The 57,671-nt window shown below is 35.6% G+C and carries 44 protein-coding genes and 2 riboswitches (1 of these 46 running past the window's edge); of the genes, 13 read left to right on the top strand and 31 right to left on the bottom strand.

Features of this window, described 5'->3' with window-relative positions:
* A protein-coding gene (locus tag BM121_RS20495; RefSeq protein WP_091486330.1) for an MDR family MFS transporter crosses the window boundary here: on the top strand, positions 1–946 show its 3' portion. It extends 539 nt beyond the left edge of the window; the window shows 946 of its 1,485 coding nt (coding positions 540–1,485); the start codon falls outside the window, past its left edge; it ends in the stop codon at positions 944–946.
* Between the two features lie 74 nt (positions 947–1,020).
* Complete coding sequence (locus tag BM121_RS20490) at positions 1,021–1,287, top strand: hypothetical protein (RefSeq protein WP_091486327.1); 267 nt, start codon at positions 1,021–1,023, stop codon at positions 1,285–1,287.
* 26 nt (positions 1,288–1,313) lie between these two features.
* Here BM121_RS20490 and cobA read toward each other — a convergent pair whose 3' ends face one another.
* Both cobA and BM121_RS20480 read right to left on the bottom strand, forming a co-directional pair.
* On the bottom strand, positions 1,314–2,063 hold the full coding sequence (gene cobA, locus BM121_RS20485; RefSeq protein ID WP_091486324.1) for a uroporphyrinogen-III C-methyltransferase: 750 nt from the start codon (positions 2,061–2,063) through the stop codon (positions 1,314–1,316).
* A complete protein-coding gene (locus BM121_RS20480) occupies positions 2,023–3,120 on the bottom strand; it encodes an inorganic phosphate transporter (RefSeq protein ID WP_245780868.1) in 1,098 nt (365 codons plus the stop codon). Before BM121_RS20480 ends, cobA begins: the two co-directional genes overlap by 41 nt.
* Positions 3,121–3,244: 124 nt before the next feature.
* Positions 3,245–3,346: riboswitch (SAM riboswitch) on the bottom strand.
* Between the two features lie 159 nt (positions 3,347–3,505).
* A riboswitch (SAM riboswitch) is annotated at positions 3,506–3,608 on the top strand.
* 71 nt (positions 3,609–3,679) lie between these two features.
* Here BM121_RS20480 and BM121_RS20475 point away from each other — a divergent pair.
* Positions 3,680–4,765, top strand: a complete 1,086-nt coding sequence (locus BM121_RS20475) for a methionine biosynthesis PLP-dependent protein (protein WP_091486319.1) — start codon at positions 3,680–3,682, stop codon at positions 4,763–4,765.
* A gap of 1 nt (position 4,766) precedes the next feature.
* Positions 4,767–5,933: an aminotransferase class V-fold PLP-dependent enzyme gene (locus BM121_RS20470; RefSeq protein ID WP_091486316.1), complete on the top strand. Its 1,167-nt coding sequence runs from the start codon at positions 4,767–4,769 to the stop codon at positions 5,931–5,933.
* Positions 5,934–5,985: 52 nt separating this feature from the next.
* On the opposite strand, the gene BM121_RS20465 is transcribed toward BM121_RS20470, so the two are convergent.
* From BM121_RS20465 to BM121_RS20455, 3 genes are read right to left on the bottom strand one after another with little or no spacing between them, the layout of a single operon-like run.
* Positions 5,986–6,741: a sulfite exporter TauE/SafE family protein gene (locus BM121_RS20465; protein WP_342714526.1), complete on the bottom strand. Its 756-nt coding sequence runs from the start codon at positions 6,739–6,741 to the stop codon at positions 5,986–5,988.
* Between the two features lie 6 nt (positions 6,742–6,747).
* Positions 6,748–6,960, bottom strand: a complete 213-nt coding sequence (locus BM121_RS20460; protein ID WP_091486313.1) for a hypothetical protein — start codon at positions 6,958–6,960, stop codon at positions 6,748–6,750.
* A 42-nt stretch (positions 6,961–7,002) separates the two neighbouring features.
* On the bottom strand, positions 7,003–7,914 hold the full coding sequence (locus BM121_RS20455; RefSeq protein ID WP_091486310.1) for an AEC family transporter: 912 nt from the start codon (positions 7,912–7,914) through the stop codon (positions 7,003–7,005).
* A 417-nt stretch (positions 7,915–8,331) separates the two neighbouring features.
* On the opposite strand from BM121_RS20455, the gene BM121_RS20450 reads away from it, so the two are divergent.
* From BM121_RS20450 to BM121_RS20435, 4 genes are all read left to right on the top strand, one after another.
* A complete protein-coding gene (locus tag BM121_RS20450) occupies positions 8,332–9,150 on the top strand; it encodes a lipoate--protein ligase family protein (protein ID WP_091486307.1) in 819 nt (272 codons plus the stop codon).
* A gap of 12 nt (positions 9,151–9,162) precedes the next feature.
* Positions 9,163–10,110 carry a lipoyl synthase gene (gene lipA / locus BM121_RS20445; RefSeq protein WP_091486303.1) on the top strand — a complete coding sequence of 316 codons (948 nt, stop codon included), beginning with the start codon at positions 9,163–9,165 and terminating at the stop codon, positions 10,108–10,110.
* A 22-nt stretch (positions 10,111–10,132) separates the two neighbouring features.
* The gene (locus BM121_RS20440; RefSeq protein WP_091486299.1) at positions 10,133–10,927 is read left to right on the top strand and encodes a Cof-type HAD-IIB family hydrolase; all 795 of its coding nucleotides are present in this window, start codon (positions 10,133–10,135) and stop codon (positions 10,925–10,927) included.
* 451 nt (positions 10,928–11,378) lie between these two features.
* Positions 11,379–11,519 carry a YjcZ family sporulation protein gene (locus BM121_RS20435; protein ID WP_091486296.1) on the top strand — a complete coding sequence of 47 codons (141 nt, stop codon included), beginning with the start codon at positions 11,379–11,381 and terminating at the stop codon, positions 11,517–11,519.
* Positions 11,520–11,586: 67 nt separating this feature from the next.
* On the opposite strand, the gene BM121_RS20430 is transcribed toward BM121_RS20435, so the two are convergent.
* Positions 11,587–13,863 (bottom strand): glycoside hydrolase family 127 protein, encoded by a 2,277-nt coding sequence (locus tag BM121_RS20430; protein WP_091486293.1) that lies wholly within the window; start codon positions 13,861–13,863, stop codon positions 11,587–11,589.
* 142 nt (positions 13,864–14,005) lie between these two features.
* On the opposite strand from BM121_RS20430, the gene BM121_RS20425 reads away from it, so the two are divergent.
* Complete coding sequence (locus BM121_RS20425; protein ID WP_091486290.1) at positions 14,006–14,872, top strand: helix-turn-helix domain-containing protein; 867 nt, start codon at positions 14,006–14,008, stop codon at positions 14,870–14,872.
* A gap of 96 nt (positions 14,873–14,968) precedes the next feature.
* On the opposite strand, the gene BM121_RS20420 is transcribed toward BM121_RS20425, so the two are convergent.
* From BM121_RS20420 to BM121_RS20355, 14 genes are all read right to left on the bottom strand, one after another.
* Entirely contained in the window at positions 14,969–16,702 is a 1,734-nt protein-coding gene (locus BM121_RS20420) for a peptide ABC transporter substrate-binding protein (RefSeq protein ID WP_091486288.1), read from the bottom strand.
* 792 nt (positions 16,703–17,494) lie between these two features.
* The gene (locus BM121_RS20415) at positions 17,495–18,673 is read right to left on the bottom strand and encodes a D-alanine--D-alanine ligase family protein (protein WP_091486285.1); all 1,179 of its coding nucleotides are present in this window, start codon (positions 18,671–18,673) and stop codon (positions 17,495–17,497) included.
* 20 nt (positions 18,674–18,693) lie between these two features.
* Positions 18,694–20,265 carry a UDP-N-acetylmuramoyl-tripeptide--D-alanyl-D-alanine ligase gene (locus tag BM121_RS20410; RefSeq protein WP_091486283.1) on the bottom strand — a complete coding sequence of 524 codons (1,572 nt, stop codon included), beginning with the start codon at positions 20,263–20,265 and terminating at the stop codon, positions 18,694–18,696.
* Between the two features lie 2 nt (positions 20,266–20,267).
* A complete protein-coding gene (locus BM121_RS20405) occupies positions 20,268–21,038 on the bottom strand; it encodes an alpha/beta fold hydrolase (protein WP_245780870.1) in 771 nt (256 codons plus the stop codon).
* Positions 21,039–21,217: 179 nt separating this feature from the next.
* Positions 21,218–21,757, bottom strand: coding sequence for a biotin transporter BioY (locus BM121_RS20400; RefSeq protein ID WP_091486278.1), 540 nt, complete (start codon positions 21,755–21,757; stop codon positions 21,218–21,220).
* Between the two features lie 124 nt (positions 21,758–21,881).
* Positions 21,882–22,037: a YozQ family protein gene (locus BM121_RS20395; RefSeq protein ID WP_091486275.1), complete on the bottom strand. Its 156-nt coding sequence runs from the start codon at positions 22,035–22,037 to the stop codon at positions 21,882–21,884.
* An 84-nt stretch (positions 22,038–22,121) separates the two neighbouring features.
* Positions 22,122–24,668 carry a PEP/pyruvate-binding domain-containing protein gene (locus BM121_RS20390; RefSeq protein WP_091486273.1) on the bottom strand — a complete coding sequence of 849 codons (2,547 nt, stop codon included), beginning with the start codon at positions 24,666–24,668 and terminating at the stop codon, positions 22,122–22,124.
* 210 nt (positions 24,669–24,878) lie between these two features.
* Positions 24,879–25,184 (bottom strand): rhodanese-like domain-containing protein, encoded by a 306-nt coding sequence (locus BM121_RS20385; RefSeq protein ID WP_091486271.1) that lies wholly within the window; start codon positions 25,182–25,184, stop codon positions 24,879–24,881.
* 160 nt (positions 25,185–25,344) lie between these two features.
* Complete coding sequence (locus tag BM121_RS20380) at positions 25,345–27,135, bottom strand: methyl-accepting chemotaxis protein (RefSeq protein ID WP_091486268.1); 1,791 nt, start codon at positions 27,133–27,135, stop codon at positions 25,345–25,347.
* A gap of 322 nt (positions 27,136–27,457) precedes the next feature.
* Entirely contained in the window at positions 27,458–28,111 is a 654-nt protein-coding gene (locus BM121_RS20375) for a class I SAM-dependent methyltransferase (protein ID WP_091486266.1), read from the bottom strand.
* 116 nt (positions 28,112–28,227) lie between these two features.
* Positions 28,228–28,644, bottom strand: a complete 417-nt coding sequence (locus BM121_RS20370; RefSeq protein WP_091486263.1) for a universal stress protein — start codon at positions 28,642–28,644, stop codon at positions 28,228–28,230.
* A gap of 20 nt (positions 28,645–28,664) precedes the next feature.
* Positions 28,665–30,125, bottom strand: a complete 1,461-nt coding sequence (locus tag BM121_RS20365) for a SulP family inorganic anion transporter (protein WP_091486261.1) — start codon at positions 30,123–30,125, stop codon at positions 28,665–28,667.
* A gap of 550 nt (positions 30,126–30,675) precedes the next feature.
* Positions 30,676–31,536 (bottom strand): peptidoglycan-binding protein, encoded by an 861-nt coding sequence (locus BM121_RS20360; RefSeq protein ID WP_091486258.1) that lies wholly within the window; start codon positions 31,534–31,536, stop codon positions 30,676–30,678.
* Positions 31,537–31,549: 13 nt separating this feature from the next.
* Positions 31,550–31,813, bottom strand: coding sequence for a phage holin family protein (locus BM121_RS20355; RefSeq protein WP_091486255.1), 264 nt, complete (start codon positions 31,811–31,813; stop codon positions 31,550–31,552).
* A 333-nt stretch (positions 31,814–32,146) separates the two neighbouring features.
* Between BM121_RS20355 and BM121_RS20350 the strand changes: the two genes are divergently transcribed.
* From BM121_RS20350 to BM121_RS20340, 3 genes are all read left to right on the top strand, one after another.
* Positions 32,147–33,955, top strand: coding sequence for a BCCT family transporter (locus BM121_RS20350; RefSeq protein WP_091486253.1), 1,809 nt, complete (start codon positions 32,147–32,149; stop codon positions 33,953–33,955).
* 92 nt (positions 33,956–34,047) lie between these two features.
* Entirely contained in the window at positions 34,048–34,749 is a 702-nt protein-coding gene (locus BM121_RS20345) for a DsbA family oxidoreductase (protein ID WP_091486250.1), read from the top strand.
* A gap of 257 nt (positions 34,750–35,006) precedes the next feature.
* The gene (locus BM121_RS20340; protein ID WP_091486249.1) at positions 35,007–37,169 is read left to right on the top strand and encodes a methyl-accepting chemotaxis protein; all 2,163 of its coding nucleotides are present in this window, start codon (positions 35,007–35,009) and stop codon (positions 37,167–37,169) included.
* Positions 37,170–37,386: 217 nt separating this feature from the next.
* Here the strand turns inward: BM121_RS20340 and BM121_RS20335 are convergent, their stop codons facing one another.
* The 11 genes from BM121_RS20335 to BM121_RS20285 form a co-directional block, all read right to left on the bottom strand.
* Positions 37,387–38,655, bottom strand: a complete 1,269-nt coding sequence (locus BM121_RS20335; RefSeq protein ID WP_091486246.1) for a hypothetical protein — start codon at positions 38,653–38,655, stop codon at positions 37,387–37,389.
* 20 nt (positions 38,656–38,675) lie between these two features.
* The gene (locus BM121_RS20330; RefSeq protein WP_091486244.1) at positions 38,676–39,317 is read right to left on the bottom strand and encodes a YesL family protein; all 642 of its coding nucleotides are present in this window, start codon (positions 39,315–39,317) and stop codon (positions 38,676–38,678) included.
* Between the two features lie 14 nt (positions 39,318–39,331).
* Positions 39,332–40,027, bottom strand: coding sequence for a DUF1961 family protein (locus BM121_RS20325; RefSeq protein ID WP_245780867.1), 696 nt, complete (start codon positions 40,025–40,027; stop codon positions 39,332–39,334).
* Between the two features lie 226 nt (positions 40,028–40,253).
* Complete coding sequence (locus BM121_RS20320; protein ID WP_091486241.1) at positions 40,254–41,132, bottom strand: carbohydrate ABC transporter permease; 879 nt, start codon at positions 41,130–41,132, stop codon at positions 40,254–40,256.
* A gap of 33 nt (positions 41,133–41,165) precedes the next feature.
* Positions 41,166–42,116 (bottom strand): ABC transporter permease, encoded by a 951-nt coding sequence (locus BM121_RS20315; protein ID WP_091486239.1) that lies wholly within the window; start codon positions 42,114–42,116, stop codon positions 41,166–41,168.
* A gap of 80 nt (positions 42,117–42,196) precedes the next feature.
* The gene (locus tag BM121_RS20310; protein ID WP_091486236.1) at positions 42,197–43,735 is read right to left on the bottom strand and encodes an extracellular solute-binding protein; all 1,539 of its coding nucleotides are present in this window, start codon (positions 43,733–43,735) and stop codon (positions 42,197–42,199) included.
* Positions 43,736–44,179: 444 nt separating this feature from the next.
* Positions 44,180–44,806 carry a rhamnogalacturonan acetylesterase gene (locus tag BM121_RS20305; RefSeq protein ID WP_091486233.1) on the bottom strand — a complete coding sequence of 209 codons (627 nt, stop codon included), beginning with the start codon at positions 44,804–44,806 and terminating at the stop codon, positions 44,180–44,182.
* An 18-nt stretch (positions 44,807–44,824) separates the two neighbouring features.
* Entirely contained in the window at positions 44,825–47,329 is a 2,505-nt protein-coding gene (locus BM121_RS20300) for a glycosyl hydrolase (RefSeq protein WP_091486231.1), read from the bottom strand.
* A gap of 11 nt (positions 47,330–47,340) precedes the next feature.
* Complete coding sequence (locus BM121_RS20295) at positions 47,341–49,686, bottom strand: AraC family transcriptional regulator (protein ID WP_245780866.1); 2,346 nt, start codon at positions 49,684–49,686, stop codon at positions 47,341–47,343.
* Between the two features lie 776 nt (positions 49,687–50,462).
* Positions 50,463–53,054, bottom strand: a complete 2,592-nt coding sequence (locus BM121_RS20290) for an exo-rhamnogalacturonan lyase family protein (protein ID WP_091486228.1) — start codon at positions 53,052–53,054, stop codon at positions 50,463–50,465.
* A gap of 26 nt (positions 53,055–53,080) precedes the next feature.
* Positions 53,081–56,374, bottom strand: coding sequence for a glycoside hydrolase family 2 protein (locus BM121_RS20285; protein WP_091486226.1), 3,294 nt, complete (start codon positions 56,372–56,374; stop codon positions 53,081–53,083).
* 407 nt (positions 56,375–56,781) lie between these two features.
* Here BM121_RS20285 and BM121_RS20280 point away from each other — a divergent pair, with 407 nt between their 5' ends.
* Positions 56,782–57,462 carry a helix-turn-helix domain-containing protein gene (locus tag BM121_RS20280; RefSeq protein WP_091486223.1) on the top strand — a complete coding sequence of 227 codons (681 nt, stop codon included), beginning with the start codon at positions 56,782–56,784 and terminating at the stop codon, positions 57,460–57,462.
* The last annotated feature ends 209 nt before the right edge of the window (positions 57,463–57,671 follow it).

Genomic DNA, 57,671 nt, shown 5'->3' with positions numbered 1-57,671 from the left:
CATTACCTTTTTTCACGAAGAAGTTAATACAGAGAAAAAAACGATCGATTATACTGGTTCCAGCTTGTTTTTCATCGCTATCTCCTGTCTGATTGTTGTTTTTGTACAGGCTGGAACAAGTTGGGCTTGGTTATCCTTGGAGACCATTAGTTTATTACTTATTTTTGTAATTTGTATGACCATCTTTTTATGGCATGAAAATAAGGCACCCTCGCCAATGATGCCACTTGCTTTATGGAAAAATAAATTAATTGTCATAGCGAATATCGCAACATTACTTTCAGGGATGATCATTCTTGGACTTTCTAGTTTTTTACCTACTTATGTTCAAGGAGTTATGGGGGAATCAGCTATTGTTGCTGGTTTTACCTTAAGTACTTTATCGATAGGGTGGCCAATATCAGCAACACTTGCTGGACATCTTGTATTAAAAATAGGATTCCGACTAACAGCCTTCGCAGGTGGATTTGCTTTATTTCTTGGTACTTTTTTATTCTTTCTTTTAGATGCCGATAAAGGGCCAATCTATGCTGGTATCAGCTCATTTATCGTTGGTGTCGGAATGGGTTTATCTTCCACCACCTTTATCGTGTCGATCCAAAATACCGTCTCTTGGTACGAAAGAGGCGTTGCTACATCACTTAATATGTTTATGCGGATTATTGGCAGTGCGGTCGGTGCGGCTTTTCTTGGTGGAGTATTGAACATGCGACTAAATCATTACTACCAGCAAAAAGGAGAAGATCTTGAAATTGCCAGTACAGATATGTTGTTAGATGAAGGAATGCGCGAAACAATTTCTCCTGAAACACTGGCATCAATGCAGGATGGTTTAACCTATGCTTTGCATACTGTTTATACTGGATTATTTATCATCGGAACCTTAACCTTTGTCATTTTATGGTTCTTTCCAAAAGCAACAATCGATAAGCAAAACAGAAATTAAAGTTATTCCCTTTATATTCAACCAATGTACCCCATCTCATTATATGATATACTTCACTTAGGAGGTGCTTTGTTATGAAACTGAGTAACTTTATCTTACACAAGGATATCTTATTAATTCATGCTGATATTAATGGAAATGACTATATATTTACTGTGAAGTGGCAAACTATCGAAAATAAAAAAGGTGGAGAATGGGAATTGAAATCCTATCTTAATAATTCTAATGGTAAAAAGGACTTGTCAGAAAAACAGCTTCAACAATTTATAGACCAGATAAATCCACAATGGGACTGGGAAAAAGATCAAGAACAAATTATGAATGTTATCAAAAAAGACTAGTTATGATGATCATAACTAGTCTTTTCTTAAATCAATGCTTCTGATGATTCCTTATACCAATTAATTTGCTCCCTAAGTCGGACTACTTCACCTATGACAATTAAAGAAGGATTGCTGACTTCGTCTAACCTATCTGAAATGTTTTCTAAGTCATCTACAATCGTTTTTTGTTGTGGTAATGTCCCCCAATGAATAATAGACACAGGCGTCGTCTTACTTAATCCTGCATTTTTTAATTTTTCACATATAATAGGGAACTTCTTGATTCCCATATAAAAACACAATGTATCGGCTCCGTTGGCAATATGACGCCATTGTTCGTCTGTTTTAGTTTCGGGGTTAGAACCATTAATAAAACTTACCGATCCACTTATATGACGATGTGTGAGTGGAATTCCAGCATATGCCGCAGCACTTATTCCAGAGGTGATTCCTGGTACTACTTCATATTCAATCTGATTTTCTTCAAGATAAATGGCTTCCTCCCCACCTCTACCGAAAATAAAAGGATCTCCTCCTTTTAATCTTGTTACAATTTTTCCATTAGCAGCATAATCAATAAGTTGCTCATTTATTTTTTCTTGAATCAATCCATGTTTACGTGGTTCTTTCCCGCAGAAAATCAATTCTGTATTTTCTTTGGCATGATTTAGTAATGATGGATTTACTAATCGATCATACAGGATGACATCCGCTTCTTGTATAGCACGCAATCCCTTCACAGTAATTAATTCTTCATCTCCTGGTCCTGCTCCCACTAAGTACACTTTCCCCACGTTGATCCCATCCTTTTTTTGTATTCGTCTTTGCCGGTTTCTCTCGATATCTCACTAAAATATAAGTAGCACTAATAGCTAATGTTAACAGTATCACTTGATCAAAACTTTGATGAACTATTATTTCTGTCAATCCAAAGGCAATAATTAATGAAACTATCGGAGATGTAATCCACACCTTCGCTATTTGATGTATAATTTTTTGTTTCCAAACATCTTTAAATTGGTTACTGGCATTTATCCCTACTATCGCAGAGGTTGTTACTTGTGTCATCGGGATTGGAATACCTAGCAATGATGCAGCTACTACCAGTCCTCCGGTAGCGCCAGAAATTACAATACCATTTCCTAAAGTTAGTGAAGTAATTTTTTTGGCATTTGTTTCTAATACTCTACCACCAAACAATATACTCCCTAACGCTACAATGACTGCCATCAAAGGTAAACCTATTTCCATTGAGGTGATCCCTGCACCTACTAATGGTCCTAAAGCATTCGCTACATTATTCATACCAGCAGCCATTGCTTCTATTATACCAGTTAAGAATAATAAAAAAGTTAATAGCTTTATAGGAGGTTGGAAATTTATTTTATTATTTATCTTTTTTCTGATTTTTTCAAGGCACATCGTTATTATAAAGGCTGCCACTGGTATAACAATCCAGAAGGCTATAATTACTAATACCGTATGAAGGTTCAGTTGTTGATAACTGAGACCAACGCCAATTATAGCACCAACCGTTACCTCACTCGTAGATAACGGAATTCCGATGTAATTAGTAATTAATAATGTAAAACCCGAAACAACTAAAATAATACAAGCAATTTTTATATCGAGAATTTCTTCGGAGATGATACCTTTTCCAAGAGTATTCGTAACATGTTGACCTCCTAATATGGCACCAGTAATAGCACCTACTCCCGCGATGATTAGCGCATACTTACGTTGCCTGATCACTTTAGTTCCGTACGTAATACTCATGCTAGCTGCTGAACCACTTGCTCCAATGTTAAAGGCAAATAGACAAGCAGCTAATATCGCAATGATTGCTAACATCTCAGATCCCAACTTTCACCACTAAAATCAATAAGTGGTATTTTTTTATTATAAATATCCCAATAGGAAAACTCGGATTATGAATATAGAAAAACTCCTACTTGACGATAAAGTAGGAGTTTTCCTCTTATCTGCCAAGTGAAACCTGCTGGAAGTAGCACAGTGCTATGGTAGCCTGTTGCTGAGAATTCACAGGGCCAGACCCCTCCTTCTCTCTTGATAAGATAATCTATTATTTTTATTTTTTCGACGGTTAATGATGTACATACTATAAGCTATTCTTCTTTAATTGTCAATAGATTCCATATAATTATTTTTTTGGATTTAGCTTGTAATTATTTCTCTTGTATTGTATGATGATTGTATTATATTTCCATAACTTAATATCTTATCGAGAGAGGTGTAGGGACTGGCCCGATGACACTTCAGCAACCAGCAATAACATTGTATGGTGCTAAATCCAGATGGTACATTACCAAAGATAAGAGAATGCAACCTTAATCAAGGAGGTCTTCTACTTATCGAAGACCTCTTTTTTATTTAGAAAGGATGTAACAAAATGAATAATATCGAAACAATTCTTGCGCAAATCGGCAACCGGAAAGATCCACGTACTGGTGCAGTAGAGGCACCTATTTACTTTTCGACCGCATATCAACACAGTTCACTGGGACAGTCTACCGGTTATGATTACACACGCTCTGCAAATCCTACACGAGAAATTGCTGAAGATGCGATCGCAACATTAGAACAAGGTTCGAAGGGACTCGCATGCTCTTCAGGTATGGCTGCCATCCAATTAGTCTTTTCTTTATTCAAACAAGAAGATGAAATTATTGTTACCGAGGATATTTATGGTGGAAGTTATCGATTATTTCAGCATTTTCAAGAATCTTATAACATTAAACCAGTATATGCAGATGCAGAAGAAATGGAGCAGTACATTAACAAAAATACCAAAGCTATTTTCATAGAAACACCAACTAACCCCTTATTAACGGAAATTAATATTGAGAAATTAGCTATACTGGCAAAGAAACATCAACTGCTTTTAATTGTAGACAACACTTTTTACACACCATATTTGCAACAGCCATTAACACAAGGTGCAGATATTGTTATCCATTCCGCTACTAAATATTTAGGCGGACATAATGATGTACTTGCGGGGTTAGTAGTAGTACAGGATGCTGATTTAGGTGAACGATTAACCTATCTACACAACGCCATTGGTGCAGTACTGTCACCGATGGATACGATGCTTTTAATAAGAGGAATGAAAACCCTGTCCCTTCGACTTGAGAAGCAACAAGAAAATGCAAAGCAATTGGTAACATTTTTGAAAGAATTACCATTAATAAAGGAAGTTCTCTATCCTGGTAAAGGAGCGATGATTAGTTTTCGTGTAGTGGATAAAACGCTTGTTTCTCCATTTCTAGAGCAACTAAAAATAATATCATTTGCAGAAAGTTTAGGAGGAGTGGAGAGTTTTATTACTTATCCAGCAACCCAGACCCACGCAGATATTCCGAAAGAAGAACGGGAAAAACGAGGAATTAGTGATACATTACTCCGATTTTCTGTTGGGATTGAGAATGTAGAAGATTTGAAACGAGATATTCAACAAGCATTAGGAGGAAAATAATATGGGACATTCAAAAGAAACAACTCTTGCACATGGTGGTAACCAGCAAGGCTATCAAGAAAAGCATACAGGTGCGGTAAATCCACCAATTTATTTATCATCCACCTATCACCAACAGCAATTAAATGAATTTGGTGATTATGATTATAGCCGTTCTGGTAATCCTACACGCGACCAATTAGAAGTAGCCATTGCAAAATTAGAAAATGGAACAGCCGGTTTTGCATTCTCATCTGGTATGGCTGCGATATCATCCGCTTTTATGCTGTTACATGCTGGTGATCACATCGTTATTACCAAGGATGTTTACGGTGGTACCTTTCGTTGTGTCACACAATTACTAACGCAATTTTCGATTGAACATACTTTTGTTGATATGACGAATCCAGTAGAAATAGAAGAAGCGATTCAGCCAAATACAAAGGTTATATACATGGAAACACCTGCAAATCCGCTGTTACAAATTACCGATATCAGGAAAGTTGTTCAGCTTGCAAAGAATAACAGCTGTTTAACGTTTTTAGACAATACATTTATGACCCCATTGCATCAACAACCACTGGATCTAGGTGTTGATATCGTACTACATAGTGCCACTAAATTTTTATCTGGTCATAGTGATATCGTTGCTGGATTAGCTGTTACGAAAAATCAAGAACTTGCTGCTAGTCTGAAATTTGTTCAAAACACGTATGGTGCAATTCTTGGTGCAACAGATTGTTATCAACTATTGCAAGGAATGAAGACATTAGAACCGAGATTCACCAGAAGTGTATCATCAGCAATAAAGCTGGCTGAATTTTTCCATTCACATAACGAAATCGAACATGTATATTATCCTGGTTTACATCATCATCCCGGCTCTTCTATCCATGCCAAACAATCTACGAGTCCAGGAGCTGTATTATCTTTTGTATTAAAGGACCATGTAGATGCCAAAAGCTTTGTAGAACAATTAAGCATCCCTGTGTTTGCTGTTAGCTTGGGAGCAGTGGAATCGATTTTATCTCATCCTGCCACTATGTCCCATGCCGCCATGCCAGCTGAAGAAAGAGAAGCTAGAGGGATTAGTCAACGCCTATTCCGTTTATCTGTCGGAATTGAGAACGAAGAAGATCTTATCGAAGACTTTAAAAATGCCCTAACAGTAAAAGCAGGAGTATTGTAACAATACTCCTGCTAGTTCGTTAAGAATAGAGACATGCAAAGTGGTGATTCTATCAACCTATGATAAGCCTAATAGCTCCTATTGCTGCAAAAGTCAACACCAATATTTGAAATACTTTTTGTGGCATAATTTTAATAACTCGCACACCTACTAAGGCTCCAATGAGTATCGCAGGAATAAGCCATAAGTTGAACGTTATGGATTCCACTGTAATAATGCCTAATGAAATATAGAATGGGACTTTGATAATATTAACAAATAAGAAAAACCAAGCGCCAGTACCCACAAATTCTTGTTTTGGTAAACCTTTGACAAGGAGGTAAATTGCCATAACTCCACCAGCAGCATTACCGATCATAGTTGTAAAACCGGCTAAAATCCCCATGCTAAAAGTAAATAACTTTGATTCTGGTAACAGTTTTACAAAGCGTTCACCTAGTTTTTCTCTGCTAATATGTAATAAAATAAGTGCTAATACTAACATCCCAATCAATGGTTTTAACTGTTCACTAGTTACGATATCTAAAACAAGATATCCGAGTACAAGCCCTCCCAATACCCATGGCATCAAGGAAAACAAATAACGCCAAACGACATTTCTGCGATAATAGATAACTGCAAATAAATCTCCGATAATGAGTAAAGGTAATAAAATCCCTACAGACTCACGAGCAGGAAAGATCATCATAAAAATAGTAACAACCAATATTCCCATACTTGCTACACCAGCTTTGGCAAAACCTATTAAAAGAGCCGAAAAAATGATAATAATCCATTCTATAATAGTTAAGTCAAAAATGTTAAACACCTCATTCTATAGTTGCGAAAAATCCTTCCACCTTAAATAACGATAATCTGTTTCACTAGTTTCTGATGCCTTTCGCTTTAAGTCATCCACGTTATCATAAACCGTAACAATTCTACCTTGAAAAGCTTGTAGCTGATCGTCTACGATTTTTTCGACCCACCTTGGCGCATCCTCAGGTGAAACGTCTACATTATCTTCAAAAAGTTTTTCAACATTCACCTCTTGTTATGTATAAATATTATAATGAATTAGTAAAATGAACTAGACTATAAGATTGACAATCAACCATATTAAGACAAAACTAATAATCATCGTGATATTGGATGCTGTTCCTACCAGCCGTTGGTTATAACCAAACATAAGGGCATACGGTAATACAGATGCTGGTGTCGGTAATATAAAACCGATCAATAAGGTAAACTTAAACATTTCTTCTACCGGTAACCACAGATAACATGCAAATCCAGTAATCAAACCAATCCCATATTTTGTGAATAAAAATTTAGCAAGAAGTTTTCCATACCCTTTTGCAAAGGAAAAGTTTAAATATAAGCCCAATAATAATAGTGATAACGGCATATTTGCTACAGAGATCACACTCGATACCTCTACAACGACATCAGGTAGCTGAAAACCGATAATATTTAACAAACACATAATAAGGTATGTTTGCAGTGGAATAGACTTGGATAATTTTACAATAATTGACCGTGTTTCTAGCATTCCGGCACTTCCTGCATATACACCAGCAATAATATAGCTGAGTCCAAATACAATAAATGCGTTCCCAACATCAAACATGCCAAAATATTTTAACCCTTCAAAACCAAATAAACCTTCTACCAGTGGATAGGCAAATAATCCAATATTTAAACCTGGTACCATCATACCAAACATACCTTTAATATCTTTCGTATGATTGCGAAATACCATGAGAGCAATTACTGCATTGATAACTCCATATATAAAAGCAATAATAATCAAATAAAATAACGAAAATGTAAACTCTATATCACTAAAGGTTACTATAATTAAACATGGTAACGTTAAATTAAATACTATCCTTGCTATTCCTTCTCCATCTTTCTCTTTAACAAGATTAAATCGCTTTAACAAATATCCAATTGCAATAATAACAATGGAAATAATAAATTGCTCATTAAATCCGCTCATATTAATGTATCTCCCTGTTGTCTTATTTCTTCTCACCCCTTCTACTATACCATATTGTGCAATAATTCATATTTATCTTAATTTTTTGACATATATATATCAAGGATGTACCATAAATTATGGAAAAGTTTAAGAAAAAGCAACCATTCTGCTCTGTTTATCCTATTTAAGTAGCTAAAAAACAGCGAATGAATGAAAAATGTATGGATGAATACTACCTTTTCACAGGAATCTACGTATTCTGCCTATGCTGGTAGTGATTTTCTGATGATTAAATGAATGCAATCCTGAAATTTACCTTTCGTGGTGATTTTTCTCATTGGATCAGAAAATAATACGAAGCCGGACAATTATATTTTCTTTCTAAAAATTCTAATAAGGGGGATTAGTTTTCTCTTGAAGAGAGACTAACGCTATATGACTGAGACATGGTATTTTATAGACACACAGAAACAAACACCAGCCTATAATATGGCGGTTGATGAGTGCTTATTAAAGTGGCACAGCGACCAAAAAATACCACCGACCATTCGATTTTATGAATGGCTACCGGCAGGGTTATCGATCGGCTATTTTCAAAAAACGGGAAATAAGATTGATTTGGAAGCAGTCCGTAAAAACGGGATAGAACTTGTCAGAAGGTTGACCGGCGGACGCGCTGTTTTACATGATCAGGAATTAACGTACAGTGTGATCGTTTCCGAGGAACATCCTAAAATGCCTAAATCGATAAAAGAAGCCTATATGGTGCTTTCAAAAGGACTGTTAGAAGGTTTTCGTACTTTAGGTATTGATGCATCCTTTGCCACACCTGAGGGTAAGTTAAATACAACACAATCTGCTGTCTGTTTTGAAGAGCCTTCTTGGTATGAACTTGTAGTAGATGATAAAAAAGCTGCAGGAAGTGCCCAAACAAGAAAACAAGGAGTTATTTTACAGCACGGGTCGATCCCGTTAGCAGTGGACAATGATAAACTCTATGATTTGTTTGTCTACCGCAATGAAAGAGTAAAGCAAAGGGCTCGAGATGCATTTAACGATAAAGCAATTTCTATTGAGCAAGCAGCCAACCGAAACGTCACATTAGAAGAAATGAAACTTGCCTTCAAAAAGGGATTTGAAAAAGGATTAGACATTGAGTTGCAGGAATTTCAATTTACAAAGGAACAAGAACAGGAAATCAATGCATTAATGGAAAGTAAATATGTAAGTGATCAATGGAACTTTACTAGATAGGAGCGATACAAAATGGTAAAAGAACAAGAATATCTTCGAAAACCTGAATGGTTGAAAATAAAAATCAATACAAACAAATCGTATAACCGTCTAAAACATTTAATGCGTGACAAACGTTTAAATACAGTATGTGAAGAGGCAAGATGCCCGAATATTCACGAATGCTGGAGCGAGAGAAAAACAGCTACCTTTATGATCTTAGGGGACACTTGTACAAGAGGCTGTCGATTCTGTGCTGTTAAGACCGGACTTCCGAATGAATTGGATTGGGGCGAGCCACAAAGAGTTGCAGAATCCGTTGAAATCATGGGCTTAAAACATGTGGTTGTTACTGCTGTTGCACGAGATGATTTGAAAGATGGCGGTGCTGCTGTATTTGCTGAAACGGTTAGTCAAATCCGTGAAAGAGTCCCAGGTTGCACGATTGAAATTTTACCTTCTGATATGAAAGGTGATTACGAAAGCTTACATACCCTAATGGACAGTGGTCCTGATATTTTTAATCATAACATTGAAACAGTTAGAAGACTTACGAAAAAAGTACGTGCAATCGCCATGTATGATCGTTCACTTGAGTTATTACGCCGAGTGAAAGAAATTGCTCCCAGTAAACCAACAAAATCAAGCATTATGGTGGGACTTGGTGAAACAAAAGAGGAAATTATTGAAACAATGGATGATTTACGTGCTAACAATGTGGATATTATGACGATTGGTCAATATTTACAGCCTACAAAAAAACATCTAAATGTTGAACGCTATTATCATCCGGATGAGTTTAATGAATTAAAACAAATAGCTTTAACTAAAGGATTTAAGCATTGTGAAGCTGGGCCATTAGTTCGTTCATCCTATCACGCTGACGAGCAAGTAAACCAAACTGCCGCTCAACGCCGTATTAAGTATATGAAAGGCTATGAAGAAACAAGTGGCGATGAACTAAAGAACTTTACTTTTTAATGAAGATAAAGGGAGACTTACAATGACCAACTACAAAGTTCTTTTCTTAGATATTGATGGAACCATCTTACGTCGGGATCATACGATTGAAGATACGACTAAAATAGCCATTAAACAAGCACAAGACAAAGGGATAGAAGTATTTTTAGCAACGGGTCGTCCATTGCATGAAATTCATGATATAGCAGAAACTTTAGCTGTTGACTCTTTTATTGGTTATAACGGAGCGTACGCTATCTATAATGGTAAGACCGTTGTTGACGAACCAATTGCAGGTTCTGTGATCGATCACTTTCTAGGTGTTGCTAAACAAAATGAGCATGAAATGATTCTTTATACAAACGAATTAAACTTACTTACTTCTAAAACAAAGCCGATTGTAAAAGATTTCATTGATTATTTTGCTTTGAAAGATTACCAATCATACGAAGGCAAATATCGCGATCAAATATTAGGGATAACACTTATGGATGTTAAACCTGACGAGCCAGCTCGATATGATCTTAAGGGTGAAGATATTTATTTTTCAGAAGTAAATGTTGATGGTTTGGACAATTGTTATGACATGATAAGAGAAAATGTGAACAAAGGACAAGCAATTAAAAAAGTGCTCAATCAATTGGACATTCCACCTGAAGCAGCAATTGCTTTTGGTGACGGGATGAATGATAAACAGATGTTGCAATATGCCGGTGAAAGCTTTGCTATGGCAAATGCAACTCCTGACCTTTTTCCATACGCCAAACATCGTACCACTTCCGTCGAGGAGTCTGGTATTTATAACGGCTTGAAACAATTAGGCATTGCCGAAGACTAGCCAAAACAACATTCATTAAAAAGAAGAAAAGAAGGAAGCCTGTCACCAAAGAAGTTACTTCGTAGTTAATGTTGTATCGGCACAATTATATAAGTATACAAAGAAGCCAACTTCGTTTTGAAGTTGGCTTCTTTGTGTTTCGTGAAAACAGACACCTTAAATGGATAGGGGAGCTAAAAGCTTTCATACATATAAGCAAGCTAAAGTGGACTAATTATTTAGGCTTACATGTATTTTATTAATTAATGAACTTTCCACATTCACTAATTAATATAATAAATATAATATAACAAAGGATTTTCAGTGTAACATTAAGCTTGTAAATTTATCTGACAGGGAATTTTTAAAAACTGTTATCGCCCATTTTTTCTAAAACTAGTCATTTACCCTAACTTATTTGGCAAAGGTACATACATTGTATAGTGACAATACACAAGGAGGTTGATCAGGAATGAGCTATTATGGAGGCTGCGATCCGTATGGTGGATATGGTAGTGGATATGGATACGGCGGTGGTTATGGCGGTGGATTCGCCTTAATCGTTGTTCTTTTCATCTTATTAATAATTGTTGGTGCTTCTTTCTATAACTAATTAGATATATCCAAGGTATCCTGTTTCACCTATAAAGAAGATCCCCGATAAATTGGGGATCTTTTCATTATAATGATTGGTTGTTTAACATTCTGACATGGTATACGCCACCTGCAATCTTATTTTTCTCTGCAGCAAATGTAACCGCAACCTTGTCTTTACCATTAATTAGTTCAGTTGGTATCGGATACGTTTTTGAATATAACTCTCCAATATTTGGTTGATTAAAGTGCTCTTTGGCTAGTACATACCCATCAATTTTTATCTCAAAATCCCTATCCAGCTTTTTTCCTTCTATTTCTATCGTAAAATCACTTTTATTATACGTTACATATAAATACATTTCTCTTGTAGGGTCGACTTTTAAATCATAGCTAAAATAACCACCATCTCTAGCTTCTCTCCATCCACTATGAACATCATTGCTATATCCGGAAGTTGAATTTCTTGCTTGCATATTGTGATCTACTTCTGGTTGCTGTTCATTAGGTGTGACCTCATCGACTATAATTTGTTGCTGTCGTGCTTTCTGATTTTTTTCTTCATCACCGAACTCTTTGAACTCCTGGTTCGACATAATATTCCAATATATTGTGTAACGTTCATGATGTATATCATAAAAAGGCTTCAACTTTACCCGCTGATGATCAGGTTGTCCGATTGCTTCTGTTTCAAATAACAGCTTTTCATTATTATTAACTTTTATCCACTCATTTAGTGGCCCTTCTGTTACCAGTGTTGGTACGTCAATTAAAGGATGGTTGTTTAATGCCAGATGATCATCCAAGATATCTGTTTCCGGGAAATTCTCTCGCCCTAGGGCTCCGGCTAACACAATGGGACCATACATGATTACTTGCTTTTTCTTATCATCTTTTGCATGATATCGATGTAAATCTAGCGGTAAATCATATGTAATCTGGTCTCCATTTTGCCAGGAATGGTTTATTATCAGATATCCTTTATCTTCTACAGTTGGTACTTCGTTTCCATTTATTTTTATTGTTGGTTCATCTGAGAACCAGGCAGGCTTTCGTATAGCAATTTCCTTTATTTCACTGCCCGCCTTTTCTATTGTGATGGTTGTACTTGGCTGATATGGAAAGGCTGTTTGCTGTTTGATAATCATTTCATTATTCTCGTATGATACTTCTGCTGGGATAAATAAGTGCACATATAACCTGTCATCGATTTTTTCGTAAATACGTCGATTATATCTTGCTGGATTTTCCATCCCTGAACCAGTGCAACACCAGAACGAATTATCATGTGAGTGATATACTTTAAAATGACCAGGCTCAGAAGATACAAAGTATGTTTTCATCCCTGAATCAGGATCTTGGGACGCAAGAATATGGTTGTATAAAGCACGCTCATAATAATCATAGTAATGAGCGGAACATTCCCATCTAAAGATGATTTCCGTTAACTTTAACATGTTATACGTATTACATGTCTCCGTTGTTAGTATTCCCAGTTCTTCGGCATTTTCAGGACCGAAATGCTCACGAATACTATTTCCTCCAATTGCATATGAGCGATGATGAACAACCTGATCCCAAAAAAATGTCGCGATCTGCTTATACTTTTCTTTGCCCGTAATATTATAGAGTTTAGCTACGCCGATCACTTTTGGTATTTGTGTATTGGCATGTTTTCCTTCTAAATCATCTTGATTGTTCGCTAATGGGTCCAATACAGCCTTGTGGTAAAACCTTTCAGCTAACTCTAAATAGCGGGCATCTTCCGTAATCAAATAAAGATCTGCAAAAGCTTCGTTCATCCCACCATGTTCACATGTCAACATACGTTGAAATTGTTTTTTTGTTAAATTCACTAATCCATGATAGGCCCAATCGGCAAGTCTCGTAACAATCTTCAATGCTAATGGGGAACCTGTTAGTTTATGGACATCGATAAGTCCCGCGTAGATTTTATGTATGGAATACCAAGGCACCCATGATCCTCCCAGGCTAAAGTTGTCTACTTCAAACTCACCAGAAAATACTTGGTCAAAACAACTCCGTGGGAAACCACTGACATAACCATCCTTATCATAGGACTGAACAGCAGCTAATTCAGCTAAAGCATATTCTACTTTACCCTTTAACTCTTCATCACCTGTTACTTGATACATCGTTGCTGCAGCTGATAGCCAGTGACCAATTGAATGGCCTGCAATCCCCTTCGATTCCCATCCACCATAACGTTCTTTTTTAGCTGTTTTACCTGCCGCTTCATAGCATGGAGCAACAAGTCGATCGACATCTAAATAAAGTAAGTATTCCTTACCTTTTTGTTGAGACTTTTTAAACATTCCGTCTAATAAATTCACTTTTTGCATGTCTTACACCTCCGCTAACGATCTTAAATACTAGTATGAGTTGTTATATAATTCTTGTACATTCACAATTATTACAATTACATATCTTTTTTTTGGAATTTTGATAGAATATATTTATACTATTTCGGAAGGAGCGATCTTTTTGTCTCATCCAGTGATTATCTCAAGCAGTTCATTTCCTCTTATCCATGAAATTGGTTTAATGGGTGATAAAAATGGTATTGAGAAACATCCTGATCGTGTTATGCCAAAATTAAATGTATTTGTTTACGTTATAAAAGGACAATTACAAGTAATAGAAGATAATGAAGTATATAATCTTAAGGAAGGCTCCTATCTTTTTCTTAGAAAAAATATTCATCATTGGGGAAAAGATTTCTATCAACCAGGATCTCAATGGTTTTACATTCATTTTTTTAATCATGACATACAGGAAAACATTAACGAATATAGCACTTATGGAAAAACCTCGCTTATTCATCATGAAGAATATCAGAGGAAGTTGACTATGCCTAAATACGGGGAAGTGTCTCATCTTGGTTATACTCAATCACAACTCGAACAGATATTAGAAATGTTTGAATCATCTCATCCAATGAGACCATTACTAACCAGTGTGCATACATACCAGTTTTTCTTAGCGTTATACTTAGAAAATCTAGAAACCTATGCTAACATGAAATCAAATCGAATGATTACCAAAATGATTCAGCTAATTGATAAACAGGAAAGGCACAAATTATCCAGTCAAGAGATCTCAAAAACTTTAAACATGAATTATGCTTACCTTTCCACCTTGTTTAAACAACACACAGGTAAAAGCATTACACAATATCAAAATGAGCGAATGGTGGAAAAAGCAATTCAACTGTTTCGAAAAGAAAACTTTAATGTTTCAGAAGTAAGCGATAAGCTGGGATTCTCCAACCCCTTCTATTTCAGCCGAGTTTTCAAAAAAGTAACAGGCATGCCACCCACTGACTACCTCAGACAAATATATCGAGGGTGATATCGCCCCTCCTTTGTCTTCCAATACAAAAAAGAGTATAGCTAATGCTATACTCTTTTTATCTTTCCATTCTATGAGATGAGACTTTCAAATTGGTTACTTAACCATATCAACATATTTGAAGCTATAGTCATTACCAAATGGATTTAATGATTCCATACCTTTTACATAATCTTTAAAGAGGACAGATGTTTTACGTTGCATAATAGGGCCAATTGCAGCTTCTTCTAAAGCTATTTTCTCTGCCTCTTGCATTGCTTCGAAACGTTCTACTGGGCTAGTTGCCAGTTCACCTTTCGCTGCTTCTACAAGAGCATCATATTCTTCGTTAGAATAACCAATATCATTGTTTTCGCCATCTGTCACCCAAAGATCTACGAAAGAAACAGCATCTTTATAATCAGGTCCCCAACCAGAAACTGCTAATTCATAATCTTGTTCACGCATAATATCTAATTGTTGTGCCCATGGAACATTGTTGGCTTCAATTGTTAAACCATCTAAATTGCTTTCTAGTTCTGTTTTCATGAATTCACTAATATTTTTCGCTACATCACTGTCTCCACTTAAGAAAGATAATGTCACTTCATCAAATCCTATTTCTTCTTTTGCTGTTGCCCATAGTTCTTGTGCTGCCTCCACGTCATAGGCTAAAACATCGCTACCTGTTTGGAAATCCTCTCCTGTTTCTGGATGTTCAACAAAGCCTTCCGGAACAAAGAAATTAACTGGAGTTGAGTCATTTCCATAAACAACGTCAACATATGCTTGTTTATCAAATGCTTTTGCTAATGCTTTTCTAAAGTTAACATTTTGCATATACTCGTTTGCAGATTCAGAATCTTGATTAAACTTCAACCAGAAAACACTTGTTTCAGTAAGTGAATGGAATTCTGGACTTGTTTGATTATCTTGTACCTGTGCACCTGACAAGGTAACTCGATCTAATTCACCAACTTCATAATTTGAAAGTGCTGTATCTGCATCTTTAATTACTTTTGCAGAAATGCCATCTAATGCCACATTTTCTGCATCCCAATAGGTTTCATTTTTTTCTAATTCCCAACCTGCCTCTTCATTCCATTCCGTCATTTTGAAAGGACCATTTGATAGAATATTATCAGGTGTTAAAGCAAAATCATCGCCTTGTTCTTCGACAAATTCTTGATTCATCGGTAAGAATGTTGGAAATGCCGCATATGATTCGAAATAAGGTACTGGTTTTTCTAATTCGACAACAAATGTATAATCATCGGGAGCACTTACTCCTAATTCAGCGGGTTCTAATGGTTCTACATCAGATTCTTCATCTTCTGTTACATAGATTTCAGTTGCATTTTTAACTTTACCATTCATTAAGTAGTTAGCATAAAATGATCCGTTATCCGGATTAATGGCACGTTGCCACCCATAAACGAAGTCATGAGCAGTGACAGGGTCACCGTTTTCCCATTGCGCACCTTCACGTAAATGGAAAGTATACGTTAAGCCATCATCACTTACTTCTGTTTCATCTTTTTTTGCAATACCGGAAACAATTTCACCATCAGGTGCTAAGCGATATAAACCTTCATAGACTGTATCCGTGTATTGAAAAGATACATTATCCTCTGCAAGGATCGGATCCATTGTCGGTATATCAGATGTTGATGAAATACGTAAGACTTTTTCGCCATCGCTCTCGGTTTCTTCTGTATTACCTTCTTCATTACCTTCCTCCGTACTGTTGTCATCTTCATCTTCTGTGCTTTCATTTGCATCCGAGCACGCAGCAAGTACTAAACCTAGCACGAGTGCTAACACTAACAACCACCATTTGTTATGTCTCATTAAAATGATACCCCCTATATATTTTTAATTTATTAAACACTTTTAGTTAAAATTTGGTACCATCCACTATATCCGATATAATGCCCGCGAATATTAGTTATAACCTGGATTTTATTTTTGTAATTTTTAGAAAGATGATTACATTAATGAAAGAAGTTTTATCGGGACTTTTTATTTAATGATAGGACTTTTACTTATCCATACAATCTTTGATATTATAGTTTTCAGCTATAGAAAAGTGTTTACTAGAGTGAATAGTTTTGAAGAATATCAATCACCATATGACAGACTCCATATCAAATGGGTGACTTTCTTTTCTATTCAAGGAGGGGCTTTACTAAGAATTATGCTACTATTATTTATATTTTATTATTAGATTTTAAAAGTATGTTAATTTCTATAAATTTTTGTGAAAATATTAATATGAAGGAATATGAATGATGGAGTCTATAAAGTGAGGTTTCCACCAGTGGGAGTTTTACGGACGATTAGCACCTTGATAAAGTATAACTTCGTAGTTTATGTTTTTTGCGCACCATTTTCTTGCTTTTTTATTGTAATAAGAAAAACCGGGATAATCTACTCTAACCAAGTTAGAAATGATGAAATGTTTTTATCTGCTACGGCAACCGCTTCGGCTGACCGTTTCGCTTTCCGGAGCTGTGCCCAGCACTCTATACATTTCAAAACACTCTTTATTTATGTCGCTTCTATAAGACAAAACGCTGTTATACCAAGGATTTTATACTTTCTTTAATTAAAAAAAAGACACGGAGTTAATCCGTGTCTTGGTTATTTTCCTTTTGTACCTTGGCCTTTGCTTTGTAAGGAGAAAAGGTTGGTGTCGATTGAAAATTGAATCGATTGACGTTCTCTTTCTCGTTTTAGGGCTAGTTGAATTAATTGGTCAGTAAGTTGTTCAAAATCTTTACCACTTGGTCCCCATAAATAGAAGGACAATGAACCTGGAATGGTGTTAATTTCGTTTACGAACACTTCTCCTTCTGGATTTAACAAGAAGTCTATTCGAGATACACCGCTAGCATTCAACAAACGGAAGGTTACCTCCGCCAGTTCTTTTACTTTTGCAGTTGCTTCCTCACTAATTTCAGCAGGGATAATTCGATTGACACTTTCCATTCCTTTTGTATCTCCCGTTTTACCACCACTTTGATATTTGTCTGCATAAGATAAAATCTCGTCCGTGCTCAACACTTGTTCACAGACAGAGCTTTCCACTTCTTCATAATCACCAATAACAGAACAGTTAACCTCTGTTAAATCTGTGACCATCTTCTCAATAATCACTTTAAAACTATAGGAAATCGCAAGATCAATTGCTTCGTCTAATTCCTCTGCGTTACTCACCTTAGAGATACCTACACTTGATCCTAGGTTAGCTGGTTTAACAATAACGGGATAACCGACTTTTTCAGCTAATTGCTTAATTTCATCCTGTTGCTCGTGCCACTGAGTGGAATAAAACCACTCATAATCAACAATTGGCACGCCGGAATCACGTAAAATCTGCTTCATCATCACTTTATCCATTCCTGCAGCTGATGATGCAACATCACAGCCAACATAAGGAAGACCTAATAATTCAAAATAACCTTGTAAAGAGCCATCCTCACCATTGGTACCATGAATAACCGGGAAAATGACATCAATCGTTGTTATAACACCTTTCGAGAAAAGAGAACGATCTTTTTTCTTAAGAACAATGGTTCCTTCCCTTTCCTGTTCCAATACGACTCTGTCTGCCTGTTTAAACAGTTGATCCAAGTCTTTATAATTCTCAATATCCGTTAATACATCTCCTGTATACCATTCTTTTGTTTTACTAATATAAATAGGTACCGGATCATATTTTGATCGGTCGATTGCATTGAATGCCTGAAGTGCCGAGATAACGGAAACTTCATGTTCTACAGAAACGCCACCAAAGATTACGGCTACTTTCGTTTTCACAGCCTATTCCTCCCAATAAATTACTCATTATATGTGTCTGGTAAATCATTTTCCAATAGGATAATAGCATCTTGACGGTTTAATGCCTGGATTTGTGATATCGCATGATTTAAGTCTTTAGCGATAAACAATTGCTCTTCGGGATAGCCTTTTTCTTGAAGCCCATCCTGAATTGGCACAGTTTGTTTTTCCCCAACTAAAATCACATAATCACATGCATCTGCCGCATATTCACCAAATGCTTTATTATATTGATATTCCTTATCGCCTAATTCTACCATACCTGGTGTTACTAGTACTTTGTATCCTTCCATTGAAGAAAGTACCTCTAAAGCCATACGCGAACCAGTCGGATTCGAATTAAAGCTATCATCAATCACCGTTAAATTACCGAAACCTTTCTTAATTTCCATACGGTGTTTAACTGCTTGAATCTTCTTGACACCCAGCTGCAGTTTGGAGACTGGCACACCCATTTCCCATGCAACACTGATCGCAGCCAAAATGTTATAAACATTATGTTTCCCTAACAGCTTTGTATCAAAATCTGCATCCAATGATCCTGCTTTATTCGTTACTCTAAAAGTCGTTCCTTTGTTGTGAAAACGAATATCAGAAGCAAGATAATCTGCCTCTTTGTCATCAATCGCAAAATAGACTTTGCGACACTGATTTTTCGGTGTATAAGACATAATATTTTGATCATCACGATTTAAAAAGGCGACACCATCAGCTGGCAATGATTCCACAATTTCATACTTTGTTTTTTGTATGTTTTCAAGTGTTTTAAATGTTTCTAAATGTTGTTCACCGATTGCCGTTAAAATCGCATATTTGTGACCAACCAATTCACAGATTTCTTGAATATTGCCTGGTTCTTTTGCACCCATTTCGGCAATAAACACATCATGATATGGCTTTAATGAGTTACGAATTGTAATGGTTACACCGATTTTAGTATTAAAACTGTTCGGTGTTTTTAATGTATTAAATTGTGATGACAAAATGGTATCTAGAATAAATTTTGTACTCGTTTTACCGAAGCTTCCCGTAATACCAACTGTTGCTGTATTTTTAGCACTATCGATAATACGCTTCGCATCTTTATAATAATATTCTTTGATATTATTTTCGATTGGTTTATTAATCAGGTTAGCCAACAACACCAAGCCATAAGTGAGTACAGAACCTAGTACAATAACTAATCCAGCATAGCTTAACGGGTAATCATTCCAAATAAAATGTAAGCTTGTTGCTAACAAGAAAAGATAAATAATAGCAATTGTCACGATAAGACGTTTGATACGAGCGGTAACCGCCAGCTTTTTCTTTTCTTGTTTATTTCTCGGTATAAACAGTCCGAGCAATGCGATAACGAATATCAGCCAATTCCATTCTAAAAACAAAAGAAATGCTAAAATAAGTGCAAGCCACTCATGGACAGGTACTGCTTTTGTCCAATGATCTGTCATCCACCGCCATAATCGGTTATTAAAATAACTGTTTAATTGCAGCATATGGATCGCTTGTTTGACACGAAAAAATACATATACCATCCATAATACACTTACAATTGAAAATATAATCTGCATGATCAAACTGCTCCTTTATCTTCTTCTAAAAAAGTATCCACAATCACTGCCACACGCCGTTTTTGTTCTAAAAACACGTAATGACCGGCATTCTCAATTAACGCTAAACCGGCATTAGGAATTAATTTTTCTATTATTTTCGCATCTTGTACTGGCGTTGATGCATCATTGGCACCCCAAACTAATAAGGTCGGTGCTTTAATGTTAGGCATATGATGCTGCAGATCCTCGTTAACTACCTTACTTAATGTTTGCTGCATCACTCTAGACGCATTTTGATAATCAGAAGACCCTGCTTTACCACGGTATCTCGCAATAATATCCTCTTTATATCGATTTAAAATGGGTAGGCTTAGCACCTTTTTCAATGTTTTAAATGTGTATACTTTTACATAATAATCAGCTTTACGCTTTGGTTTCACACCGGCACTGCCTATTAATATGATTTTATGTACATTACTGTCGTGTCGATCTGCATATTTTATGGATACTCTTCCACCAAATGAATGTCCAATTAAAATCGGATTGTCAATCTCTAATTCTGCTAAAAACTTCTCTAAAAAATCGGTGTATTGACTAACATCCCATGCTTCAGCTGGTTCATCACTTCTGCCAAAACCAGGAAAGTCCAATGATGTAACCTGAAAATTAGCACTTAAATTACTCTGTAAATCTTCAAACAAATCGAGGCTCGTTCCCCAACCATGAAGCATAACGACAGGACGACCCTCACCAGTTTGTTTATAATGAACTTTTATTTGATCTATTTCCATAAACACGTATGAACGCTCCCTTATCAATCTCAACTTATAAATTTCGAACATCACTTATACTATATGACGCAAAAACATTATTTAGAAAGAAAAATTTCACATCCATTATCATACCATAAAACAAGGCAGAGGGACAGACTTAATGAACCTTTATCGAGTCCACCAACCTGCCCCTCTATTTACAATAAATTGGCTTTCATTAATCTTTTTCTGATCATAATTCCAAGCCAGCTTGCAAGAATTGCTTTGATGACTCCAACAATTAAGAATGGATATACTCCTGACATCATTGCCGCACTCCAGCTTAATTCTGCAACAAATTTAAGCTGAGTCATGCCGAATGCTAAGCTAACAAACATGCCAATTATGTTTGCAATTAATGCCATCTTGAAATTAAAGGATGTTTTTTCTAAAATAAGTCCGGTTATGTAAGCAGTAGCGATAAAGCCAAAGATGTAACCTCCCGTAGGTCCGACTAAAACCTGTGGACCTCCCTCTAAACCAGAGAACACAGGAAGACCAATCATACCTATTAACATGTAGGCAATCATAGAAAGTGCCCCGATCTTGCTACCAATAATCGTAGCCGTTAAACCTACAGCTAATGTCTGTCCACTGAATGGAACGACCCATAGTTGCACTTGCAATTGTGCTAAAATAGCTGTAATCGCAGCAAAAATACTTGCTAAAATAAGTCCCCGTAATTTACTTGATTGCATTTCTCTCTCCCCTTCGTTAACCATCACAAATTAAAAGTTAACACAAAAGAGTATGAGTGACAATATTTTTTTCTGAGTAAATTTAAGAGAAATCTTAACTTTACTCAGAAAAAAAAGAACTGCCTTATTCAGACAGTTCTTCTTCGTTATCTCCATCCATATAGCTATCTGACACTTGTTCATGTGTTTCGGCCAAGCCTTTGCTCATCTGATCATTTCTTTTATAATCTTCTACCTCATAATTTCGTTCTGCAATTTTGGAATTCTTTTTTGGATCCATACCATCACCTCATTTATAGCATGAGTCCACTTGACGATTTTATACTCTTTTTATTGTTTTGTATTAATTTTTACCAACGTAATGTTATCTACATAACAATTTTTGCTTCACAATGTCTGATAATAATTCCATGTCTGTTACTTTACTTACATGGATCACTTCTTCTGAGACTGTTGGATTTTCTACCCATTTTGTCAAGATATTTTCTTGTTCAGTTAAATAGGAAGGTTCAAAACGGACACCCTCTTCCCCATCGAAAATTGCCGCATAAAAAATATCCGATTCAACAATATCTTGAAAGAAATGACTGCCATATGATAATTCCGGCATAAAGCCTTTTGCCTGTGATGAGACTTCACATATAGCATCCACATGCTGAATTTCCGAAAAGTGAACAGGAACACCAAGTGAAGGTGTGGATGTACCCCACCGACCCGGACCAACTAGAAACACACGTTCATTTTTGAGATCTCTTGTTATTTTACCAATGGTACGCGCCACACTGTATTTATCTTGTTCACTTAAATTAAGGTAACCATCCATATCTACATAAATACAATAATCAATTGGTAACCGAACATTACCTCCCATAAAGTTACCTTCTGTTTGAATAAAGCATGGTTCATCAGATGTAACTTCAGGAATATCTACTGATTGTCCGAGTCCTTTAGTTTGTAATGGTCTGCATTGAACGATGTTAATTTTAAAATTATCCTTATCATGGAAATTGGCGGTGAACTCAACATCCACTGGATAATCATAGACACGTGCTATTTCTGCTAATAGCTCTCTCATCACTTCTGGAAAGCTAGAGTTTTTTAATAAATTTTTATAATCAAGAATATATGGAGTTGGCATGTTCTTATAGCCTAAATCCTTCAATCGCAAAGTTGTTTCGGTATCGATCGAAGCAAATAAATTCCGCTCGACATCCCATACATTGGCTATTGCCTCATCTAACTTTACACTAGTCCATTCATTTTTAGACATTGATAAAACATCTACTCCATGCTGCGAAAATTTCTTTAAGTCATCCATATGCATTAATGGCTTTCGTGTCGGCTGGTCCAGTGTAACAATTTTGGCATAGTCATCTACAGTCCGATCAACTGCTCTGGTACCTAATCCAAATACTAAACGAACCATCCCTGCATCCATATCAACACTTTTGTCCCAAACATAGAGGTTGGAAGAATTACCAACACCAGCAATATGCGGGAAGAAGTTATCTTCATAATGATCACCAGATACTCGCTGTATCAAAATTGCCATTTGCTCATCTTTTTCGAATAAACCTCGATTCATACGATATTCCAGTGCATCTTCATTCATCGTACTAGCATATACAGTACGTATTGCATCTTCTAACGCCTTGTAACGTTCTTCAGGTGTTCCTTGATTGACGCAAAAGACGCTATCGTATTTTCCTGCAAACGCGTTCCCGAAATTATCCTCCAACAAAGAACTAGAACGAATAATAATTGGAGATTGACCGAAATATTCCAGCACCTGGACGAATTGTTCTTTAATATTAGCTGGAAACTCTCCATTTAATAATTTCTCCCGTAATTCCCGTGCATACTTAAAGTAACCTTCTTTTGTTTTCTGTTTAACACGTAATTTCCACCAGTCATTCTGAACAATATAGGTGTAGAAAATATCAGATCCGATATAAAAGGAATCATGCGCTTCCATATATTTAGTAAACCGGCTCTTCTTATCTTCTTTTAGGATTTTTCTGGCTAATAGCATCCCAACACTTTTACCACCGATAAATCCTGTCCCAACTTCTCTTGAGGCAATCGTTAAAATATCTTGTAATGTAAAATATTGATCACAAAGATCGAACATTCTCGACTTTTCACCAATTAACAGCGTCATCAATAATCTCTTTGTTTTTTCTTGTGTCACCTGATCTTTTTTCAAGTCTTCAAGAGCTCTTGAAAAAATAACATCCCAATAATCCATCCGTTCTTCCACACGATTGATATTAGAAAATAAAGCAGAGGCTTCTGAACTTGCTGTAATACTTTTTACCCGGTCACCTTCAATTAAATGTGGGAGAAACATGGTAGGAGAATAGCGTTGCCAGACTTTTAATGGATGAATATAGTGCTTGCCCTCCACCTCATATAAATCTAATAAAACCTGTGTGGTCTCACGTATTCGGGCAATCGTGCTATAGGTATGAACATTACGGTTAATCGCAAAGTAAGCTACCGTCTCTAACTCATATAAATAGGGACAGCATACTTTAAAAAAGTTTCCAATCATTAAATCTGAACACCAACTAGATAATAAATCCGTCAAACTATCAAAAACATAGAACGTTTTAAATCCTTCATTTTCAATTAATCGATGTATCTCGGTAGCGAAGCTTTCAAATCCTTTTTTGGCATCAACATTGTATTGCTTAACTCCGTCTCTTTCTATTAATGGTTCATGTTTACCAAAGCGTACATAGATTACTTTTCGATCGTCTTGTAACGCTTTATCTACATAGGGAGTAATAATATTTTTATATGCAAGAATGTTATCAACTTGCCATACTACATTATCTCCTAATCTCAGCGAGTCAATTGTCTTATCAAATCCAGGAATTCCTGTTGATACCTTTAATTCCATTTCCATCTTGATCACCAACCACTTCTTAAAAAATACCTTTATATTCTAATTATAACATCATATCAATAGAATCCTATATCGATTCAGCATTAATACAATGCAATAAATTGATAAGAAAACCGAGTCAAACTGCTTGCAGCAATAAAAAGAGTAATCCTGATCAGGATTACTCTTTTTACATTGGACAGTTTTCAATTAGCATATACTAGGGGACATTTATTCGGGTATATCTGTTTCGTCCTCCCAAGCTAGCATGCCGCCTTCCATATTTGTTGCCTCAATTCCATTTCCTTCTAAATATTCAGTTGCTCGGCCACTTCGACCTCCGGAACGACATACCATATAGTAATGTTCGTCTTTATTAAATTCTTCTAAGCGGTCAGGAATTTCTCCCAATTTTATATGTTTTGCACCAGGGATTATACCTTGTGCTATTTCATCATCTTCTCGAACATCAATTATATTTAATTTTTCTCCGTTTTTTACTTTTTCAGCTAATTCTGTTGCCTGAACTTTTTTCATGATATTACCTCCAATATTTTATTCTTAGTATAGTAATTTTTCGTTGGTTAGAATTTTACGAATCTCTCACTGAATCATACCATTATTGAGTTTCCTTTTCTAACATTTAATATATCAATAAAAAAGTAGAGACAGACATTTAAGCCTATCTCTATCTATTTTAAAGAATTTTAAACTTTTGAATTTGTTTTTGTAATTCATCTGCTAAGACGTCTAATTCATTAGCGCTCTTGGATACTTCCTCCATGGAATGATTGGTTTCCTCAGCTGATGCCGCGGTTTCCTCAACGGCAGCTGCAGACTCTTCACTTACAGCAGCAATTTCATCTACCGATTTATTCATTTCCACACTGTTTTCATTTACTTCTTCCAGATTTCCCACCATATGCTTCACACGATCTACCATATCGGTAATAGATAGGTTAATTTGTGAAAAGGTGTCACCTGTTTTTTCCATTTGTTCCGTTCCTTTTTCCACTTCTTTAAAGCCAGATTCTAACGATTCTGCAACTTGTCCTGATTCATCCTGAATATTCGCAACTAGCCCGGTTATGTCGGCAATAGAATCTGTTACTTGTTCTGCAAGTTTTCGAACTTCATCTGCCACTACAGCAAAACCTTTTCCTGCTTCACCCGCTCTTGCTGCTTCGATAGCAGCATTCAATGCAAGTAAATTAGTTTGCTCGGCAATTTCTTTAATAACAATGACAATTTTATCAATTTCTTCCGTACGTTTATCCAATCCCGATACCTTTTGATAAGAATCTTGTACCATTTGATGTATGATTCTCATTTGATTAACTGACTTCTCAAGATCCTCACGACCACCTTGACTAATGTTCATGACATCTTCTGATTCATTAGCAACCTGATATCCTTGATTCGCTACTTCTTTAACTTTGTGATTATATTGCTCTACCGAACCGGCTAAATCTGATGCATGATTTGCTTGTGATTCACTTCCAGACGATAATTCTTCCATCGTAGCCGCAATTTGTTCACTACCCTCACGCACTTGGTCTGCAGATTGATTTAACGTACCACTCTGGTCCATAACACGGCCAGTAGCCATCATCACTTTATTGATCATTTCATACAAATTATTTTTCATTTGATTCATGGCTTTCGCCAATTCCGTAAATTCATCATTACTTTTTACCTTGACTTCCTCTCCCGTTAGATCACCTTGTGCCAAACGATTCATTTCCTTCTTAATCGTCGAGATATTATGATTTATCGTTCTTACGATCAAAGTGACAATTGCTAGACCTACAATCATAGAGACAATAATCGTAATGAGAGTTGATGTAACAAGATCCTGCCGTAAACTTGAAGCAATAAGATACATATCAAAATCAATTGCCCCTACCCCGATTAATTCATCGTCATCTCCATAAAATGCCTTTGCCAAAGTTACCACCGGCTTGCCGGAAGCAGTATCAATATATGGTTGAGTCCATATTACCTCATCTTGTGACTGAACAGCCTGGTTATACCAGTCGGTTGTTGTTGCATCGTAATCATTCAAGTTCACATCACTATCAGGAATATTATTTAAATATAAAGCGCCCTCAGCGGTTCCTAAATATAAATTAATTATATATTCATCGTTTTGAGCTTGCTCTGTTAAGTAACTTTCATAATAATTCGTTAACTTGGAATCGTTAACTGTAGGCATATGACTATAGTTTGCATCTTCCAAATTAGAGGTGGAAACCTTTTTATAGTTTAGTTCTTCTGATTCAGTAAGTGATGTTAGAAATGTTTCGTATTTTTCAAAAGTTTCCTGGTATTTTGGTGACATTTCTACAATATCATCTTTTTGTATCATTGCTTTTTCCAATATCTCTGTCTTTTCATAGGCTATGTAACCAACAACCCCCATTGGAATAACTAAAAGTAAAATCATAATTGCTGGTAATTTGTATTTAATTTGCTGAAATTTCTTCATGATTGTCCCCTTCCTCTATAGTATATAATCCCTACACACATATTATCACTTAATTGAAATCATTACTATAAGTGACGTGATAAAAGTCCTAAATAACTAAAGAAGAAGCTGGAACAAAAAATAAATTAAATACGAACAGATCAACGCTCTACTTCCTGTGTTTGTTACTTCTTCCTTGGAATTCTCGTTCTCTTCCTTGGAAAAGTGCTGCTGTTCCTTGGAAATACTCATTTTTCCAAGGAACAGCAGTACTTTTCCAAGGAACAATAAACAACGAACATCCAACTTGATGTTCGTTGTTTATTCATAATTCGTATACTTCTTATTTCGATGCAATAACAACTCCAAGAGGTCTACGATCCATCTGTGAGCCCTCGATTGGTTCTATTAAAGCTCCTTTTTGATAGAAAAATCTCTTTTTTTTGAATTGATCAAACATAGATGAAAATTCATTTTCTGTCATTTGATGCACATGGAATGGTGAACTACATGGTTTTCCCTTACCTGCACCGAACGGAGTTGATAAAATTAAACTTCCACCAGGTTTAAGTAAATGATAAATATTTTCCATAAATTGATCTTCATTTTCAATATGTTCAATTGTTTCAAAACTTAAAATAACATCAAATGTACCTAACTGATCAGGTAATGCTAGATCTGTTACATCTGCCAACATGTATTTAGATAATGGATGATAGTAGGTTGTTTTTGCGTATTGAATTGCTTTCGGGTCAATATCAACACCGATAATTTCTTCGAGATTATGTTTACATTTCTTCGCAACCACATGTGCTCCATAACCAACACCAGTTGCAAAATCCAATACTTTCCCATGTACATGGGGTACTGAAAAATGATAACGAGCTATGTGTTCAATTAATAACTCATTCGTAATGTCCATCTTCTCAGGAATAACACGCTCTCCTGTGTCTTTTAACAATGTAACCACCGCTTTATCAGAGTTTCTATCAAGCATAACATATTCTTTCTATTCATTATGCTATAAATGTATTGGTAGCATACGTAAGTAAGTCTTCTTCACCTTATTAACAAAAAAGAGATAACAGGTTATTAAACCTGTTATCTCTTAGATTATTTAACTATTAATACGGGGCAATGTACTCGTTTTGCAATTTTATGACTGACACTACCTAGTATCATCGTTTGCACTTGATTTAATCCTCGGCTTCCTACCACAACAAAATCATATTCATTATTGTTAGCAAAATCTACTATTGCAGGACCTGGTTCACCGTGAACTACATGTGTTTCACATTCCAGACCAGCTTCTTCGATTATATCTATAACTGGTTTTAATTTTTCTTGTCTTTCTTTTTTTACATCATATTTATCTAAACCATGCAAGACATCCTCTTTAGAAGTTTTGCCATCCACTGCATATAAAATATCTATTTTACCTTGATCAATTTGCGCAACTTTTATCGCATGAGATGCTGCTCTAATGGAGTGATCTGAACCATCAGCTGCTAATAAAATCTTTTGATACATTTCTCCACCTCATTTATCCATTAATGACCTGAAGCTTTTGATAAGCCACCGATTTTCTTCTTCAATTGCTTACTTTCCGCATTCAAACCTGTATAAGATACTTTAACATGATTCTGCTCAAATTTCGACTCAATTTTGTCTAAAGCACCAATTGCAGAATCATCCCACAAATGAGCAAGGCTTAAATCAATTTCTACTTCTTCCACTTCTTCGTTATAATTGAATTTAGTTACTAAGTCAGTAACTGAAGCGAAGAATATTTGTCCATCTACTTTATACACCTTTTTCTTACCCTCAACTGCTACCATTTGTGTCACTTTCACTTTTGAAATTTTAGCTGCAAAGAAAATAGCACTTAAAAGTACACCAGCTAATACACCTATCGATAAATCATGTGTTACCACTACAGCACCGACTGTAATCACCATAACAGCAGCATCTGTTCTAGGGACTCTGTGAAGGTTTATCAGTGATGACCAATCAAATGTACTGATTGATACCATGATCATGACACCCACAAGTGCAGCCATTGGGATTTGCACCACAACATTTCCTAATACAAAGATCAAAAACATTAAAAATACACCGGCAACTAAAGCAGATAATCGACCACGGCCGCCAGATTTTACGTTAATTACGGACTGACCGATCATGGCACATCCCGCCATACCTCCGAAGAATCCTGATACAATATTCGCGATACCCTGTCCACGACTTTCTTTATTTTTATCACTCTCTGTATCTGTCATATCATCAACAATATTGGCCGTTAACAATGATTCCAGCAGACCTACTATCGCAAGAGATAATGAATAAGGGAAAATAATAGCTAATGTTTCAAAATTTAACGGAATATCCGGAATTAAAAATACGGGTAGTTCAGAGCTTAAATTACCTAAATCACCTACAGAACGTATGTCAAATCCAAAATAAATAGCTGAAACCGTCACTACTATGATTGCTACCAAGGTAGATGGTACAGCTTTCGTAATTCTTGGAAAAATATAAATAATTGCTAGAGTTAAAGCAACTAAGCCATACATTACCCAACTTTCACCTTCAAAGTGTTCCAACTGTGCGGTAAAGATGAGAATAGCTAGCGCGTTAACAAAACCTACCATCACCGAACGTGGTACAAATTTCATCACTGCTGCTAATTTAAAGACACCGAACAAAATCTGTAGTACACCAGTCAAAATTGTGGCTGCTAGTAAATACTGCAATCCATAATCAGCTACCAGTGTAACCATCAACAACGCCATTGCACCTGTTGCTGCAGAAATCATACCTGGTCTGCCACCAACAAAAGCAATCATTACCGCAATGCAAAAGGCTGCATACAATCCAATCATTGGATCGACACCAGCGATAATGGAAAAGGCAATGGCCTCCGGAATTAACGCTAATGCTACAACAATCCCGGCTAAAACATCTCCTCTAACATTGCCAAACCAATCTTTTTTTATTTTTGCTAAGTTCATGAAGCACCTCTCTCTAATATTTTGGTTTCTCTGATCCCCTCAAAGAAATTTCCCGAAATGAACAAGACGTATCATACCACAATTCACAGAATCGACAAAACTTGATGTAAACGCGAACACTGTACTCATTCTTTCATTTTCATGTACATGCTCTATTATTCTCTTTTTTCGCAAAACCGAATATAAAACTTATTTTTCTATGTACTCCTTTCCAAATTGGAAAAAATAACCGATAAGATGAGACTATAATCAGAGGGGTAAAGTGAATCTTTATCACGTAAGTTCCCCAGTAGTACACTTTTTTCCGCAGCTTATTATGTATTTCTTATCAAGTAAGAAGAAATCCATAGAATATAATTCCATGAATTCCCTTCTTTCGATAATGAGAACACTATGCTTAGCGTAGGCAAGATACCTAAACTCCTACGGGAACAGAACGTACATTGTTTTCTGAGGCAACCGAGGACGTGGAAAGCGCAGTATCTTGCCGTAGCGTTTCCTACCACTTATCAACATTATCCGCAAAAGAAAAAGAAGGTCTCCCTCCTTTTTAAAATAATTTTTGCCATGTCTCTGGCCCTACAATTCCATCCACTTTTATATTTTTTCGTCTTTGGTATTGTCTTACTTTTTGCTTTGTCTTTGGTCCGAAAATGCCATCGATTTTAGCACCTACTTTACGTTGAATAATTTCAACTATTTCTCCCTTACTTCCCCTCTTTATAATCCCAGGATAATTGGCTACTAATGTGGTATTTTTGTTTAATCTCGCTCTAGTTACTGGCCCCACAATTCCATCTACTTTTATACCTTCGGATCGCTGAAATGCTTTTACTGCTGATTCTGTTTCATTTCCAAACACACCATCTGCACCATATTTATTTAGATTAAACCCAAGCTTTAATAATTCTCGTTGCAGATTTCGCACTTGTGTCCCATTACTTTTTTCTTTTAAATTTTCGTTTTGACTAAACTGCTTCACATAAGATATTGGACTCAATGTAGATGAGGGTTTAGCAGCCCGATATCCATATGGAGGTGCAGTCTCTACTTTTTTACGTACTTCGAAATGCATATGTGAACCTGTAACGAACCCAGTTGCTCCTTGATAACCAATTACCTGATCTTGAGATACAGTTTGACCGTTCTTTACAGCGACAGAATCCATGTGTGCATAAAGCTGTGCTCTGTTACTTCTATCTCTTATTAAGACTACATTTCCATATCCCCCTAAGCCTGTACCACTTTTACCAAAGCCAGCATAAATCACTGTACCTGAAGTAAATGCTTGGATTGGGGCTTGATGTGATTTTACTAAATCAACACCTGCATGAAATTCTCTCGATTCCCTTATCGGATGTGTTCTGTATCCGTAAGAACTTGTAATTCGAAATCCACGAAATTCAGCCATTAACTCCCCTCCCTTATACTTCTTCCACTCTATTACTAGTTTGTTTCACAATTTGATGACTAAATACAGCTAAACCAGTTGCTATAATACCTTCAGCAATTGATCGAATGTTCCAACCATATAAATTACATGCTGCTAGGACTCCAATGCTTAATAAAATCCAAATAATTAGCCAATCAGGTATAAATGGTGTTCTCTTACAAGCGTATCCGATAAACCAGAGTGCTGGTATGATAAAGTGAAAATCCTCTGGTAGTAAATACAAAAATTCTTCCACTACCGAACACCTCCTCAGATTTCTACATTCGAGTCACTAAGCAGTTGAGTTCTTCCTCTTAGAACAGTGCATAGTAAGGACTCATATTAGAATATGTATCAACCTCCTTCTTTGTCCTGGCGTTTGACATGGATATTCACTTATTTTTATAATCGGTGCGAATAAAAAGAAAGTGTCTAATCTAACTGATTTTTTTGAAAAAAATGGCTATGCTAAAAAATAATAGTGTAAATATGTAGAAATCCGGGTATACCAATTAGGCATATTATTCGCTAATCAGATCTGCAATAAGAAAGGGGGAACTATGTCAACAAAGAAATGACATAGGTACATATGAAAAAAGAGGAATCCATTAATGATAAAGTTGGGAAAATCGGCATAGTATTTTTTATTTCAGCTATTTTAGTTACCGTCTTCGTACTTTGGGGCGCTATATCGCCATCATCCTTAAACAATGCTGCGAATGCAGGGCTGGAATGGATGATTACAAACTTTGGTTGGTTCTACATGCTAATCACAGCCTTGTTTGTTGTTTTTGTTATTGCATTAGCTTTAAGTCCTTATGGAAAAATTCGTTTAGGGAAACCAGACGATAAACCAGAATATTCATGGTTCTCATGGATCGGAATGTTGTTTGCAGCTGGTATTGGTGTTGGGTTTGTATTCTGGGGAGTTGCAGAACCAGTTCTATATTATATGGATCCACCATTTGGTTATGAACCAGGAACAAGGGAATCAGCATTAGCTGGATTACGATATGGTTCCTATCACTGGGCATTACACCCTTGGGCTATTTTTTCTATCGTTGGGATGACTTTAGCTTATGTCCAGTATCGAAAAGACCGTCCAGCATTAATAAGTTCAGCATTTTACCCTATTTTAGGTGACAGAGTAAATGGTTGGGCTGGGAAGACTATCGATACATTAGCCGTATTAGCTACTTGTACAGGGGTTGCGACAACATTTGGTTTAAGTGCCATGCAAATTACAGGTGGATTATCTCATATCACACCAATCCCTAACTCACCGTGGACACAATTAGTGATTATTTGTATCGTAACAGTATTATTTATGCTCTCAGCAGCTCGTGGTCTTGACCGCGGAATTAAAATATTAAGTAATATTAACTTGGTTGTAGCTGGATTACTTTTATTATTTGTTATTATCGTCGGACCTACATTATTCATTGCCGAAAGTTTTGTTACGACATTAGGTGGTTATGTAACAAACGTTATTCCAATGGCACTTACATTAACACCATTCTCAGAAAGTGAATGGTTGGGAACGAATACCATCTTCTTTTGGGCATGGCATATTTCATGGGCTCCATTTATGGGAATTTTCATTGCTCGAATTTCCAAAGGGAGAACCATCCGAGAATTCATGGCAGGTGTACTAATTGTCCCTTCCCTGCTTGCCGTCATATGGTTTACTACCTTTGGTGGTACAGGATTAAATATTGAAATGTACGGAGCTGGAGGTCTCGCTGAATTAATTAATTCAGATGTTGAGTTAGCATTATTTGCCACACTCGCCGAACTGCCATTAAGTATCATTACCAATACATTAGCGATACTTTTAATCTTAATTTTCTTTATAACTTCAGCCGATTCAGCATCATTTGTATTAGGATCAATGACATCTAACGGTGATCTGGAGCCCAAAAACTCAGTAAAGTTAACGTGGGGATTCTTGATCGCTGGTGCAGCAAGCGTACTACTCTTTAGTGGAGGTGGCGGATTAAATGCGCTTCAAACTGCTTCTATAATTGCTGCATTACCTTTCGCAATTGTAATGGTACTTATGATCATTTCCATTGTTATCACACTAGGAAGGGATTGGAAACTCGATCAAAGACTCCATAGAAGAAAACGTGAAAAACGTGTAAAAAGTGAGTTTAGAGATGAGTTTAAAGACGAAGTAAAAGAAGATATCCGTGATGATTTCAAAGATGACGTCAAGGAAGATATCTATCAGGATATGAAAAATGATTTTTATGATGACTTTAAAGAAGAAATTTATGATGATATGAAAGAAGAATTATATGATGATTTCAAGGATAAAATATATGATGATATGAAAGAAGAAATTATCGAGGAAATAACAGAAGAAGACACAGGAAAAGATAAAACGGACAAATAACAGCACAGTACAAGCACCTCCTTAAGCAAATTCCTTTCTTTGACTGATGTTTTTATGTCAGAATAAGATAGAAGGTTAAGAGAGGTGTTTTTATGCAAATTGAAATATGGTCAGATTTTGTTTGTCCATTCTGTTATATTGGTAAAACAAGATTAGAACAAGCGTTGGAAAGATTTCCACAAAAATTAGATGTTTCGATTCAATATAAAAGCTTTGAGTTAGATCCAAACGCAGCTAAATATTCAGGGAAAAATATACATGAATCTTTAGCCGCTAAATACAATATGACAATTAATCAAGCAAAAGAGGCCAATCAACAAATTGGTGAACAAGCAAAAGCGTTAGGTTTGGACTTTGTTTTTGACACGATGAAACCAGGGAATACGTTTGATGCACACCGGTTAAGTAAATATGCTGCAAAACAGGGACGCGAAACAGAATATGTAGATACGATGCTTTACCATTACTTTACCTTGTCCAAAGATCCTAGTGATAAAGAAACGCTTCAATCTATTACAAAGGAACTTGGCTTTGATCAACAAGAAGTTCAACGCATTTTAGATGATGAAACAATCCATGCAGAATTAGTCAGACAAGATGAAGCAGAAGCAAAACAATTAGAAGTTACAGGCGTCCCATTTTTTGTTCTCAACAAAAAATATGCTATTTCTGGCGCTCAACCAATAGAAACATTTATGCAAGCATTAGAAAAAGTAGCCGAAGAAGAAAATAATCAATTAGAAAATTTGAACCTGCAACAAGGTAGTTTTTGTGACGGGGATAATTGTAATTAAAAAACGCTACTTGCAAATATAGGCTCATACCATTGAATGGTATGAGCCATTTTTTTGCGATAAAATTAGTTCTTTAGTCCTGTTTTATTGATTAGGTAAAAAGTTTCCCGTTTCTTGTCGTTAATTAATCCTAAACATGTTATAATCAATTTGAACTAATCCTTAATGATCAAAAATCATACACACCAAGATTTAATACCTAATTCGATTTATGAAAGCCTTTACTATTAAATACAAGAAATACGGGGGATTCTATTATGGCAAAAAAATTTATAAGCAAAAGTAAAAGCGGTTTCATTAAAACAAAACAAGCTTTTATGAACACGTCGAAAAAGATAAGAAATGCCACAGGTAAGCTAAAAATAAAAGGTTTAAACAAAAACGGTAAGGATGCACATCTAATACGACAAGATACAAATGTGTCAAAAAAAGATTCCATTAGTACAAAAATATTAACGAGTATATTAGTAACTGTACTGATCAGTGTTGTGATCGTTGGAGTTGCTTCTTATTTTATATCTAATAGTATTATTAAAGATAAAGTAACAGAGGCTTCTGAACAAACCATTGTCCAATCTGGAGATAAACTCGATTATTTAATGAATCAATATAAAGATCGAGTGACAGAAATTTTAATGGCAGATAACTTTAGCAATACATTAGCCGAACTGGATAGGTTTGAAGAAACAAATGATTTTGATTATTTCAATTTAAAAAGTACGATTGATGATGAGCTAAACCAAATTACTATGATTGATAATAATGTAAGTCTTTACCTACTACATACTGAAAAAGAAAGATTAGTATCTTCTTCAGAAACGCTTCCAGAAGAAGCTGTTTTTAGTTCCGACTGGTATCAAGAAGCACTTGAATCAGAAGGTTCGACAGCATGGATTGGTGGTCTTGCTCAAGGAATTAGTGATACCTCGGAGCAACCTTCAGTTGCTTTTGGACAAAAATTAAGAATTAGCGGTACAGAATATATTTTAATTGTTGAATTAGATACTGCCGTATTTGAAGATGCTCTACAAGACGTTAGTTTTGGGGAAGAAGGCTCAGCCAGTATTGTAGATCAACATAATGAAGTAGTTTTTTCTTTTGCTACCGAGGAAATAACGCAACCATATGATCACCAAATTGCAGTAGACTCTGAAGACAACATGACCGAAGACAATGGTCAACTCATTTTCCAAGATGATTCAGATGTGACAGATTGGTATTTAGTAGGTTCTGTTTCTGAGGCAGAATTAACTAAGGATACCACCATTATCTTTTACGTAACAGCTGGTATTGTCATATTATCGTTAATTATCTCTCTTTTCATTGCTAGAAGAATAGTCAAAACAATTGCTCGTCCAATTGCTGATGTTTCAAATCTGATGGCTTCAGCGAAACAAGGGGATTTAACGGTGAGATCAAATCATACATCACGTAAGGATGAAATAGGTGAACTAGCAGAAGGCTTTAATGAAATGCTTGAAAATATAGCAGGTATGATGCATCAAACGAGAGAATCTGCAAACAAAGTATTAAATGCTGCGATTGAATTAACTGATATCTCTCAAATGCAATCACAATCAGCTAAAGAAGTAGCTGCTGCATCTGAAGAAATTGCCAGTGGTGCTACAGGCTTAACAGATGAAGCAGAAAAAGGTAATTCATTAGCATCCAATATTCATGATGAAGTGGAGAATGTATTCGAAAATAATAGTGTCATGGAAAATCATGCGATAGAAGTACTAGAACGAAGTCATGAAGGTTTAGAAAAGATGGACGAGTTAGTAACCAAAACAAAAGATGGCGAGCAAATGACAAATGCACTCGTCGAAAAAGTAGATACATTGAAACAAAGTACAGAGCAAATCAATCAAGTAATGGAAATGCTCACGAACATTGCACAACAAACAAATTTACTTTCACTCAATGCTGCAATTGAAGCAGCCCGTGCTGGAGAAGCTGGTCAAGGTTTTGCAGTGGTTGCCGATGAAATTAGAAAACTGTCTACCCAATCTAAAGACTCGATTGATAAAGTGGATGAAATTACAACAGGGATCGTGAATGAAGTAAATGAAACGCTAGAAGTTTTAGAGAAATCTACACCTCGTTTTAAAGAACAAGTAACTCAAGCAGAAGAGACTCAAGTAATATTAAATGGGGTTGGAGAAAATATGGGTACATTTACCGGCAAAATTCAGCAAGTTACTCAATCTATACAGCAGTTAAGAGACTCCCAAGAGGTATTGACTTCAACCATTCACCAGGTAAGTGCAACAGCACAGCAATCTTCTGCAATTAGCGAGGAAGTATCAGCTACTACTGAGGAACAATTAAAAGTAAGTGAGTCGCTTGTTACTACTTCGGATGAATTAAAACAACTATCTGAAGAGCTACAAGAAATGATGACAAAATTCAAAGTATAAGTAAGGCACAAATTCCTTGTTGCGAATTTCTTTTGTAGTATTATTACACATTAATTTAGTTTGACAATATTATCTATTAAACAAAAGAGCTATCTCAAAGTCTGTTGACAATGAGATAGCTCTTTAGCTTAAACAACTAATTAAATAGACTCTAGTTTACTTCCGTTATTAAGGTGACATGTAGCCTAGTAACATACTTACGCTAATGAATTAATTGCTAATCTAAATACTCTCCACCTGGATATAATGTAACAGAATATGATCGTTTACTCTGTAGTTGAGTTCTTCCACTTTTCACTGAAAGATCTATATATTCACTTCCGTACACATAAGCTGTTGTTTGATCATAAATGATAACTTGATTTTTTTCATTTCCAGTAAGATCCCCAAACACTAAGTAGCCATCCTTAGGAAATGTTGTCACTACATTTTTATATCCATCATAGATTGTTGGATATACATTATCTCCTCGTCTGTAGGCTATAATATAATCTAGATCATGATCGTCCCAATTATTAATGGTATCGATAATGGTTAACCAACCACCTGTAACTCTATTTTCTTTCCAAATTTCTTGTCCATTTGCATCTAACAAAAAGATACCATCTCTCCCATCTGAATAGCTGGAACCACGTATAATTCTGTCTAAGCCGGCAATTTGTAATCCAGGTAAATCATTTCTAAATTTACCTAAACAAATATGTTGCGATTCAATGGAGTCATTATATCGCCAACGTTCATTTCCTTTCCAATCATATAAAACCGTTACACTACCACCAATTACTATCTGGTTTTCACTAGTTCCTGATTGGATTTTTCCTACCCATATACAATCTGCATGGTCGTCTAGATCATGACAAGACCATAATATTTGGCCATCTGAACTTAAAAAATCATAACCTGCCATTACTTCATCTTTTCCGTCACCATTAAAATCGAATACCCATGGAAAGTGCCCGATATTTCCTTTATGCGTCCATAACAATTCAAATTCATTATTAAGTGCCCACATTTGATGGTATCGATCTTTTAAAATGATATCTTGTGGAAACGGATTTCCTGTTAAATTCGCAATAATAATACAATCGTGTGCTTCCTCATTCGGTAATGAATAGCTTTTTTTTGTTTGGCCAGTTGCACCATCGAGGATATAGAATTGTTTTTCCATCACACAGAGGACTTCATTATAACCATCCCCATCAATATCATATATTTGTACAGGATAATCACTTCCCGGACCGCCTGGTGCTTTACTTGGGGTACCAACTTGCCACAAAATATTACCTTCCAAGTCAAACGCGGTCATTGCTTCTACTTGATGCGGTACATACCTATCATCAATACCTCCATCAGGTTGAACCATTAACAGGTCCATTCTTCCATCTCCAGTCAAATCACCGAGAAACATCTTGCAATTTTTACCGGATTTTAATAAATCAAGTTTTCTTAATAGTACTGGTTCAATTTCTGCTTGAGTGCTCGTCATATAAAAAACTCCTTCACCTATTATGCTTCCGTTTCTTGCAGCTTTTCTTGTTTTATTTCTAACCTTACAAATGTACGATAGCTGATCCACATAATGACTAAACTAGACAAACTACCACCAAGAAAAAATAGGAATACTGGTAACGTAAAATATAAATAGTATAAAGTTAAACAAGCTGCTATTAAGTAAATGGTTCGTATTGGTGAATAGATCGTAATAAGAATTGCATTTTTAAAATAATTATATAATTTGTTATCATAATGCACATACATTGGAAAAATATAAGCAACCATAATTCCAAAGACAACGGAAACAATTATTAACACGTTCTTTATCATTTGTTGCATCCATTCATTGTCCAATTGTAAAAAATTGAAATTTATATATAACATATACGTAAAAAGAAGAATGAGAAGACCTAATCCATTAGCTCGCTTAAATTCTTTTTTAAAGGTTTGCCAAAATACTTTAAAAGCAGGTATATCCTCTTCACCTTTGGACCATCTTCTAAAAATGGTAAACATTGCTACAGTACTTGGACCAATACCGAATACAATAGCACCTAGAAGTGTAAAGCATACCCATAAAAAATTCACATATAATAACAACAGTACAGTTTCCCCGAAGAAATAAAATTTACTTATAAATCCATTCCCTAACATATAAATGCCTCCTATTAGGTTTTCTTCATGACTTTTTTTATAGAAAGATTCGCATAAGCTGCTTTCATGGGTGCCATTTGTCTAAAACCTATTTTTCCTCCTTGATATATTGGTCCATAAGTTGAGCCATCATCTTCCCATTCAAGTACATGTAAATCATTAATATAAAAATGAACGAATTGCTCGTATTTTATCAGTTTCATATGATATGGATTTATAGCATCTTCTACTGGTGGTAATGGATCAGCTGCTTGTGTTACTAAATGAAATCCATGACTTTTCCGTAAATTACATGTCCGAAAAGCACGTTCTTCTGCATGTTTATGTCTAAAATAAGATAGATGCAATGTGTTTATCTTGCCGGAATGGTAGTCTGGATAAAAACCAGTTCGTTTCGGCAATGATGGGTCAAATAGATCTTCACCTCTTATTCCTGTTGCAGCAAAGAACATCATACAAAGACCAGGTTCTTCTAATGGATAAAAATCCCACTCTATCATAATTTTATCTGGGAATTCGATTGGGCACCATAACAACCAATGAGCATGATCACCAAATTCTTCTGGATCCAGCTTATTTTCTAACAACAATTTATTATTCCAAGTACTTGTTTTTACCTGACCTTCATTTACCCAATCCTCTATAGAATCTGCACTAGATAGCGCATTTTCATATATAGTTTCTTGTGCTTCAAAAGTTATATTTTTCACTATCCATTTCCTCCCATACTTAAATCAACATACATATTTTCAAAAACTGAAAAGTTTTGATATATAGTTCAAATAAAGCTAAATACTTGAATACCTATAAGAAAGACGGAAACAAAGAACTACCTCATCTCCTATGATAGTCATTTGTTCTAATCCTTCTTATTCACGGACAGAAGTAAATATCTCCATACACCTTCTGTCCGAGCTAATAGTTAGCCATGGTATACTATCCTTTCACGGAACCTAGCATGACACCTTTGGCAAAGTGCTTTTGTAAAAACGGATAGAATATTAAAATGGGAACTGTCGCTACAACAATAACCGCTAACTTAACTGATTCTTCAGGTGGTTCATATAGAGAGGCCTCTTGTAAGTCTCCTAATCCTGTATTTGCTACCATTACTAACTGTTGAAGTAATAATTGAATGGGCCATTTTGATGTATCTGTTAAATAAAGTAAGGCATTGAAGAAATCGTTCCAATAAAATACTGCATAAAATAATGTAAAAGTCGCAATTACTGGTTTTGATAGTGGCAACATAACTCTCCAAAATGTTTGGAACTCTGTACAGCCATCTATTTTGGATGCATCTTCTAATTCCTTGGGCAATTGCTGAAAGAACGTTTTAACGATAATTAAATTAAATGGATTAATCGCTACTGGCAAAATTAACGCCCAAATTGAATCTAATAAACCTAACTCTTTTACAAGTAAATAAGTAGGAATCATACCCCCACCAAAAAGCATCGAAAACAAAATTAAGTTCAATAATAAGTTACGTCCTATCATAGTTGGTCTTGATAATGGGTAAGCCATAGTAAGTGTTAGGATCATACTGACAAGTGTACCTAACACAGTTACAAGGATTGATATACCTAAGCTTCTAAGTACCGCATCTGTTGAAAATATATAATTATAAGCGTTTGTTGTAAATTCATGTGGTATGACAAAAAATGATCTTGTCGCAAGTTCTGACTCAGAAGCAAATGAACCACCTATAATATATAAAAATGGAATTACGGTAATCATCGCTACTACCGCCAGAAATATGTGATTAAAAATATCAAATACTCTTCCTGGACCTGTATTATGCATTTTGTGCATGTTTAATAACCCCTCCTCTTCTTGTTGATTAGGTTAGAATAAACCACTCTGACCTAATTTTTTAGCAAATCTATCGGCACCAACAATTAAAACGATACCTACAATTGATTTAAATAAACCAACAGCAGTACTGTAACTAAACGCCCCTTCGGTGATACCGACAAAGTATACATACGTATCAAACACATCTGCCACACTACGGTTTAACGAGTTGGACATTAAGTATATTTGCTGAAAACCTGTGTCTAGAAAATTACCCAGTCTTAAAATTAATAAAATTACAATCGTACTTCGTAATCCTGGCAAGGTAACATGCCAAAGTCTACGGAATCGACCTGCACCATCAACGATAGCAGCTTCATACTGTTCTTGATCAACACTTGCTAAGGCTGCTAGGAAGATTACTGTACCCCAACCTGTTTCTTTCCAAATAATTTGTCCGATAATCATCGGTCTAAACCACTCAGGACTTGACAAGAAATTAACTTCTGTTCCTATAAATCTTGCAATTAAATCGTTTACTAAACCTCCACCAGTTGTCAAAAACACATAACTGATACTTGCAATAATTACCCAAGACATAAAGTGTGGTACATATACAAATGTTTGCAGTGTACGCTTATAGGCACTTAACCTTATTTCATTCAGCATCAAAGATAAAATGATTGGTGCTGGGAAAAAGAAGACAAGGTCATATAGAGCTAAGATAAACGTATTTCTTAATAATCGTAAAAAGTCAGGATTTGAAAAGAAATATTGAAAATGTTCCAACCCCACCCATTGACTTTGCCATACTCCTAGAAAAGGTGAATAATCTTGAAAAGCAATAATTATCCCCCACATAGGGACGTACTTAAAGATAATAAAATAAGCTAATCCTGGTAATATCATAAAATAGAGCCATTTTTCTTTTAATATTTGACTCCATTTACTTTTCTTTTGTTGTCCAACACTGTTTATCTTATTTTCATGTACATTTTCCATCGAATCCCCTCTTAACCTAGTATTTGAAGTAAAAAGCAGGTTACAAGACCTGCTTTTTACTAGTTATGCATTACATATTATCACTGAGCATCTTGATGTAATTGATTGATTTCCTCAATGTATTCTGTACCACCAGAACTTTTCCAACGCTCTACAGCATCTTCTAATCCTGCTTCATCGATTTGCCCAACAATATATTTAATACGTGCATCTAAAATGATATTGTCAAGTTGCTGACCTTTTTTAGAGTATACTTCTGAAATATATGATTCTGCTGGGTTTGCAACAACTATATCTTCATTCTCGACCTTTAATTGTGTTTCTAACTCACGCAATGGTGATGAATCAGGTTTTATCGATTTAGCTTCTGGAATATACATTAACATTTGATTAAATCCATCTACTTCTGCTTGTAGTGCTGGATCATCCTTTACTTTTGATTGATATTCTCCATCTACTTTCTCATAATGCTTTCCTTCTATACCGTTCTCTGCAAGCTTTTGTGCTTCTTCATCATTCATTTTGTCAAGAAAATCAAGCACTTGTTTTAATTCTTCTTCTGATTTAACTGACGTTTTGGAAACAGAAAGCATACCTGAATAACCAGATGTCGGTAAATTGTGTAATCCTGTAGGACCTTCTACGGTTTTTATTACAGTGATTGGATCCGCATTATCAGGATTTGCATCAATGATTTTTTCTTGAATTCGATGACCTTCATCCAATACGTTTACTTGAACACCTGCTTCACCAGATATTACAGGATCAGACCATTGTGCTGGATCCATTACAGCGAAATCATCGTTCACAAGACCTTCATCATAAAGCTTTTTAAAGAAGTTTAATGACTCTAGGTAATTATCATCCATGAAGAATGGATATAATTCACCACTTTCATCTTCACCCCATTTATTTGGTACACCAAACCATGTTTGCATGACATCCCACGGGCCTTCATATTTTGAAACAACCATACCATACGTATCATCTGTTCCATTTCCATCTGGGTCTTCTTCAGAAAATGCTTTTAACATATTATAAAAATCATCAATTGTTTCTGGCTTCTCCAAACTAAGGTTCTCTAACCAATCTTTGCGAATAATGACACCATTACGACCCAAATCACGTGTACGAGGAATTCCATAAATATCTCCATTAATCGAACTATTATTCATAATAATTTCATTAGCCTGACTTAGATTTGGATATTCCTCCAAATAAGAACCTAATTCCCAAAATGCTCCATCTTCTACTGCACTGACAAAACTTGGTGATTTACCAGGGACCATCATAACATGCGGTAAGTCTCCTGATGATAAAGTAATATTGAACTTATCATCTATGTTACTGTTAGGTGCCCACTCCATCGTAATCTTTTTATTTGTGTAATCTTCTATTTTCTTTAAGACTGGACTATCATCTGTTGGTGGTTCTGTAGTAAAAGTGGGGGCAAATACACGCAAATGCATTCTTTCTTCCGAACTTTCATCAGTTTGTTCACTCCCTGAATCACCACTATCACTACCTGCAGTGTCACTATTATCACTACAACCTGTTACTACTAATATTCCAACTACAAATAAACCCATTAATAAATAACGAAGAAATTTTGATTTCATTTTGACCCTCCCTGAAATTGACTAAATCATATTAGACTACCACATTTCCTTTTTCATTTTCACAAAATGATTTCTATTTTTTGTTTCCCCCTTTTCTTAAATTTTGAAAAGGAATCAATGTGTGTCGTTGAATCAAATATAAAACGCTTTCATTTTTCCATCAATATTCAATTTTTGTTCATTCTTACAAGATAATCTACAACCTTAGTTTGTAAGGGTTTGCAATTCTGTTTTAACACTTTTTTTTCGATATAACACTTTTTTGCAAGCTGGTATTATATGTTCTATACTATAAAATTTCCAAACAATCAATCGTATTGATACACCATTGCGAAATTGTATTAGTTGTTTCCCATAGAATTTCTTCTCATCTCTTCCAACTTGTTATATTTATTAGAGAAAAATCCCCATACTGCATAAGTACGGGGATTTTATCACAGTTAGTTATGATATTATAATGGATTGTAATTGTTTTGCAACTATAATTGCGATTTGATCCGCTCCTTTTGCAGTAAAATGAGTATGGTCCGTCCCATTCACATCGACCATATATAATGTTTTTGCTTCATCAAATCCTATTTCTGTTAGATGATGAATACTCAACGTCATTAAATCTATTAATGGACATCCCGCTTCTTCTGCAACTTCTTTCATGGCATTACAATAATCACCAAAATCGACTAAAAATTCGCCAGAAACAAAATGCAATCGGGCAACTGGTGTTATCAATATTGGTATTGCTTTGTTTACCCTCGCAACTTCTATATACTGTTTTAAATATTCTTTATAATCTATATAGGCTTCTGTATATCTTTCCGGTTTCTCTTTTGTTGCGTCATTATGGCCCATTTGGACAAGGAGATAATCTCCCTCTGTAATGTTTTTTTCGATTTCTTTTAATCTACCTTCTTCGATAAACGTCCTCGAACTTCGGCCACCAATTGCATGATTGAATACGGAATATTCTTTTAAATAGTTTGGTAAAAACTGTCCCCATCCTGCTTGTGGAGCATCTTTTTCCTGATAAGTTTGACATGTAGAATCACTTGCTAAGAATAGTCGTGCCTTCATTCTCTCAGCCCTTTTCTTTTATTCATAGTTATTCCCTATTATTCTAACGGGACCGATCAATCCAGATGGTAATAATTCTTTGTCCATAAGGTTGGCACTGTTATTAGTGACACGAACTTGAAGTAAGTTTTCTTCTTGTTTTACTATTTTTCCTGGAAATGATACATGATATGGCGCCCACATTTTCACTTCTGATTTTGAATGATTGAGCGTTACCTCCGCTATTTCATAAACAGCTCCTAAATCAATAACTATCTCATCCAATTTATCACCATCATATTGAAAAACAAATTGGTATTCAATCGTACCTGAAAAATGTTGAAGATCCTCACACTTACTCCAATCACACAACTCTGATCTATTCCAAACATCCTTTGCTTTGTCTTGTACAAGTAGGTTCGGATTAATTTCCACTACTTGATTACATGTTTGTTTTTTAGTAGAAGCAACGTCGTCTTCTACACACCAAATAATCGATTCTCGGTGTGGAAGCTCAAGCAAATATTCCTTATCATTCTGATTGATTAAAGACCGAGCTTCACCTGTCCAGGGATTCCATTCTTTTGTCGGTTGATCGGAGACAAATTGTATTTTCCCTTTATAATGAACATCACCTTCATTAGTTATAAAATAAAACAAACGACCACTCTTTTTTATTTTTGTCATTCGGATTGTCTGACTAACCCCTTGCACTATTGCATTTCGATATGGTGAAAAGTGCATTTCTAGTCGCTCTTCATCGGTTGGGGATATATAAATAACAGTAGATAAAACTTCTTTGTCTACATTGTCAGTAATGAAATAAACTTTACCTCCATTTGATACAAACTGTTCTAATTGTTCAACAACTGTTTGATCAAATAATGACAAATCCATATTATCAACTACTACAGAGCGGTATGACTGTTGACCGACGAGAAGACGATCCCCTTTTACTTCTATTTGATTATCAACAAATAAGGATTCATGCAAATAATTAAATTCGATTTGATGCTCATAAAAATACTTAGCCACTTTCCATGGCATATGATTATTTAAAGATAAAATTGCTACCTCTGCCTGATTGACACTATCTGTCATAAGCCAACTTATTCTTTTGATATACGTACTGAAATATCGATAATACGGCCACCAAACATTATTAAGACCAACATCAGGCGGGCGTTCATGACTTCTTTCTTCACCCTCTATTGAATAGTAAAAGGCATGTGGACAAAATAAATTCACCCCTCTTACCGCCAACCAATCTGTATACCATTTCATGTCAGATGCTGAAAGATTCCAACTATTATCAACGCCACAAACACCTAAATACTCATTCAAATTTCTACGTCGATTATAATGCCTACCAGCATCACTACCACATTTTGCGGCAGTGGAGTGTTCACCAGTTATCCCTTTTTCTTTTTCAGGTGCTACCCATCTCCAAACCACATCTTGACCCGGAATAGTAAAGGATTTTTGTAGACCAATATCATCACTTTTGGCAGGATGTCCTGTTAAAAACAGATGATTTTTTTCACACCATTCTGCAATCGGTATATAATAAGTTTCTAGCATTCGCTTATTAATTGCTTTTTCGTAGATTTGCTTTACGTTTTTTGTTTTTTCACCAATATCAAAAAACAAACCTGGTAAGTCTTCAATATGTAAACCCTCATGATATAAATATTTCTCAAAGTCCTTAGTCCATGGCAAACAACCTGGTTTGGCGTTTCTTCCTGTAATATCTGGTTCATCAGTAAACATCGCAAAAACAGTATTTCCGAAATATGCGCCTACCACTTCCTTGTATCTCTCATGTGTAATGTTGATAAATGCTTTCACCGCCGTTGGATTTAAGAGATCTGCTGAACGTGGTGCATTTATTTGTCCATCATCTTGATTCTTGTGAACCCCTCTAATGGTACCTTGTGTATAACTTTCCATTAAAAAAATACAGGTGTAATCTTCTTTTCTTCGATTGTTTACTTGAAAATATGATTCGATTACCTCTTCAGAGATCATTACTTTTTCATCTTTCAGTTCCACAACCTGTGCATTTAGAGGATAGATACAGCTTATTTGTTCTGCATGATAGCAGTCTGTACCATTTTTAGCAGCTAAATAGATTGCCACTAAGCGATCATCTTTTTGCAATGGTATCTCCATTGCATGATCTATTGGATCAATGACCTTAACATACAATCCTCTACTCGCATATGTAGGATCTTTTTCTACCACTTTTCCATTAGCTGCTCCGGAAGGATACATCGCTTCATCATATAAAATAACATGCATGTTACGTCTGTTTGCTTCCTCAACGGCAAACTTTACATATTCCATAAATTCATCTGATAAATATTTTGTTTGTTCAGGAATACCTATTCTCGGGTGTAAGACAAAGCCTTCCACACCCTTATCTTGAAAATCTTCTATTTGGTTTTGTAATGTTTCCTTATCTAGACGATCATTCCAAAACCAAAATGGCATTGGTGAAAATTCTGATGTTGGATTTAAAAATTGTTGATATAAAGCATCCATTTACATTCCTCCTAAGAATTACTTGCTCTCGATTTACGATATTGACTCGGAGGCAAACCTACATGTTTTTTAAATATTCTATTAAAATAACTATGCCTGTATCCAACTTCTTCTGCAATTTCATGTATTTTCATATTTGTTTGTAATAACAGCTCTTTTGCTTTATTCATTCTTATTTTTGTCAGGTAATCTATAAAATTGTCACCATATACTTTTTTAAATGCTTTACTTAATGTATAAGGTGTTGTATCAACATAATCCGCACAACTTTCAAGTGAGATATCTTCCATGTAATGTTCCTCTATATAAGAAACAATTTTATCGACAACCATTTTCATTTCCATGTTCATATTATCTTCCACATAGGTGATATATGGTGTAATCACTTGTTCAATTAACCATTTCACTATCCATTCTACTTCACGAAGTTGGGACAACTCTCCATACATATTGCGTCCTTTATACAAAACTACCGGATCAACACCTGAAAGTAATATTTCATGTTGAATCGCACTATATAATTGCATTATTCCAGCTTGAACACTTACTTCTTTTGTACTGTTTTCAAGTAGCTCATCGAAGAACGGACGGATCAACTCCTCCGCTTCATTCACTTTACCTCTTCTAATACACTGTATAATCTCCTTTTCCATTTCAAAAGGATAGAATAATCTTTGACCTGACACATCTTTTTCCACTTCATTTAACATAAGAATTTGATTTTGATTATTAAAATCTCGAAAACGTTTGACTCTTCCTATTTCTTCAAAAAGGTAATTAATATCTTTTATTTTCGGTGTCTTCGAACTGATGGTAATCGTGACATATCTCGATAATACGCGGTTGATAGCTATTGAAATATCATGGACAAGTTGTTTTAAAAGTTCCGTCGAATTTGTGATTTGGTTAGGAACTATTAAAAATATGGTAGCCGTCATATCATATTGATTAAGTACGGTATACTGATCCATGTACTCTTTCGTTAAATCTTCAGCAATATTTGCCATAGCAAAAGCAATTAAACTATCATCTTCATACTTATGTTCCTCTTTCTTATACATGCCTGTTAATTGAATATCTAATAATACAAACGAGTGATTTTCTACATTCCACCGATAGTTTTCCATTCTTTTCTTTAATGCCTTTTCGTCAAAATCATATAAAAATCCTTTCGTTAACTGAATAAGGAAGTTCTGTCTTAGTTGAGGTATTTGATACGTAATTCTTTTTTCCAATTGTTCACTTTCAGATGTCAAGGTATCTATTCGATCACGAATTTGTTTAAATTCATCTCTTGTTCCTTTTGTTGTTGAGTGATTAGATGTTGTAAAACTACTTGTCAAATTTCTTATAGGTTGATACAAACGGTTCGATGCAAATAATGTTAGTAAAAATGCTAATCCAAAAATAGTCAAACTGGCAATAAGAATTATTTTTGAAATCGTAATAATTGGTGAAGTAATAGCTGATATTGGGGCTGCCGAGACATACGTCCACTGCGATCCAACACGATCAAAAGCACCATAGGAAATCGAATATGTTTTATCATCCCAATCCATTTGAAATGAATGATCAGATATATCCTGATTGGAAAACATGGAGACTAGCTTATTCGTAAAGTTATGTTCTGCAGATTCTTCAGTCGATAACAACAAATCATTATCCTCATCCATTAGTAACGTAATCCCATTACTATAAGGTGTTAAGGTTTCAAGCGTACTTTTAAGACTTTCACTGTCGATAGAAACAATAATTGCTCCAAACGGACTACTTATCACCCCAGGTATTTGGTGTGTTAAGATCAGGTTATTAGGAAATTCTGTATGTTGAAAAAATGCTTCATCGTGATCCCAAGAAATATTTTTAGGAGCTTCCAACAAAGTCTGATACGCTTTCTGTACTCCATCTTCGCTTATATGATTCAAATATGGATTGAATAAAATAGGTCCTTGTTCTGCTTCGATAAACAAATTAACCTCACTTATAAGAGATTGACTACCTTGCAATATCAATAATTTTTTCATAATTTCTCTTGTTACTTGAAAGTCATAAACAAAATCCGTGGAAGTTAGGTGATAATTAAAAGTTGGTTCAAATGCCCAATAGGTAAGTGATTCTTCCAAATAATTAAATTGATCATCAATATTTTGCGAACGCTCATCTATTTCTTCTAAATGGACTTTTCGCAATTCATTTTCTGTAGAACTTAAACCAAATGTATAGATTCCAACACCTGATATAATGCCTGGAATAGAAGTGATAAATAAAATCATTAGGAAACTTTTCCTAAAGTAATTACTTTGCCAACGACTAACGAACCAATCCTTCATATTTGAAAAAAACTTATTGTTTTTCATTTTCTTCACCTCACATAAAATATCTTACCACAATTGTAAGCACTTTCACACTTGTGAGGAAAAGGTGTTTTTAAGAAATACCGGGAAAGCCCACCCGGTCCTTTCGTTTATAAACCAAGATAATGTACTCTAACCAAGTTAGAAATGATGAAATGTTTTCATCTGCTACGGCAACCGCTTCGGCTGACCGTTTCGCTTTCCGGGGGCATGCTCTTCAGCTAACTTTGAAAAGAAAAACACTTTTCAAAGTGGATCTTCAGATCACGCTATTTCCCCAGGAGTCGAAACGGTCGGCCTGCGCTATGGTTATGTTCTACAACTTATTATATAGTATCATTTTTGCGTTTACTGCATCATGTAGAACCCTATTTTCTATCGCTATAAAAAGCCAACATATTAGCTGTCACCATAGGTGTAGAGCCTATCTTAAAGCGCAGGAAAAATGCGAAGACTCCTGCGGGAATAGCATGAGCTGAAGATCCATTTTTTTAAATAAAATTCATTTTATTTAAAAAAATTAGCTGAAGCCAGGCCCGCGGAAAGCGAAGCATTTTTCCGGAGCTGTGCCCAGCACTCTATACCTTTCAAAACACTCTTTATTTATTTCGCTGCTATAAGACAAAACGCTGTTATACTAAGGATTTTATACTTTCTTACATTATAAATAAAAAGAATATGGTTTCTTTCATTCTTACCTATATATTGATAAATTCCTTCCATACTAATTTATTAAATTCAGATCATTTCATAATTATTAGCAGCTATATAGTTACGTACTAAGACTTCTCATCATCCAACATCGCTGACTCTAGATATTGATCAATTAGTTCTAAACAAACAATTAAATTAAGAGACCATTGGGAAGCTGTATTCGTTGACATCGATTTCACTTCTACAACTGGTTTCACATAGTCTGATGTTTTCTCAGCTTTTAATGGCGTTTTTATTTGCCAGTGTGTAGAATCTACAAGTAAATATTGCCATGCTTGTTTTGCCAGCTCTGCATCTTTTTTATTTGCTGCAGCATATGCTACTAATGATGAAGATAACATGGAACTTCCCCACGGTTTATCACCTTGAATCGCTCCAGATGTCCTTTGCGATTTTTCTTCGTTTGATAGATTATAAAATTCTCCAAATTCAACAAGCATGTCTTTCCATTCGACATCTTCTAGAACCTCCACCATTTCCATCCATACTTGGGCACCACCCATACTCATCATTAAATGATGACCCCAATTTTCATTACCCATGAATTTTAATTCTCCAGTTCTTGGTTCATATCCAAAAACAGGACCAGTTAACAAACGATGAGGCATTTTTTTAAGACAATTAATACCTGTTAACATCTTATCTCTAAAATTAGTATCTTCATATCGTTCCCACTTTGTTAACCAATTAGAGCAAAATGCTGCCCAATCAGGGCCACTTCGTACATGAGTAGGGAAATGATCCTTTGTATAATATGCTCTCATTGGATCAAGGTGTTCTGTTGTATAATCAGCATTAACTACTTCATCCATAATATCACCGATCCGTTCATCAGCTGTCAAATAGTAATATATTTTATGAAGTCCTGCAGCACCTATTCGTGCTTCTTTACATCCACAACCCCAATGAACCACATTATGCCTTGATCCAAGTCCTGCATATTCACCCAAATGGTATACATCAACTTCACTCGTATGTCGTGTCATTGCTTCCGCAAACCGGAATATATCTTCCCGTCCGGAGCGTAAAAACATGTACCATAACCAATAATTAGGTGCTAGCTCGGTGTTTTGCCAAGCACATCCACCTAAATCATATTTCCATACATGTCGAATAGGATCATAGCTATGCATCACGTCCCCGTAATCCCAAAAACCGTACCAACCTCTTTGCTCCACCTCATCAAGATAGAATTGGAGCACTTCATCAAGTGCTTTTTCTATGTTCGCTTTTATGGGGGTACTATCATCTTTTAAGCTCCAAACCCCTAACGCTTTTGTATCATGGTAATGGGCTGGATGACACACTAGTAAAGGTGGGGATTCTTTTTCTTCAACTAATGTTTGTAGTAATTCCTGTTCTGGAGTACTATTGAATAAATCAATTGTTATCTCACTTGTATTCCCAATTCCATAAGGAGTACTGCGAAATTCTTCTGCACCCTCATAAGATGATTTTACGTGTGTTTCTGAATCATAATGTCTTAAATCCATCGATGGTGCATCTGGTGACCAAAACCATGCTGATAAAGTGGATGTTTGCTCAGATAATTGTTTCACTTCAAGAGAGGACGGTTGTTTTTTCCAAAAATTCCGAACAGCAACAGCGATTCCGCCTGTTTCACTACCAACATATGCTAAGCCACCTGCTCGTTTTCCAGATACAGCACGAATCCATGCAAATTCTTCTCTTGTTTGCTTTGAAATGGTATAGGAGTCGGCAGAAATTTGGACTAGCTTGAAATTATTCCATGTCGCAGAATCATCTAACAATTCCACAAAATGATGATCTTCAGAATCGAATTCAATAGATCTCCCTGCCATTTGCTCCTTGTAAAGTTCTTCATATCTACCGGATGTACGCCAGGTTAACATACCTTTGGGAGACTCACTAAACATACCGGTATCACCTGCGAACCTTATATGTCTGTTATATAATGGGCCGTTCATTGGAATTTTAAAGTCTATTCCTATTCCTTTAATAAAATCTTTGTGTGGATTCCCATCATATAAAAATGTATGAACTGCTTTTATAGAAGTTTGACCTGTATAAAAATACAACCTAAGTGTAAAAGGCAGCCATTCACGTTTATCTGTATATATTTTGTGCCTACCTGTAATTTTCACTACTGCTCTGATAGGTCCATCTTGTTCAACTACAACATTTTTAATTTCACTATAGAATTCTTCTTGCTTCCATGTTACTATTCCGTCCGTTTTATTTTTTGATTCTCGTATGCCTTTTAAATAGCCACCTTGACATACAAGATTATCCCCATAGTAAACTTCTCCAATTACAGTATCTCCTTTTTTGTTTACTTGGCAACTCACTTTGCCTGTATTTATATAAATAGAGTCTGAGCCATCCTCTAACTTAAGTGGATCCATTTCTTTCGTTATGTTACCCTTTTTAATCTGTAAGCGTTCTGTATTAACTTCATCCTTCAATGACACAGCATGTGCTGTCCACTTCACACTACCATCTGGCCAAAAGGCAGTAGGCCAACTTTGAAGAGGGATTCCAACATTGTTTGCATCAACTAGTTCTAAAGGGTCTTTTTTGTTTAACATACCTTTTTCCCATGGGATTCCCCATGTTACTCCAGTAGTTATTTTAGGTTTTTTTCCTAACCAAGATAAAGATACATTTCCTTCCATATTATTTCTCCTTTCAACATTAATTGTTATTTTGGAATTTCGATACGGAATAAACTAGCCTTCTCATCATAATAAGAAACAACATTTTTTATATAAGATATTACAGCATTTATTTCTACTATGAATACACCATCTTTATTGATATATGGCTCCCCATTTAATAGATTTTCTTCTCCATCTACTAGAAGATGTGTACGCCCTTTTTCGGCAATGATCGTTTTACCATCTGAAATGAACGTCAGAATTCCCTGCTCTTCATCGTATTGATAGTCAAATAATTGCGGGTAATTTTTTTTCATGCTGTCTATTATAAATAAAATTGGACTATAAACACTTCCATGCTCAAAAACACTTAAAATACCATTTGTATTAGGTTCTTGCCCATTTACCACGACCTTACAATATGTTTCATCTGGTTCCGTATATTTAGCTGCATCGGCTTGTGGTATAGCTTTGAATGCAAAACTATTTTCAGGTGGGTGCTCAGCATATAATGGTTCAAGATATTGTGGAAAATCAACTGTTAGTGCACCTGTGTCCATTGATTTACTATGGATCTCAATACGTTCCTCAGGTAGTCCGCTTACTTTTGCTGATAATATTATTTTTCCTGCATTTCTTGTGGAACGGATGAATACTCGATTCTTTCCGCATTCTGCAAAAACATAATTTTTATGAATCACACTATCTTCTTTTCCATAGCCATTGAAACGCCCACTATTGTAACCACCTAGAAAAAAACCTTCACCTTCCATCGTAAAATCTATCCGATCATCAGCTAGTGGGTGACGATGATTACTAACATCTAAAACCTCCACATCAACATAAGCTATATCTGTTCCATCTGCTAAAAGTCCTCGATCGCCAACATGTGCTTTAAGCTTTAATTTTGCAGGTTGGGATACCGTTTCAATTGTATCTGTAGTTACTTGATTCCCATTATAATCATATGCTTTTGCTGTAATTGAGCCAGATTGAGTAATATCAATATGATGAAATGGAAAGACAAAAGTATCAATTGTATTATCACATTCTGCTGCAAATTCTCCATTTATAAAAAGTTTTATTTTTGCGATGGAATAACTACCAATAACATATACCGTTTTATCTTTTGGATTTCTGTAGCTATATTCTCCCGTTTTTCTCCAATAAGTACCGTCAAATTCTTTAACCGGATAACGATAGTTCCTATCACTTTCAGAAGGATAGTTCCAATGTCCAAGAATTTTTATCATTGGTACTGGTGATTGCATGGTACGAAATACATCAAAGTTTTGTTTTTTGATACGAACTGGATCTACGCGGCCGCTCATTCTAGCGTTTTCACTAGCTGCTTGCCTTCCATGTTGAGCTGAATCTGTCCAACATAATGCCGCTGCTGCTGAATAAAGATTTTTCCCAGATGCTCCACCAATCCGATCATTAAAAAATTCAGCATACCCTTTTGCTGCATATAGAGCTAAATCTTCAGAAGTAAGATCATGACAATCACCACCAATTTGTTTCCTGCCACCTTGACCTAACCATAAATTATCATAATCAAAATCAGGGGGTGAAAAATCATCCCAGACACGTCTAGGGGCTTCCTCACGTAAATATTCAGTCTCTGTAACTGGCATTTTCTCAGATTGATAACGCCCAGCATGACGGTTTAACATGGTACCTACATATTCCGCTTCATTTAATACTTCTTCTGTATTTAATGTACGGCACCCCATATATCTGCCACCAGTAGGATCAAGCTTCTCCTTTAATAAACGCATTTCACGCATATGTTCTTTATTTATGGAATTATTGCCCGCTTCCCAAAACAATATCGAAGGATTATTCCTAAAATAAATGATGACATCTCTCATTAATTCGACACGTTGATCCCATTGTCTGCCAAAGTTCTCTTTTTCTTTATCTCCAGCAGGTTGTGTACAAACAACGCCAGAACGATCAAACGATCGAATATCTGCTGGACTACCTGCCACATGCATAAAACGGATATGATTTGCATTACTTTCACGAATTAATTGGGCATCGATATCTTTCAGCCAATCTGGTGCCGTTCCAATAACTGCCCATTCATTAGCTGCGCGTTGAGCATATCCTGTCAACCATACACGAGAGTCGTTTATTTTCAACCCACTCTCGAAATCATAAGAAACCTTCCTAAATCCTGTAACATTTGTCACTTGATCTAAAACTTCTCCATTGTATATTAAATAAGTTCGAACCGTGTATAAATATGGATCATCTGGTGACCAAAACCGTAGATTGGAACCTAGAGCATTAGATTTCACTAAAGTTACCTCTAATGAATCAGTTTTTGTAGGCTCGACGTCTTCTTCGAATAATGGTATATACTGGTTACCTTCTTTGGAATAGGCATCTTTTGGCGTTATTGATTGTTGTGGCAAATTAGGTAATTCTCTTGCTTTAGGTATTTGTATTTCGCCAGAAGACATCCGTGCTACTTCATGACCTTTATGATCGATAATGATAGATTCTAATGTTACATTTTTGTCCGAGTCACTCTCATTTCTTAACTCTACATCTACATGTATAGTAGCTTTTTTATTTTTAATCTCATAATCTGACCCGTATATATATACTCCTTTTGTTTGAAGATTACTGTAAATCGGGAGTGTTATATGTAACTTGGGTTTAATGTGTAACCGTATATTCTTTGAAAGACCACCTATACTGGGATTAAAATCATTCGCATTCCAAAAATATCCTACACCTCGGATGCTTTCATCCATATTGTCTGGGTTTTGAGATGATAAGAATCCACCGGGTATTGCACCTTCTACATTTGGTGTTTCAGCAACAAATGCATCTAAATTCCTGGAGGATGTATTGTCAGTAGCAATTGCTATCAAGTTGTCTCCTTCAAAATCTATATAGGGTGTTAAATCAAATCCAAATGGGCCAACACCTGCCTCGTAATAACCTGCCATCGTTCCATTCACATATAGATAACAGGTTTGTCGGATTCCTTCAAACTCTATCAAGACGTTCTTTCCTTTATGCTCAGAAGGAAGACTGAACCATTTTCTATAAAAAGAAAATGTTCTTTTTTGTCCACTTCCTGCATCTTCAATTCTTGACACAAATAAATCTTTATCATTATAAGTATGTGGAACCCCTACAGTCTCCCAACCGCTTTCCTCATAATCTTTTTCATAAAAATATCTACCTTTATCATCTTGCCATGCATCTAATGCCTCATTAAGTGGAAATTTATCTGCAAGTATAAACTGCCAACTATAGTTAAAATTAAAAATTTGTGAGTGAACTTCCTTTTCTAAACGCTTCTCATAATTACCCATATTCTGTATTTTTCCTCCTGTTTTTAATAAGAGTTCTTTAACCTTAGTAATTAAATTTTAAACGCTTACAATTTGTTGTTAGCATTTTTTATCGTTTCTAGATAAATCACCTCAATCCTTATAGTTTTGATAAAAATCATAGCACTCATCAACCTTTCCAACAATAATACTTTTTTGCAATTGTTTAAACTAACTTATTCGAACCAAGGATTTAACTATTATTAGTACATTGGGTAAATGGTGAACTACTTCATCGTTTTTGGGAGTCCTGGACATAAGTTAAAAATCACTTCGTTTAAATCATAAAAAAAGCGCATGAAATCAAGCATTTTAATTAGATTGATAAGCTCCCTTCTAAGTAGACAGATTAAAAAATAAAAATCTGCTACTTGGGGGGAGTTATTTTTATGTCCAGAAAAGGTCATACTGCTGAATTTAAACGGACAGTATTGGATGCCTATGAAAATCTGGGATATAGCTTAAGTGAGATCCAGCGAAAGTACGGTGTACATAATACCACCCTTGTGCATTGGATGAAAATGGTGGAAAAATACGGTGTGGAAGGTTTAAAGGGAACTTCCCACAATAAAACCTACACAAAAGAAATGAAATTAGTTGCCATATCAGATTACCTTTCAGGTAACTATTCACAAAGAGATGTCATAGAAAAGCATGGGATTTCCAGCACATCTGTTTTAAGAAAATGGATGAAAGATTATAATGGTCATAGAGAAATAAAAGGACAACCGGAAGGAATGAGTCGCTCTATGACCAAAGGGAGAAAAACCACGTGGCAGAAACGTATTGAGATTGTACAAGACGCTTTAGCCAATCATAAGGATTATCATAAAACGGCGGTAGCCAATCAAGTATCTTACCAACAAGTCTATCAATGGGTGCGAAAATATGAAGCTGGTGGATGGGATGCGTTAAAAGACCGACGTGGTCGTTCTAAAACAGAGGAAGAATTATCACCGGAAGAAAAAATGAAGTTAGAGATACGTCGGATGGAAAAAGAGAATGAACGGTTGCGAGCGGAGAATGCCTTTTTAAAAAAGTTAGAGGAGATCGAAAGGGGGCGGTCATAACCCATGTTCGTTTAGAAAATCGCTATTTAGCGATTCAACAACTTTACGAGGAAGAAAATTTTTCTATTCTGTTATTATGCGAAATAGCAAAGGTGGCACGTGCCTCCTATTATAAATGGTTGAATCGAACACCAACAGATGAGGATAAACTAAATGAAACTTTATTAGAGGAGATGGAAAATCTTCATCAAAAAGTGAATGGGATTTAT

Origin of the sequence: Gracilibacillus orientalis (assembly GCF_900114645.1) — a bacterium.
GTDB lineage: Bacteria > Bacillota > Bacilli > Bacillales > Amphibacillaceae > Gracilibacillus > Gracilibacillus orientalis.
The sequence above is the reverse complement of the archived record's forward strand: the minus strand, read 5'-3'. Positions and strand labels throughout refer to the sequence as shown.

Excerpts from the sequence above, each read along its gene's own strand:
- BM121_RS20435 (WP_091486296.1), top strand. The coding sequence starts at position 11,379 with ATGAGCTATTATGGAGGCTGCGATCCGTATGGTGGATATGGTAGTGGA.
- BM121_RS20395 (WP_091486275.1), bottom strand. The coding sequence starts at position 22,037 with ATGGATCCAAAAAAGAATTCCAAAATTGCAGAACGAAATTATGAGGTA.
- BM121_RS20375 (WP_091486266.1), bottom strand. The coding sequence starts at position 28,111 with ATGCTTGATAGAAACTCTGATAAAGCGGTGGTTACATTGTTAAAAGAC.
- BM121_RS20420 (WP_091486288.1), bottom strand. The coding sequence starts at position 16,702 with ATGAGACATAACAAATGGTGGTTGTTAGTGTTAGCACTCGTGCTAGGT.
- lipA (WP_091486303.1), top strand. The coding sequence starts at position 9,163 with ATGGTAAAAGAACAAGAATATCTTCGAAAACCTGAATGGTTGAAAATA.
- BM121_RS20350 (WP_091486253.1), top strand. The coding sequence starts at position 32,147 with ATGAAAAAAGAGGAATCCATTAATGATAAAGTTGGGAAAATCGGCATA.
- BM121_RS20490 (WP_091486327.1), top strand. The coding sequence starts at position 1,021 with ATGAAACTGAGTAACTTTATCTTACACAAGGATATCTTATTAATTCAT.
- BM121_RS20385 (WP_091486271.1), bottom strand. The coding sequence starts at position 25,184 with ATGAAAAAAGTTCAGGCAACAGAATTAGCTGAAAAAGTAAAAAACGGA.
- BM121_RS20440 (WP_091486299.1), top strand. The coding sequence starts at position 10,133 with ATGACCAACTACAAAGTTCTTTTCTTAGATATTGATGGAACCATCTTA.
- BM121_RS20365 (WP_091486261.1), bottom strand. The coding sequence starts at position 30,125 with ATGAACTTAGCAAAAATAAAAAAAGATTGGTTTGGCAATGTTAGAGGA.
- BM121_RS20335 (WP_091486246.1), bottom strand. The coding sequence starts at position 38,655 with ATGACGAGCACTCAAGCAGAAATTGAACCAGTACTATTAAGAAAACTT.
- BM121_RS20475 (WP_091486319.1), top strand. The coding sequence starts at position 3,680 with ATGAATAATATCGAAACAATTCTTGCGCAAATCGGCAACCGGAAAGAT.
- BM121_RS20405 (WP_245780870.1), bottom strand. The coding sequence starts at position 21,038 with ATGGAAATAGATCAAATAAAAGTTCATTATAAACAAACTGGTGAGGGT.
- BM121_RS20340 (WP_091486249.1), top strand. The coding sequence starts at position 35,007 with ATGGCAAAAAAATTTATAAGCAAAAGTAAAAGCGGTTTCATTAAAACA.
- BM121_RS20345 (WP_091486250.1), top strand. The coding sequence starts at position 34,048 with ATGCAAATTGAAATATGGTCAGATTTTGTTTGTCCATTCTGTTATATT.
- BM121_RS20400 (WP_091486278.1), bottom strand. The coding sequence starts at position 21,757 with ATGCAATCAAGTAAATTACGGGGACTTATTTTAGCAAGTATTTTTGCT.
- BM121_RS20380 (WP_091486268.1), bottom strand. The coding sequence starts at position 27,135 with ATGAAGAAATTTCAGCAAATTAAATACAAATTACCAGCAATTATGATT.
- BM121_RS20330 (WP_091486244.1), bottom strand. The coding sequence starts at position 39,317 with ATGTTAGGGAATGGATTTATAAGTAAATTTTATTTCTTCGGGGAAACT.
- BM121_RS20360 (WP_091486258.1), bottom strand. The coding sequence starts at position 31,536 with ATGGCTGAATTTCGTGGATTTCGAATTACAAGTTCTTACGGATACAGA.
- BM121_RS20290 (WP_091486228.1), bottom strand. The coding sequence starts at position 53,054 with ATGGAAGGAAATGTATCTTTATCTTGGTTAGGAAAAAAACCTAAAATA.
- BM121_RS20370 (WP_091486263.1), bottom strand. The coding sequence starts at position 28,644 with ATGTATCAAAAGATTTTATTAGCAGCTGATGGTTCAGATCACTCCATT.
- BM121_RS20315 (WP_091486239.1), bottom strand. The coding sequence starts at position 42,116 with ATGGAAAATGTACATGAAAATAAGATAAACAGTGTTGGACAACAAAAG.
- BM121_RS20390 (WP_091486273.1), bottom strand. The coding sequence starts at position 24,668 with ATGGAAATGGAATTAAAGGTATCAACAGGAATTCCTGGATTTGATAAG.
- BM121_RS20320 (WP_091486241.1), bottom strand. The coding sequence starts at position 41,132 with ATGCACAAAATGCATAATACAGGTCCAGGAAGAGTATTTGATATTTTT.
- BM121_RS20455 (WP_091486310.1), bottom strand. The coding sequence starts at position 7,914 with ATGAGCGGATTTAATGAGCAATTTATTATTTCCATTGTTATTATTGCA.
- BM121_RS20450 (WP_091486307.1), top strand. The coding sequence starts at position 8,332 with ATGACTGAGACATGGTATTTTATAGACACACAGAAACAAACACCAGCC.
- BM121_RS20310 (WP_091486236.1), bottom strand. The coding sequence starts at position 43,735 with ATGAAATCAAAATTTCTTCGTTATTTATTAATGGGTTTATTTGTAGTT.
- BM121_RS20470 (WP_091486316.1), top strand. The coding sequence starts at position 4,767 with ATGGGACATTCAAAAGAAACAACTCTTGCACATGGTGGTAACCAGCAA.
- BM121_RS20295 (WP_245780866.1), bottom strand. The coding sequence starts at position 49,686 with ATGAAAAACAATAAGTTTTTTTCAAATATGAAGGATTGGTTCGTTAGT.
- BM121_RS20300 (WP_091486231.1), bottom strand. The coding sequence starts at position 47,329 with ATGGATGCTTTATATCAACAATTTTTAAATCCAACATCAGAATTTTCA.
- BM121_RS20410 (WP_091486283.1), bottom strand. The coding sequence starts at position 20,265 with ATGCAGATTATATTTTCAATTGTAAGTGTATTATGGATGGTATATGTA.
- BM121_RS20280 (WP_091486223.1), top strand. The coding sequence starts at position 56,782 with ATGTCCAGAAAAGGTCATACTGCTGAATTTAAACGGACAGTATTGGAT.
- BM121_RS20285 (WP_091486226.1), bottom strand. The coding sequence starts at position 56,374 with ATGGGTAATTATGAGAAGCGTTTAGAAAAGGAAGTTCACTCACAAATT.
- BM121_RS20480 (WP_245780868.1), bottom strand. The coding sequence starts at position 3,120 with ATGTTAGCAATCATTGCGATATTAGCTGCTTGTCTATTTGCCTTTAAC.
- BM121_RS20430 (WP_091486293.1), bottom strand. The coding sequence starts at position 13,863 with ATGCAAAAAGTGAATTTATTAGACGGAATGTTTAAAAAGTCTCAACAA.
- BM121_RS20305 (WP_091486233.1), bottom strand. The coding sequence starts at position 44,806 with ATGAAGGCACGACTATTCTTAGCAAGTGATTCTACATGTCAAACTTAT.